This window comes from Micrococcus sp. KT16 (assembly GCF_003315015.1).
Classification (GTDB): domain Bacteria; phylum Actinomycetota; class Actinomycetes; order Actinomycetales; family Micrococcaceae; genus Micrococcus; species Micrococcus luteus.
Genome location: NZ_QNRG01000004.1, coordinates 114,081 through 169,836 on the forward strand (window position 1 = coordinate 114,081; position 55,756 = coordinate 169,836).

General features: G+C 72.5%; 50 protein-coding genes, 4 tRNA genes and 4 pseudogenes (1 of these 58 running past the window's edge). 36 read left to right on the forward strand and 22 right to left on the reverse strand.

The genetic code is table 11. The features are described 5' to 3' along the window. The first annotated feature begins 168 nt into the window (after positions 1-168). The 4 genes from pstS to pstB all read left to right on the forward strand — a co-directional run bounded on the left by pstS (position 169) and on the right by pstB (position 4,421). The gene (gene pstS / locus DE149_RS05255) at positions 169-1,281 is read left to right on the forward strand and encodes a phosphate ABC transporter substrate-binding protein PstS (RefSeq protein ID WP_069941087.1); all 1,113 of its coding nucleotides are present in this window, start codon (positions 169-171) and stop codon (positions 1,279-1,281) included. Between the two features lie 134 nt (positions 1,282-1,415). Further along, positions 1,416-2,372, forward strand: coding sequence for a phosphate ABC transporter permease subunit PstC (gene pstC, locus DE149_RS05260; protein ID WP_049147798.1), 957 nt, complete (start codon positions 1,416-1,418; stop codon positions 2,370-2,372). A gap of 1 nt (position 2,373) precedes the next feature. Continuing rightward, positions 2,374-3,555 carry a phosphate ABC transporter permease PstA gene (pstA, locus tag DE149_RS05265; RefSeq protein ID WP_036384203.1) on the forward strand — a complete coding sequence of 394 codons (1,182 nt, stop codon included), beginning with the start codon at positions 2,374-2,376 and terminating at the stop codon, positions 3,553-3,555. Between the two features lie 86 nt (positions 3,556-3,641). Next, the gene (gene pstB / locus DE149_RS05270) at positions 3,642-4,421 is read left to right on the forward strand and encodes a phosphate ABC transporter ATP-binding protein PstB (protein ID WP_036384205.1); all 780 of its coding nucleotides are present in this window, start codon (positions 3,642-3,644) and stop codon (positions 4,419-4,421) included. 92 nt (positions 4,422-4,513) lie between these two features. On the opposite strand, the gene DE149_RS05275 is transcribed toward pstB, so the two are convergent. The 3 genes from DE149_RS05275 to DE149_RS05285 all read right to left on the reverse strand — a co-directional run bounded on the left by DE149_RS05275 (position 4,514) and on the right by DE149_RS05285 (position 6,995). Further along, positions 4,514-5,539, reverse strand: a complete 1,026-nt coding sequence (locus tag DE149_RS05275) for an inorganic phosphate transporter (protein ID WP_078025975.1) — start codon at positions 5,537-5,539, stop codon at positions 4,514-4,516. A 15-nt stretch (positions 5,540-5,554) separates the two neighbouring features. Beyond that, a complete protein-coding gene (locus DE149_RS05280) occupies positions 5,555-6,181 on the reverse strand; it encodes a hypothetical protein (RefSeq protein WP_036314859.1) in 627 nt (208 codons plus the stop codon). Positions 6,182-6,320: 139 nt separating this feature from the next. Beyond that, positions 6,321-6,995, reverse strand: coding sequence for a hypothetical protein (locus DE149_RS05285; RefSeq protein ID WP_041103592.1), 675 nt, complete (start codon positions 6,993-6,995; stop codon positions 6,321-6,323). 158 nt (positions 6,996-7,153) lie between these two features. On the opposite strand from DE149_RS05285, the gene DE149_RS05290 reads away from it, so the two are divergent. From DE149_RS05290 to DE149_RS05300, 3 genes are all read left to right on the forward strand, one after another. Further along, positions 7,154-7,226: transfer RNA gene (locus DE149_RS05290), tRNA-Lys, on the forward strand. A 61-nt stretch (positions 7,227-7,287) separates the two neighbouring features. Next, positions 7,288-8,013 carry an alpha/beta hydrolase gene (locus DE149_RS05295; protein WP_041103593.1) on the forward strand — a complete coding sequence of 242 codons (726 nt, stop codon included), beginning with the start codon at positions 7,288-7,290 and terminating at the stop codon, positions 8,011-8,013. 33 nt (positions 8,014-8,046) lie between these two features. Beyond that, complete coding sequence (locus DE149_RS05300; protein WP_113914118.1) at positions 8,047-8,934, forward strand: hypothetical protein; 888 nt, start codon at positions 8,047-8,049, stop codon at positions 8,932-8,934. 105 nt (positions 8,935-9,039) lie between these two features. On the opposite strand, the gene DE149_RS05305 is transcribed toward DE149_RS05300, so the two are convergent. Further along, positions 9,040-10,317 carry a DUF445 domain-containing protein gene (locus DE149_RS05305; protein WP_020625359.1) on the reverse strand — a complete coding sequence of 426 codons (1,278 nt, stop codon included), beginning with the start codon at positions 10,315-10,317 and terminating at the stop codon, positions 9,040-9,042. A gap of 100 nt (positions 10,318-10,417) precedes the next feature. Between DE149_RS05305 and DE149_RS05310 the strand changes: the two genes are divergently transcribed. Together DE149_RS05310 and DE149_RS05315 are read left to right on the forward strand one after the other, a co-directional pair. After that, entirely contained in the window at positions 10,418-11,341 is a 924-nt protein-coding gene (locus tag DE149_RS05310) for a glycerophosphodiester phosphodiesterase (RefSeq protein WP_113914119.1), read from the forward strand. A gap of 8 nt (positions 11,342-11,349) precedes the next feature. Further along, positions 11,350-12,009: pseudogene (locus tag DE149_RS05315) on the forward strand (ATP-binding cassette domain-containing protein); the annotation flags it as partial. A 128-nt stretch (positions 12,010-12,137) separates the two neighbouring features. On the opposite strand, the gene DE149_RS05320 reads toward DE149_RS05315, so the two are convergent. Together DE149_RS05320 and pta are read right to left on the reverse strand one after the other, a co-directional pair. Further along, the gene (locus DE149_RS05320) at positions 12,138-13,286 is read right to left on the reverse strand and encodes an acetate/propionate family kinase (protein WP_078025972.1); all 1,149 of its coding nucleotides are present in this window, start codon (positions 13,284-13,286) and stop codon (positions 12,138-12,140) included. Between the two features lie 20 nt (positions 13,287-13,306). Then, complete coding sequence (gene pta / locus DE149_RS05325) at positions 13,307-15,382, reverse strand: phosphate acetyltransferase (RefSeq protein WP_101965644.1); 2,076 nt, start codon at positions 15,380-15,382, stop codon at positions 13,307-13,309. Between the two features lie 161 nt (positions 15,383-15,543). Here pta and DE149_RS05330 point away from each other — a divergent pair. The 5 genes and pseudogenes from DE149_RS05330 (at position 15,544) to DE149_RS05350 (ending at position 19,977) form a co-directional block, all read left to right on the forward strand. Continuing rightward, positions 15,544-16,885, forward strand: a pseudogene (locus DE149_RS05330) (Nramp family divalent metal transporter). An 80-nt stretch (positions 16,886-16,965) separates the two neighbouring features. Next, positions 16,966-17,343, forward strand: a complete 378-nt coding sequence (locus tag DE149_RS05335) for a thiamine-binding protein (protein ID WP_101967668.1) — start codon at positions 16,966-16,968, stop codon at positions 17,341-17,343. 109 nt (positions 17,344-17,452) lie between these two features. Beyond that, on the forward strand, positions 17,453-18,016 hold the full coding sequence (locus DE149_RS05340) for a GNAT family N-acetyltransferase (protein ID WP_044658644.1): 564 nt from the start codon (positions 17,453-17,455) through the stop codon (positions 18,014-18,016). Then, positions 18,013-18,942 (forward strand): spermidine synthase, encoded by a 930-nt coding sequence (locus tag DE149_RS05345; protein WP_101967666.1) that lies wholly within the window; start codon positions 18,013-18,015, stop codon positions 18,940-18,942. The genes DE149_RS05340 and DE149_RS05345 overlap by 4 nt, the downstream gene beginning before the upstream one ends. Positions 18,943-19,002: 60 nt before the next feature. Then, the gene (locus DE149_RS05350; RefSeq protein WP_041103604.1) at positions 19,003-19,977 is read left to right on the forward strand and encodes a universal stress protein; all 975 of its coding nucleotides are present in this window, start codon (positions 19,003-19,005) and stop codon (positions 19,975-19,977) included. Positions 19,978-19,984: 7 nt separating this feature from the next. On the opposite strand, the gene DE149_RS05355 is transcribed toward DE149_RS05350, so the two are convergent. Then, complete coding sequence (locus DE149_RS05355) at positions 19,985-20,380, reverse strand: metallopeptidase family protein (RefSeq protein WP_010079615.1); 396 nt, start codon at positions 20,378-20,380, stop codon at positions 19,985-19,987. Positions 20,381-20,505: 125 nt separating this feature from the next. Between DE149_RS05355 and DE149_RS05360 the strand changes: the two genes are divergently transcribed. The 4 genes from DE149_RS05360 (at position 20,506) to DE149_RS05375 (ending at position 21,623) form a co-directional block, all read left to right on the forward strand. Beyond that, positions 20,506-20,578: transfer RNA gene (locus DE149_RS05360), tRNA-Glu, on the forward strand. Between the two features lie 116 nt (positions 20,579-20,694). Then, positions 20,695-20,768, forward strand: a tRNA-Asp gene (locus DE149_RS05365). A gap of 72 nt (positions 20,769-20,840) precedes the next feature. Beyond that, positions 20,841-20,916: transfer RNA gene (locus DE149_RS05370), tRNA-Phe, on the forward strand. A 92-nt stretch (positions 20,917-21,008) separates the two neighbouring features. After that, a complete protein-coding gene (locus DE149_RS05375; RefSeq protein ID WP_101967665.1) occupies positions 21,009-21,623 on the forward strand; it encodes a cysteine hydrolase family protein in 615 nt (204 codons plus the stop codon). 7 nt (positions 21,624-21,630) lie between these two features. Here the strand turns inward: DE149_RS05375 and DE149_RS05380 are convergent, their stop codons facing one another. Continuing rightward, a complete protein-coding gene (locus tag DE149_RS05380; RefSeq protein WP_041103606.1) occupies positions 21,631-21,897 on the reverse strand; it encodes a hypothetical protein in 267 nt (88 codons plus the stop codon). A 202-nt stretch (positions 21,898-22,099) separates the two neighbouring features. Here DE149_RS05380 and DE149_RS05385 point away from each other — a divergent pair, with 202 nt between their 5' ends. Next, complete coding sequence (locus DE149_RS05385) at positions 22,100-23,959, forward strand: BCCT family transporter (protein WP_069941068.1); 1,860 nt, start codon at positions 22,100-22,102, stop codon at positions 23,957-23,959. Between the two features lie 82 nt (positions 23,960-24,041). Here DE149_RS05385 and DE149_RS05390 read toward each other — a convergent pair whose 3' ends face one another. The 6 genes from DE149_RS05390 to DE149_RS05415 form a co-directional block, all read right to left on the reverse strand. Next, positions 24,042-25,508: an amino acid permease gene (locus DE149_RS05390; RefSeq protein WP_049147815.1), complete on the reverse strand. Its 1,467-nt coding sequence runs from the start codon at positions 25,506-25,508 to the stop codon at positions 24,042-24,044. A 207-nt stretch (positions 25,509-25,715) separates the two neighbouring features. Next, the gene (locus DE149_RS05395; protein WP_049147816.1) at positions 25,716-27,539 is read right to left on the reverse strand and encodes a glycoside hydrolase family 13 protein; all 1,824 of its coding nucleotides are present in this window, start codon (positions 27,537-27,539) and stop codon (positions 25,716-25,718) included. A 112-nt stretch (positions 27,540-27,651) separates the two neighbouring features. Further along, positions 27,652-28,554 (reverse strand): hypothetical protein, encoded by a 903-nt coding sequence (locus DE149_RS05400; protein WP_049147817.1) that lies wholly within the window; start codon positions 28,552-28,554, stop codon positions 27,652-27,654. Between the two features lie 18 nt (positions 28,555-28,572). Beyond that, entirely contained in the window at positions 28,573-29,400 is an 828-nt protein-coding gene (locus tag DE149_RS05405) for an exodeoxyribonuclease III (protein WP_049147818.1), read from the reverse strand. Between the two features lie 44 nt (positions 29,401-29,444). Continuing rightward, the gene (nadE, locus tag DE149_RS05410) at positions 29,445-30,353 is read right to left on the reverse strand and encodes an ammonia-dependent NAD(+) synthetase (RefSeq protein WP_049147819.1); all 909 of its coding nucleotides are present in this window, start codon (positions 30,351-30,353) and stop codon (positions 29,445-29,447) included. Positions 30,354-30,411: 58 nt separating this feature from the next. Next, complete coding sequence (locus DE149_RS05415) at positions 30,412-30,855, reverse strand: MarR family winged helix-turn-helix transcriptional regulator (protein WP_049147820.1); 444 nt, start codon at positions 30,853-30,855, stop codon at positions 30,412-30,414. 58 nt (positions 30,856-30,913) lie between these two features. On the opposite strand from DE149_RS05415, the gene pyrE reads away from it, so the two are divergent. Beyond that, positions 30,914-31,510, forward strand: coding sequence for an orotate phosphoribosyltransferase (gene pyrE / locus DE149_RS05420; RefSeq protein ID WP_041103612.1), 597 nt, complete (start codon positions 30,914-30,916; stop codon positions 31,508-31,510). A gap of 28 nt (positions 31,511-31,538) precedes the next feature. Here the strand turns inward: pyrE and DE149_RS05425 are convergent, their stop codons facing one another. Next, positions 31,539-32,624: a magnesium and cobalt transport protein CorA gene (locus DE149_RS05425; RefSeq protein ID WP_049147832.1), complete on the reverse strand. Its 1,086-nt coding sequence runs from the start codon at positions 32,622-32,624 to the stop codon at positions 31,539-31,541. 69 nt (positions 32,625-32,693) lie between these two features. Here DE149_RS05425 and DE149_RS05430 point away from each other — a divergent pair, with 69 nt between their 5' ends. Together DE149_RS05430 and DE149_RS05435 are read left to right on the forward strand one after the other, a co-directional pair. Next, on the forward strand, positions 32,694-33,062 hold the full coding sequence (locus DE149_RS05430) for a hypothetical protein (RefSeq protein ID WP_020626754.1): 369 nt from the start codon (positions 32,694-32,696) through the stop codon (positions 33,060-33,062). Then, on the forward strand, positions 33,059-33,700 hold the full coding sequence (locus DE149_RS05435; RefSeq protein ID WP_233490714.1) for an RNA methyltransferase: 642 nt from the start codon (positions 33,059-33,061) through the stop codon (positions 33,698-33,700). Before DE149_RS05430 ends, DE149_RS05435 begins: the two co-directional genes overlap by 4 nt. A 134-nt stretch (positions 33,701-33,834) precedes the next feature. On the opposite strand, the gene DE149_RS05440 is transcribed toward DE149_RS05435, so the two are convergent. Continuing rightward, the gene (locus DE149_RS05440) at positions 33,835-34,731 is read right to left on the reverse strand and encodes an SMP-30/gluconolactonase/LRE family protein (RefSeq protein WP_049147821.1); all 897 of its coding nucleotides are present in this window, start codon (positions 34,729-34,731) and stop codon (positions 33,835-33,837) included. A gap of 51 nt (positions 34,732-34,782) precedes the next feature. Then, the gene (locus tag DE149_RS05445; protein WP_049147822.1) at positions 34,783-36,138 is read right to left on the reverse strand and encodes a lipase family protein; all 1,356 of its coding nucleotides are present in this window, start codon (positions 36,136-36,138) and stop codon (positions 34,783-34,785) included. A gap of 197 nt (positions 36,139-36,335) precedes the next feature. Here DE149_RS05445 and fbaA point away from each other — a divergent pair, with 197 nt between their 5' ends. Further along, positions 36,336-37,358, forward strand: coding sequence for a class II fructose-bisphosphate aldolase (gene fbaA / locus DE149_RS05450; RefSeq protein ID WP_049147823.1), 1,023 nt, complete (start codon positions 36,336-36,338; stop codon positions 37,356-37,358). Positions 37,359-37,416: 58 nt separating this feature from the next. On the opposite strand, the gene DE149_RS05455 is transcribed toward fbaA, so the two are convergent. Beyond that, positions 37,417-38,883, reverse strand: a complete 1,467-nt coding sequence (locus tag DE149_RS05455) for a helix-turn-helix domain-containing protein (RefSeq protein ID WP_020626749.1) — start codon at positions 38,881-38,883, stop codon at positions 37,417-37,419. 269 nt (positions 38,884-39,152) lie between these two features. Here DE149_RS05455 and aceA point away from each other — a divergent pair, with 269 nt between their 5' ends. Beyond that, positions 39,153-40,460 carry an isocitrate lyase gene (gene aceA / locus DE149_RS05460; protein ID WP_020626748.1) on the forward strand — a complete coding sequence of 436 codons (1,308 nt, stop codon included), beginning with the start codon at positions 39,153-39,155 and terminating at the stop codon, positions 40,458-40,460. Between the two features lie 33 nt (positions 40,461-40,493). Beyond that, positions 40,494-42,257, forward strand: coding sequence for a malate synthase A (gene aceB, locus DE149_RS05465; protein WP_080981726.1), 1,764 nt, complete (start codon positions 40,494-40,496; stop codon positions 42,255-42,257). Between the two features lie 65 nt (positions 42,258-42,322). On the opposite strand, the gene DE149_RS05470 is transcribed toward aceB, so the two are convergent. Then, on the reverse strand, positions 42,323-43,537 hold the full coding sequence (locus DE149_RS05470; RefSeq protein ID WP_036341081.1) for a hypothetical protein: 1,215 nt from the start codon (positions 43,535-43,537) through the stop codon (positions 42,323-42,325). 174 nt (positions 43,538-43,711) lie between these two features. Between DE149_RS05470 and DE149_RS05475 the strand changes: the two genes are divergently transcribed. Both DE149_RS05475 and DE149_RS05480 read left to right on the forward strand, forming a co-directional pair. Then, positions 43,712-44,155, forward strand: coding sequence for a DUF3151 domain-containing protein (locus tag DE149_RS05475; RefSeq protein ID WP_049147824.1), 444 nt, complete (start codon positions 43,712-43,714; stop codon positions 44,153-44,155). Between the two features lie 8 nt (positions 44,156-44,163). Continuing rightward, positions 44,164-44,805 (forward strand): thymidine kinase, encoded by a 642-nt coding sequence (locus DE149_RS05480; protein ID WP_010079593.1) that lies wholly within the window; start codon positions 44,164-44,166, stop codon positions 44,803-44,805. Positions 44,806-44,983: 178 nt separating this feature from the next. Here the strand turns inward: DE149_RS05480 and DE149_RS05485 are convergent, their stop codons facing one another. Further along, positions 44,984-46,306, reverse strand: a complete 1,323-nt coding sequence (locus tag DE149_RS05485; RefSeq protein WP_044658673.1) for a short-chain fatty acid transporter — start codon at positions 46,304-46,306, stop codon at positions 44,984-44,986. A 159-nt stretch (positions 46,307-46,465) separates the two neighbouring features. Between DE149_RS05485 and DE149_RS11680 the strand changes: the two genes are divergently transcribed. The 7 genes and pseudogenes from DE149_RS11680 to bioB all read left to right on the forward strand — a co-directional run bounded on the left by DE149_RS11680 (position 46,466) and on the right by bioB (position 50,423). After that, on the forward strand, positions 46,466-46,633 hold the full coding sequence (locus DE149_RS11680; protein WP_186315055.1) for a hypothetical protein: 168 nt from the start codon (positions 46,466-46,468) through the stop codon (positions 46,631-46,633). A 25-nt stretch (positions 46,634-46,658) separates the two neighbouring features. After that, positions 46,659-46,760, forward strand: a pseudogene (locus tag DE149_RS11905) (recombinase family protein); the annotation flags it as partial. A gap of 166 nt (positions 46,761-46,926) precedes the next feature. Continuing rightward, positions 46,927-47,613, forward strand: a complete 687-nt coding sequence (locus DE149_RS05495) for a helix-turn-helix domain-containing protein (RefSeq protein WP_036317302.1) — start codon at positions 46,927-46,929, stop codon at positions 47,611-47,613. A gap of 115 nt (positions 47,614-47,728) precedes the next feature. Beyond that, a pseudogene (locus DE149_RS05500) lies at positions 47,729-47,919 on the forward strand (transposase); the annotation flags it as partial. 78 nt (positions 47,920-47,997) lie between these two features. Continuing rightward, on the forward strand, positions 47,998-48,591 hold the full coding sequence (locus DE149_RS05505) for a GNAT family N-acetyltransferase (RefSeq protein ID WP_205810640.1): 594 nt from the start codon (positions 47,998-48,000) through the stop codon (positions 48,589-48,591). Between the two features lie 110 nt (positions 48,592-48,701). Further along, the gene (locus DE149_RS05510) at positions 48,702-49,091 is read left to right on the forward strand and encodes a hypothetical protein (RefSeq protein WP_044658654.1); all 390 of its coding nucleotides are present in this window, start codon (positions 48,702-48,704) and stop codon (positions 49,089-49,091) included. A 93-nt stretch (positions 49,092-49,184) separates the two neighbouring features. Then, the gene (bioB, locus tag DE149_RS05515; protein WP_049147827.1) at positions 49,185-50,423 is read left to right on the forward strand and encodes a biotin synthase BioB; all 1,239 of its coding nucleotides are present in this window, start codon (positions 49,185-49,187) and stop codon (positions 50,421-50,423) included. Positions 50,424-50,489: 66 nt separating this feature from the next. On the opposite strand, the gene DE149_RS05520 is transcribed toward bioB, so the two are convergent. After that, the gene (locus DE149_RS05520; RefSeq protein WP_113914120.1) at positions 50,490-51,041 is read right to left on the reverse strand and encodes a hypothetical protein; all 552 of its coding nucleotides are present in this window, start codon (positions 51,039-51,041) and stop codon (positions 50,490-50,492) included. A gap of 136 nt (positions 51,042-51,177) precedes the next feature. Between DE149_RS05520 and DE149_RS05525 the strand changes: the two genes are divergently transcribed. After that, positions 51,178-52,467, forward strand: coding sequence for an adenylosuccinate synthase (locus DE149_RS05525; protein ID WP_036315830.1), 1,290 nt, complete (start codon positions 51,178-51,180; stop codon positions 52,465-52,467). A gap of 127 nt (positions 52,468-52,594) precedes the next feature. Here DE149_RS05525 and DE149_RS05530 read toward each other — a convergent pair whose 3' ends face one another. After that, positions 52,595-54,814: a catalase gene (locus DE149_RS05530; RefSeq protein ID WP_020624966.1), complete on the reverse strand. Its 2,220-nt coding sequence runs from the start codon at positions 54,812-54,814 to the stop codon at positions 52,595-52,597. 170 nt (positions 54,815-54,984) lie between these two features. Here DE149_RS05530 and DE149_RS05535 point away from each other — a divergent pair, with 170 nt between their 5' ends. Next, positions 54,985-55,756: the 5' portion of a carbon-nitrogen hydrolase family protein gene (locus tag DE149_RS05535; protein ID WP_036315777.1), read on the forward strand. It continues 14 nt past the right edge of the window; only the first 772 of its 786 coding nucleotides appear in the window; it begins with the start codon at positions 54,985-54,987; its stop codon lies beyond the right edge, outside the window.

Genomic DNA, 55,756 nt, shown 5'->3' on the forward strand with positions numbered 1-55,756 from the left:
GTGGCCCACGGCACAGATCATTCCTGCGAATGCCGCTCCCGTTCACCATCTGTTCACCCCGGCCGAGCACTCGATTCACCTCTGGACCGTACGGTCGGGTGCGGTGCAGAACCGGGCCAGCCGGACGCTCTGCCCTCACCGTCGTCATCCGATTGAAAGAGGCTCTTCGTGAAGGCTCTCCGCTTCGGCCGCTCCGCCGCCCTCCTGTCCGTGGCCGCCATCGCCCTGACCGCCTGCTCCTCCGCGGACAGCGGCAACGGCGGCTCCGATGCCTCCGGCTCCGCCGGCGGCGAGCAGGGCACCACCTCCGAGGTCCAGGGCAACCTGGTCGGCGCCGGCGCCTCCTCGCAGGAGGCGGCCATGACCGCCTGGACCCAGGGTGTCACCGAGACCGCTCCGAACCTGACCGTGCAGTACTCCCCGGACGGCTCCGGTGCCGGTCGTGAGAAGTTCCTCGCCGGTGCCACCTCCTTCGCCGGCTCCGACGCCGCCCTCAAGGAGGAGGAGGCTGAGTCCGCCAAGGAGAACTGCGGCGACGAGGGCGCGTTCCACGTGCCGGCCTACATCTCCCCGATCGCCGTGGCCTACAACCTGCCGGGCGTCGATGACGTCAAGATGGACGCCGAGACCATCGCCAAGGTGTTCTCCGGCGAGATCAAGAACTGGAACGACGAGGCCATCGCCGCGCAGAACGAGGGCGTCGAGCTGCCCGACACCCCGATCACCGTCGTGCACCGTTCCGACGACTCGGGCACCACCGAGAACTTCACCGCCTACCTCACCGAGGCCGCCGGCGATGCCTGGTCCTACGACGAGGTCGAGACCTGGCCGTCCGACATCACCGCCGAGTCCGCCCAGGGCACCAAGGGTGTCGTGGGCCTGGCCTCCCAGACCGAAGGCGCCATCACCTACGCCGACGCCTCCGCCGTGGGCGAGCTGGGCACCGTGTCCGTGAAGGTCGGCGAGGAGTACGTGAAGTACTCCGCCGAGGCCGCGGCCGCGACCGTCGAGAAGTCCGAGGCCAAGGAGGACGGCTCGATCGAGCTCGACCGCGCCACCGACGAGTCCGGCGTGTACCCCGTCGTGCTGGTCTCCTACCACATCTACTGCAACCAGTACGAGTCGCAGGAGACCGTGGACCAGGTCAAGGCCTTCGCCGAGTACGTCGTGTCCGAGGACGGTCAGAAGACCGCCGAGGAGTCCGCGGGCAACGCCCCGATCTCCGAGGACACCCGCAAGAAGGCCATGGAGCGCATCGAGGCCATCTCGGTCAAGGGCTGATGTCGCTTCTTGTCGGCTGACCCACCGCCGCTTCGGCCGCCGGGCCCCACGGGCCCGGCGGCTGAAGCCGCGTCAGGGCACTCGTTCGTCGCGGCCCGTCCATCACCACGCACGTCGATCTGAGGGAAGGCACCGTGTCCTCAACCACCAACGAGGCGGCACCGAAGCCGTCCAGCCTGCGCGGCCCCCGCCGCGGAGCCGCCGGAGACAAGCTCCTCTCCGGCGGGGCCCTGGCGGCCGCCGTCCTGATCCTGCTCGTGCTCGCCTTCGTGGCGGTCTTCCTCCTGACGGAGGCATGGCCTGCCCTGCAGCCGGGCGCGGAGCTCGTGTCTGCGGACTCCTTCTTCCAGTACGTGTGGCCGCTCATGGCCGGCACCGTGATGGTGTCGATCATCGCTCTGCTCATCGCCACCCCGGTCGCGATCGGTGTCGCCCTGTTCATCTCGCACTATGCGCCCCCGCGCATCGCGCAGTCGGTGGGCTTCGTGATCGATCTGCTGGCCGCGATCCCCTCCGTGGTCTACGGCGTGTGGGGCTGGCTGACGCTCGCTCCGCTGATGGTGCCGATCTACGGCTGGCTCAACGAGAACCTGGGCTTCATCCCGTTCTTCGGCGGCTCGGCCACCACCACGGGCCGCACCCTGCTGACCTCGGGCGTCGTGCTGGCCGTGATGGTCCTGCCGATCATCACCGCGCTCTGCCGTGAGATCTTCACCCAGACCCCGAAGCTCCACGAGGAGGCCGCGCTCGGCCTCGGCGCCACGCGCTGGGAGATGATCAAGATGACCGTGTTCCCGTTCGCCCGGGCCGGCATCATCTCCTCGATCATGCTCGGCCTCGGCCGCGCGCTCGGCGAGACCATGGCGGTCACCATGGTGCTCTCCGGCGGCGTCTTCTCCTGGTCGCTCGTGGAGTCCGGCAGGAACCAGACGATCCCGTCGGAGATCGCGCTCAACTTCCCCGAGGCGTTCAACATGCGCCTGCACGAGCTGATCGCTGCCGGTCTCATGCTCTTCATCATCACCCTGGCGGTGAACATGATCGCCCGCGCGATCGTGAACAAGCACAAGGAATTCTCGGGAGCCAACTGACATGAGCACTGTCTCGACTTCTCCCCGGGCCACCGAGGACAGCGTGACGCCGCGGCGTCACTCCCTGACCGAGGGTCAGAAGCCCGGCTGGACCTGGATGGCCGTCGCAGCTGCCGCGGCCGTCGTCGCCGCCGGCCTGACCGTGCTGCTCAGCGGCGCCTTCAACGTCGTCGGTTTCGTGATCATCGCCGCCATCCTCTACATCGCGGGGCTCTACGTGGCCACCCGCGTGATGGAGAACCGGCGCCGCGCCGCAGACGGCCTGTGCCGCAACCTCGTGTGGCTGGCGTTCCTCGTGGCCCTGGTGCCGCTGGTCTCCGTGCTGTGGTCGGTCCTCTCCGCCGGTCTGCCGACCCTGATCGCCAACCCGCAGATCATGGCGTACGACATGAAGGGCATCACCGGCATCGACGACTCGGCGTGGGTGGAGGACGGCAAGCCCGCCGGCGGGCTCGCGGGCGGTTTCGGCCACGCCCTGATCGGCACCGTCGTGATCACGATCATCGCGACCCTGATCTCCGTGCCGATCGGCATGCTCACCTCCATCTACCTGGTGGAGTACAGCCGCGGCGGCTGGTTCTCCCGCGCCATCGTGTTCTTCGTGGACGTCATGACCGGCATCCCCTCGATCGTGGCCGGCCTCTTCGCCTACGCCGCGATCACGTGGGTCCTGACCCTGGTCACCGGCAGCAAGTCCACCGCACTGCAGTCCGTGCAGATGGGTCTCACGGCCGCGATCGCGCTCTCGGTGCTCATGATCCCCGTGGTCGTGCGATCCACGGAGGAGATGCTCCGTGTGGTGCCCAACGAGCTGCGCGAGGGCGCCTACGCCCTCGGCGTGCGCAAGTGGCAGACCATCGCCAAGGTGGTCCTGCCCACCGCGATCTCCGGCATCGCCTCCGGCGTCACCCTGGCCATCGCCCGCGTGGCGGGCGAGACCGCGCCGATCCTCGTGACGGCCGGCTTCGCCACCAGCATCAACTGGAACCCGTTCGACAACTGGATGACCGCGCTGCCGGTGTACATCTACCGCCAGCTGGTCGCCCCGACCTCGCCTACGGCGGCGGACCCCTCGACCGCCCGCGCCTGGGCAGCCGCCCTGCTGCTCGTCACCATCGTCATGCTGCTCAACCTGGCGGCACGGTTCATCGCCAAGGCGTTCGCCCCCAAGAAGGGCCGGTGAGGCCCGGCCGCCCGGAATCCCCCGGGCGGCCGGCCCCGACCCCGTCGCACCCCCCCAGAGACTTCCACGAAGGAACAGAACCACTCATGTCCAAGCGCATCCAGGCCATCGACGTCGATGTCTTCTACGGCAAGTTCAAGGCCGTCGAGGGCGTCAACATCGACATCGCCCCCCGCTCCGTCACCGCCTTCATCGGCCCCTCCGGCTGCGGCAAGACCACCTTCCTGCGCAGCATCAACCGCATGCACGAGGTGCTCCCCGGCGCCACCGTGGACGGCCAGCTCCTGCTCGACGGCGAGGACATCTACGGGCCCGGTGTGGACCCGGTCCGCGTCCGTTCCCAGATCGGCATGGTCTTCCAGCGCCCGAACCCGTTCCCCACGATGTCCATCCGCGACAACGTGCTGGCCGGCTACAAGCTCAACGGCACCCGCCTGAACAAGTCCCGTGCGGACGAGCTCGTGGAGAAGTCCCTGCGCGGCGCCAACCTGTGGAACGAGGTCAAGGACCGCCTCGACAAGCCCGGCTCCGGCCTCTCCGGCGGTCAGCAGCAGCGTCTGTGCATCGCCCGCTCCATCGCGGTGCAGCCCGACGTGATCCTCATGGACGAGCCCTGCTCCGCGCTCGACCCGATCTCCACCCTCGCCGTCGAGGACCTGATCAACGAGCTCAAGGAGGAGTACACGGTCATCATCGTCACGCACAACATGCAGCAGGCCGCGCGCGTGGCGGACAAGACCGCGTTCTTCAACATCCAGGGCGTCGGCAAGCCCGGCAAGCTGATCGAGTACGACGACACCAACGTCATCTTCAACAACCCCTCGAGCCAGCAGACCGAGGACTACGTCTCCGGCCGTTTCGGCTGAGCCGCCCCGCGCTCCGTCCCCGACCCCGTCCGGCCGCACGCCGGGCGGGGTCGCGGCGTCTGCGGGGCCGGGCGTCGTCGTCGGGCGCGGCCTCAGGCCAGCGGGAGGAGGGCCAGCGTGCCGAGGAGGCCGAGGAGGGCGCAGGCCACCGGCGTGAGCAGCCACCAGCCGACCACGCGCAGCACGGTGGGCCAGCGCACGGACGCGTAGGTCTGCGTCTGGCCGGCGCCCACGATGGCCGCCGTCGCCGTGTGGGTGGAGGACAGGGGCAGGTGGAACACCAGGGATCCGACGAACAGCAGGCCCGCGGGGATGACGGCGGCCACGGACGCCCGCAGGGGGTCGAGGCGCACGAGACGCTCGGTGAGGGTCCAGGCGATCCGCCAGGCGCCGCCCAGCGTGCCGAGCCCGACCGCGAGGGCGAACAGGAACGCGCCCCCCACGAACTCGGCCGTCAGGGCGTCCGGCGCCAGGACGGACCCGGACCCCACCAGCACGGCGGCCCACAGCACCCCCATGCGCTGACCGGCCTGCAGGCCGTGGCCCATGGCCATGGCGCTGGCGGAGATGCCCAACGCGACGCGGGCCCGGTGCTGGACGTTGACCGTGGTGCCGCGGGTGGCGAGCCGCATGGCGGGGGCGGTGAGCAGGCGGGCGAGCGCCCACGCGATCAGGGGCGAGAGCAACAGGCTGAGCAGCACCTCGGCGCGGACGAGGTCGAAGATGGTGTGGGCGACGTCGATGTGCAGGCTCAGGCGCACGGCGAGGTGGCTGCCCGCCAGCGCGGAGATCAGCGCGTGCGTGCTGGAGCCGGGCAGGCGCCGCCACCACAGCAGCAGACCCCACACGAGGGTCACCGCGCAGGACACGCCCACGGCCAGGGGGCCGATCTCGCTGCGCACCGCGGGCGAGGTGAAGTAGTGCACGCTCAGCGTGATGAGCCCGATGCCCAGCAGGGCGCCCACGGTGTTGACCGCTCCGGTCAGGAGGAGGGCTCCGCGCGGGGTCAGCGCCCGGTACCGGACAGGCAGCGCCGCGGCGTTGGGGGCGTCACGGAACCCCATCAGCGCGCCGACGGCGCACAGCAGCACGAGGACGACGGCGAGCCCCGCGGTCACGGCGCCTCCACCGGCTCAGGACTCACGGACGAGCACCATGCCCAGGTCCATGTTCACGCGGGAGAGGGCCTCGAGCGCCGCGTGCAGCGCCCAGGCGACCTCGCGCTGGCGGTTGTAGTCGCGCTGCAGCAGGTCCATGCCGAGGTCGGCGAGCCACTCGACCATGATCCGCTCCGTGCGGCGGGAGGCGCGCAGCAGCTGCATCCACGTGGCCTCCAGGGCGTCGAGGTCGCGCATCTCGGCGGCGCCGCGGGCGAGCAGCTCGGCCTGACGACCCACGGTCTCGAGGACGTCGAGGGCGTGCGTCGGCAGCTCCTCGAGGTCGGCCCGCTGGATCAGCACGCCCGCCGACACGACGCGCCGGGTGGTCGCGTGCACGCCGCTGGCCAGCCGGTAGAGGTCCTGACGGGGCAGCGGAGTCACGTAGGCGCTGCGCAGCGCGGTGAGGAAGGCCATGAGGGTGGCGCTCGAGGACGAGTCGAGCTCCTCGAGCTCACGGGCGGCACGGTCCGCCTCGGGTCCGCGGGTCCCCGCGACCTGGGCCACCAGATGCACGGACCGGTGCAGGGCCTCGGCGAGGTCCGCCATGTGGCGCAGCGCCGGGGTGTCGCGCGTGACGAGCCAGGGCATGCGGGGGGACATGGGCAGCGGTCGCTCTCTCGTCGACGGGTGGCGAAGGGGTCGACGACGACGCCGGACCGGGAACGCCTCTCGGCGGAAGGCCGCTCGCAGCGGCTATGTGTTGGAGCCCGGGGTTACCAGCGGCCCGGCGCCGTCCCCATCAGTCTAGCGATCCGTCCCGAAACGCTCGACCCGCCGCCTCCAGGGCGTCGGCGGTGCTGACCAGGCGCGCGGCCCGGCGGGTGAGGGCGGCGGCGCGGTCCGGGGCGGCGGCCTCGGAGCCCTCGGCGTGCTCGACCTGGCCCAGAGCCACGACGCGGGCGTAGGCCGCGGCGCGCTCGAACGCGACGTCGATCTCGGAGCGGTAGGCGCCCGTGAGGATCGTGTCCGTGAGGCGGCGCAGCTCGGCCGGCCCCGGCGGCTCGACGGCGCCCGCCACGACGCGCGAGGCGTAGGCGGCATGCCCGGCGCGGTACCAGGCGGCCCAGCGCTCGCCGTCGCGGGTCGTCGCCTCCTGGAGCGCGTACAGGCGCCACAGGGCGCCGGCGAGCGAGACGGGCGGGGCGTCCGCCCACAGCTCGGCGAGCGTCTCGACGCCCAGCTCGCGGACCAGCCCGACCAGCCGCTCGACGATGGCCGGGTCCTCCTCCGCGCGGCCGCCGGCCACGAGGGCGTGGGCCAGGCGCGAGGCCGCCGCGGCCACTTCCTGCGGGTCTTCGCCGCCGGCGAAGTGCGTGAGCTCCTGCGGTTCCGAGAGGCGGGGCCGGTGGGGGCGCAGCACGCCCGAGGCGCTCGAGCTGGCGCCGCGGCCGGCGGGCAGGCGGTGACGTGCCATGGGCGGGCTCCCTTCGAGGGCGCATCGGGGTGGGGATGTGGTCGCCGGAGGCGGCGGCCCCGTCCACGGTAGTGCCCCGGACGCCTGGGCTACCATCGGAGGGCACCCGTGAGGGTCGCCGTCGTCGGCCGCGCGCCGTCGTCGTCGGCCGCGGGTGGGGGCCTTTAGCTCAGCTGGCAGAGCATCGGACTTTTAATCCGCCGGTCGCGGGTTCGATCCCCGCAGGGCCCACGCGAAAACGGCCCCTGACCAGGCATGACGCCCGGTCGGGGGTCCTCCCTAGGATGGAGCCATGAGCCCCACGCCCCCACCAGTCACCGAGACGATCAGTTCCGGCCACAGCGTGGTGTGGTCGCGCCCGCCGGCGGAGCGCGCGGGCACGGACCTGGTGCTCGTGTTCCACGGCTACGGCTCCAACGAGGTCCGCGCGGCGCGCCGCCACTTCCCGATGCTCCCGGAGCGGTGCACCGGCCTGGCGGTGCGCGGCGGCTTCGAGATCGACGAGACGGCGTCCGAAGGCCCGGGCGACCCCGGCGCGCACGGCTGGTTCCTGCTCGACCTGCTGCTGCAGTCCGACTTCGCCCAGGTGCTCGCCGCCGCCCACCGCGTGTTCGACGTGCTCTCCGCCGAGGAGGTCGTGGCGGCCGGCTTCCGCACGGTCTCGGTGCTCGGCTTCTCCCAGGGCATGGCCATGGCGACGACGGTCCTGCGTCTGCGCCCCGAGGCGTTCACCTGCGGTGTGGGCCTGAGCGGCTTCGCCGTCGACAACGAGCTGCTGGCCATGCTCGACTCCCCGGCCGAGGGACCGGGCCCGCGCCCGTTCTTCTGGGGCCGGGACGCCGAGGATCCCGTGATCCATCCGGACGCCGTCGCCCACACCCGCGCGTGGGCCGAGGAGCACACCCGCCTGACCGTGCGCACCTACCCCGGGATCCTGCACGGGACCGGCCCCGACGAGGTCCGTGACGTGCGCATCTTCCTCGAGCACTCCCTGCGCGCGGCGACGCCCGGGTCCTGACCGCGGGGGTCGCGCGCCGATACTGTGGCGCGCATGGCAAAGAACTCGACGATCGGCCGGTACGCGTCCGGGAAGGTGAAGGACTTCGGGCTGAAGTCGGCACTCGATGAGAACGGCGAGCCCACGGAGGGCTTCGAGAAGGCCCTCTCCACGGTGTTGGCGGTCCAGCGCCCCCTGGTCCTGAAGAACATCCAGCGCATGGCGGCGAAGCACCCGGGGGAGAGCCCGGAGCGTCTCGCCGAGCGGCTCGGGCAGCAGTACCTGACCACCGTCACGGGGGCCGGTGCCGCCGTGGGCGGCACCGCGATCGTCCCGGGCATCGGCACCGTGGCCGCGCTCGGCCTGTCCGGTGCCGCGGTCGCCGGCTTCATGGAGGCCACCGCCCTCTACGCGCAGTCCCTCGCCGAGCTGCACGGCATCACCACGCAGGACCCGCAGCGCGCCCAGGCCCTCGTCATGGGCCTCATGCTCGGCGACGACGCCAAGGAGCTGCTCCGCGAGGCCGCCGCCAAGGCCGGCCGTCCCTACGACCCGCAGTCCAGCCTCAACGCGCTCGCGGGCACCGCATCGGGCACCGGCATCAGCGCGTTCGTGGTGGATCGCCTCAAGAGGACGTTCATGCGCAAGATGCTCCTGCGGCAGGGTGCCGGCTTCGTGGGCCGCGCCGTGCCGTTCGGCGTGGGCGCCGTGATCGGCGGCGTGGGCAACCGCGCCATGGGCAAGGCCGTGATGGAGAACGCCGCGGAGCTCTTCGGCCCCCTGCCGATGGTGATCCCCGGCGAGATCCGCGAGGGCGTCGCACAGGGGCGCGCCGATGGCACCAAGGACGACGGCGGCGTCTTCGGCGCGATCCGTCGCGCCCTGCCCGGCGGCAAGGACGAGAAAGACGACAGGCAGAAGAAGGGCAAGCCCGCCGCCTGACGGCCCCGCCCCCGCGCTTTCGAACGTGAGAGAGGCCCTATCTCACGTTCGAAAGCGCCCATTCGCCCCATGTCACGTTCGAAAGTGCGGGGCAGGGGCCGCGTCTCAGAGGAACAGTGTCGCCACCCCGTGGATCGCCAGGCCCGCGAGCGCGCCGACGACCGAGCCGTTGATGCGGATGAACTGCAGATCCTTGCCCACGAACAGCTCGAGGGTGCGCGCGGTCTGCTCGCCGTCCCAGCGGGCGACCGTCTCCTCGATCACCCCGGTCACTGCCGGGCCGTAGGAGCTCAGCGCATACGCCGCGGCGCGGCGGGCGTGGCCGTCCACACGGTCGCGCAGCTCGGGGTCCTCCTGCAGGCGGGCGCCGAGGTCGCGCAGGGCGGCCACGAGCGCGCGGTGCAGGTCGGAGGACGGGTCCTCGAGCGCGTCCAGGAGCGAGTCCCGCAGGGAGACCCAGGCCCGCCCGGCCCACGCGCGCAGCCGTTCGTCCGCGAAAAGGTTCCGCTTGAACCGTTCCACCGAGGCGCGGGTGGCCGGCTCGTTCCGCATCTCGTCGGCGAGGCGGTCGAGCCAGTCGTCGACGGCGCGGCGGGCCTCGTGCTGCCGGTCGCGGCGGATGCCGGCGAGGTATTTGAGGGTCTCGGCGTGCAGTCGCTCGGCGAGGAGGCGGTCCACGAGGTCCGGGCTCCACTCGGGGGAGCGGCGGCGCACCGTCTCGACGAACAGCTCGGGGTGGGCGGCCACCCAGTCCCCGGTGTGGGCGACCACGAGGTCCACCACGCGCTCGTGGTGCCGGCCGGCCACCACGTCCTCCAGCACGCCCGCGAGCGTGGGGGACCAGTCCGGGGCCACCATGTGGCGTTCCATCAGCTGGCGCAGCAGCTCCTGGACGGCGTCGTCGTCAGCCGCGGCCATGGCGCCCCGGGCCGCCGTCGCGATCTCCCGGGCGGTGCGGGCCGCGTTCTCCTCACGGCGCAGCCAGCCGCCGGCGGCCTCGGCCACCTTCAATCCGTCGACCTTCTCGTGGGCGACCTCCGAGTCCAGGAAGTTCTCCTGCACGAACTCGGTCAGCGCGGCGCCGAGCTGGTCCTTCTTCCGCGGGATCAGGGCGGTGTGCGGCACGGGCACCCCCATCGGGTGGCGGAACAGCGCCGTGACCGCGAACCAGTCCGCCAGCGCGCCGACCATGCCGCCCTCCGCGGCGGCGCGCACGTAGCCCCACACCGGGTGGGCGTCCTGCAACGGGAACGCGACCACGAACACCACGGCCAGCAGGATGAGCAGGCCCAGGGCGACGGCCTTCATGCGCCGCAGGCCCGCCGCGCGTTCGAGGGCGCCGGCGCTGAGCAGCTGCTGGGCGGGGTCGGGGGAGAAGGACACGGCAGGCTCCTGATCGCGTGCACCGAATGGTCCCCACCAGTTAACCAGCCGGGCACCCTGCGGTGACGTGGCCGGCACAGGCGCTCCCTAGCCTGGCGGCGTGTCCGCCCTCGTGATCGCCCACCGCGGTGCCTCCGCCGCCTTCCCCGAGCACACCCGCGCCGCCATGCTCCACGCCCTCGCCGTGGGCGCGGACGGTCTCGAATGCGACGTCCAGCTCACGCGGGACCGCGAGGTCGTCTGCTGGCACGACCCCACCGTGGACCGCACCTCGGACGGGCGCGGCGCCGTCGCGGACCACACGCTCGAGCGTCTGCGCGGCCTCGACGTCGTCTCGTGGCACGCCCGGCGCCCGGGGGCCGAGCCCACCACGACGACGGCGCCCCCCGCCGCGTACGGCGGCGCGGGGGAGCAGGTGCTCACCCTGGCCGACCTCCTGGCGATCGCGACGGCCGCGGACCGGCCGCTGCGCCTGGCCGTGGAGCTCAAGCATCCCTCCCCGTTCGGGCATGAGCTCGAGGAACGGGTGCTGCGGGAGCTGCTGCGGGCCGGCTGGGACCCGGAGACCGGCCGGGTGGGTCAGGTGCAGGTGTCCCTCATGAGCTTCCACCCGGACGCGCTGCGCCACGTGGCGCCGCTGGCCGGCACGGACCCCCTCTGCCCCCTGATGGACCTCATGCCGACGGAGCTGCCGACCCGGCTCGCGCGGGGGCCGCTGAGCCGGGCGGCGGTGCGTGCGGCGGCGCGTCAGTCGCTGGCCGGGTCCGAGGCGCTCGTCTGGCGCGGCCGGGCCGGGATGGCGGGGCCCTCCGTGGCCTACGTGCGGGAGCACCTGGCGGACGTGAAGGCGTGGCTGGCGGCGGGGCGGCGGCTGCGCGTGTGGACCGTCGACGAGCGCGAGGACGCCGATTCTCTCCTCGCCCAGGGGGTGCAGGAGCTCACCACCAACCGTCCGGAGGACGTGCTGCGCTGGGTCCGCGAGCGGGCCGCCGCGCGTCGGGAGCGGATGCCCACCGGGGCCTGAGGGCGCCGACGACGGCGCGCATGCTGCTCAAGCTGATCGAGCCGACCTCGGGCGAGATCAGCTTCGAGGGCAGGGACGTGCTGGCGCTGAAGGGGGAGGGGCTCAAGGACTTCCGGCAGCGCGTGCAGGCCGTGTTCCAGGACCCCTTCTCCTCGCTCAACCCCTCGTTCACGGTGGGCCGGATCATCGAGGAGCCGCTGCAGACGTACCGGCGGGGCAACGCCACGCAGCGGCGGGCACGTGTGCTCGAGCTCATGGACCAGGTGGCCCTGCCCTCGCACTTCCACCGCCGGTACCCCGCCGAGCTCTCGGGCGGGCAGCGCCAGCGCGTGGCGATCGCCCGGGCGCTCGCGCTGAACCCGGAGCTGATCGTGTGCGACGAGCCGGTCTCCGCGCTGGACGTGCTCGTGCAGGACCAGATCCTCACGCTGCTGCGCCGCCTGCAGGACGAGCTGGGGCTGAGCTACCTGTTCATCTCGCACGACCTGGCGGTGGTGCGGCTCATCTCCGACTACGTGTGCGTCATGAAGGACGGCCGGGTGGTGGAGGCGGCCAGCTCCGAGGAGGTCTTCACCAACCCCCGACACCCGTACACGCGGCGGCTGCTCGCCTCGATCCCGGGCAACGAGCTGGGGATCGCGGTGGAGGCGGACGGCACCCACGTCTGAGCGCTGACCGGGCCGGACGGTCGGGTGCAGAAGCGCCCCGTTCGTGTCGACCGAGCCGCAGCGACATCACTGCCGGGCGGACCGGCGGCGATGTCGCTGGGCGTCGGTCGGACGGTCGGGCGCGGTGCTCAGCGGGCGAGCTCCCACGTCAAGCGGGCGATCGCCTGCTCCTCGTCCGTGGGGACCACGAGGACCGGGATCGCCGACTCCGGCGCGGAGATCGTGTGGGGCCCGGCCACGCGGGCGCGGTTGGCCTCGGCGTCGTAGGCCACCCCGAGCGCCTCGAGCCGGTCGAGCACGCGCGCCCGGAACGGAGCCGAGTTCTCGCCGATCCCGGCGGTGAACACGATCGCCTGCGCCCCGCCCACGGCCACGTGGTAGCCGCCCACGTACTTGGCCAGCCGGTAGGAGGCCACGTCCAGGGCGTTGCGGGCGCGGCCGTCCCCGGAGGCGGCGTTCTCCAGCACCTGGCGCATGTCCGCCTCCCCGGCCAGGCCCAGCAGGCCCGAGCGCCTGTTCATGAGGGTGTCCAGCTCCTCGGCGTCGTAGCCGTGGTTCCGCATGAGGTGGGTGACCACGGAGGGGTCCAGGTCGCCGGAGCGGGTGCCCATCACCAGGCCGGCCAGCGGGGTGTAGCCCATGGAGGTGTCCACGGAGACGCCGTCGCGGATGGCGGTGGCGGAGGCGCCGTTGCCCAGGTGCAGCACCACGGCCCGGAACTCCCCCCGCGGGATGCCCAGATGCTCCGCGGCGAGGCCGGTGACGAGGTCGTCGCTGGTGCCGTGGAAGCCGTAGCGGCGGATGCCGTGCTCCGTGTAGACCTCGTCCGGCAGGGCGTACTGCCAGGCCTCGCGGGGCATGGTCTGGTGGAACGAGGTGTCGAACACGACCACCTGGGGCATGTCCGGCCAGCGCTCGGCCATGGCGCGCAGCCCCTGGGCGGCGGCGGGGTTGTGCAGCGGGGCCAGCGGGGCGAGGCGCTCGATCGCGCGGATCACCTCGTTGGTCACCCGGGCCGGGGCGGTGAACCGCTCGCCGCCGTGGACCACGCGGTGGCCGGCGGCGTCGATGGTGCGCCCGCCGGTCGCCTCGGCCAGCTCGGCCTCCACCTGCTCGAGGGCGGCGGCGTGGTCCGGCACGCCGGAGCCGGGGACGCCGATGCGCTCCACCAGGCCCTGGGCGAGGACGGGCACCGGGGCGTCCGTGCCGTCGTCGGCCAGCTCACGGAGCTGGTACTTCAGGGACGACGAGCCGGAGTTGATGACAAGGACGAGCACGGGGGACTCCTTCCGGGGCGTCAGCCCTGGGCCTGGGCCTGGATGGCGGTGATGGCGACGGTGTTGACGATGTCCTCCACGGTGGTGCCGCGGGAGAGGTCGTTGACGGGCTTGTTCAGGCCCTGCAGCACGGGCCCGACGGCGACCGCCCCGGAGGACTGCTGGACGGCCTTGTAGGTGTTGTTGCCGGTGTTCAGGTCCGGGAACACGAACACGGTGGCCTGGCCGGCCACCTCGGAGCCGGGCATCTTCGAGGCCGCGACGGAGGCGTTGACGGCGGCGTCGTACTGCAGCGGGCCCTCCACCTTCAGCTCGGGGGCACGCTCCCTCACGAGCTCCGTGGCGGCGCGGACCTTGTCCACGGACTGCCCGGAGCCGGAGGCGCCCGTGGAGTAGGAGAGCATGGCGACGCGCGGGTCCACCCCGAACTGGGCGGCGGTGGCCGCGGACGCCACGGCGATGTCCGCGAGCTGCTGCGCGTCCGGGTCCGGGTTCACGGCGCAGTCGCCGTACACGAGGGCGCGGTCCGGCAGCAGCATGAAGAACACCGAGGAGACGATCGAGACGCCCGGCTTCGTCTTCACGAACTCCAGCGCGGGGCGGATGGTGTTGGCGGTGGTGTGGGCGGCGCCGGAGACCATGCCGTCCACGTCGCCCAGGTGGACCATCATCGTGCCGAAGTAGGCGCCCTCCTGCATGACCTCGCGGGCGCGCTCGGCGTCCACGCCCTTGTGGGCGCGCAGCCGGGCGTACTCCTGCGCGTAGCGCTCCAGGTCCGGGGAGTCGGCGGGGTCCACGAGCTCGATCCCGCTCAGGTCCACGCCCTCGCGGGAGGCCAGCTCCCGCACGGCGGCGGCCGGGCCGAGCACCACGAGGTCGCAGACGTCGCGGCGCTGGAGGATCTCGGCGGCGCGCAGCACGCGGGCATCCTCGCCCTCGGGCAGCACGATCCGGCGGCGGTCCGCGCGGGCGCGGGAGATCAGCTCGTGCAGGAAGCGCAGAGGGGTGACGACGTCGGTGCGTGGCAGGTCGAAGCGGGCCAGCAGCTCGTCCCCGTCCACGCGCTGGTGCCAGGTGCCCAGGGCGGCGGCGGTCTTGCGGGGCTGGGCGCTGGAGAGCTCGGAGCGCACCCGGGAGACCTTCGCGGCGGTGGTGAACGTGTCGTCGTGGGTGACGAACACGGGGAAGGCCGCGCCCAGGTAGAGCCGCTGGAGCTGGCGGTTCGGGAGGATGCCGTTGGTGAGGATCATGCCGGAGGGGGTGGGGAAGTCCGGGGTCAGCGAGGAGGCCACGGTGGCCAGGATCGCGTCGGAGCGGTCGCCGGAGACGATCACGAGCGCGCCCTCGCGCAGGACCTCGAGGAAGTTGCCGCCCTCCATGGAGACGGCCTTGACCTCGACGACGTCGCGGTCCAGCGTCTCCTGCCCGGCCATCTGCTCGAGCCCGAGCGCGTCCGCCACCTCGGCCACCGAGGGGTGCGCGAGCTCGGTCAGCTCGGGCAGCACGTACACGGGCCAGGCGTGGCGGCCGGGGCGCACGGCCGCGCCGACGGCGTCGAGGTCACGGGGGTCCGCGCGGTTGACCATGACGGCCAGCAGCTCGACGCCGGCGTCGTCGAGGGTGCGCCGGGCCAGGTCCACGACGTCGGCCGCCTGCTCGGGTGTCAGGTCCGCGCCGGAGACCACGGCGACCACGGGGGTGCCGAGGTTGCGGGCGAGCTGGGCGTTGAGGTCGAGGTCGGCGGCCGGGTCCGGGCTGATCAGGTCGGTGCCCTCCACCACCACGACGCCGCCCGCCGCCCGCATGGCGTCGTACTGCTCCACGCAGCGCTGCTGGACCTCGTCGCCGCGGCCCTCGGCCATGAGGGTGCGGGCCTCGGCCGCGGTGAGGCCGCCGCGGGCCTGCTCCGGGGAGAGGCCGTACTGCTCGCGCATCAGCAGCACCATGGGGTCGGTCTCCACGTCGTCGCCGGGCACCACGGGGCGGAAGTAGCCCACCGTGCCGGAGCGCCGGTACAGCGAGTCGGCCAGGCCCAGGCTGACGAGGGACTTGCCGGCGCCGGTGGACGTGGTGGAGACGAAGATTCCCTGGGGCATGGCGGACCTTCCGGTGGAGGACGGGGCTCGTCGTTCACGGTACCGAGGCCGCGGCGTCGGGGCCCGTCCCGGCCGACGCGGATCGACGTGAGTGAGGCGTGTCTCTCACGCGCGTGACACACATGACTGCACTCGCCCCGTCAAGCATTAAGGACCCTCCCATGGCAACGAGAGCCGACCGCGGCCGCCCCGTGCACAACCCCGACATCATCGGGTTCACGGACGCCGAGCTCAACGAGACCCCCATCCGGCCGAAGTGGAACTCGCTGGGACCCGGCATCGTGGCGGCCGCCACGGGCGTGGGCGCCGCGGACCTCGTGGCCACCCTCACCGCCGGCTCCCGCTACGGCTACATGCTCCTGTGGGCCGTGATCCTGGGCGTGATCTTCAAGATCGTGCTCGTGGAGGGCGTGGGCCGCTGGTACCTGTCCACCGGCAAGACGATCTTCCAGGGCTGGCGCTCGCTGGGCTCCTGGACCTCCTGGTACTTCGGCCCCTACATCCTGATCTGGGGCTTCGTGTACGGCGCCACCGCCATGAGCTCGGCCGCGCTGCCCCTGGCCGCGCTGTTCCCGGGCGTGGACATGAAGGTCTACGCGATCGGCCTGGGCCTCGTGGGCCTGGGCCTGGTGTGGCTGAACCGGTACGGGCTGATCGAGAAGCTCATGGCGGTGCTGATCGGCGTCATGTTCCTGACCGTCCTGCTCTCCGCGGCGCTCACCGCCCCCCAACGTGGGCGACATCCTCGCCGGCCTGGTCCCGCGCATCCCGTCCGGCGACCCGGACGTCATGTTCTACGTGCTCGGCCTGGCCGGCGGCGTGGGCGGCACCATCACCCTCGGCGCGTACGCCTACTGGCTGCGGGAGAAGGGCTGGAACGTCCCGAAGTACATGCGGGTGATGAAGTTCGACAACGCGACGTCGTACATCCTCACCGGCATCTTCGTGATCGCCACCATGATCATGGGCGTCGAGCTGCTCCACTCGGCCGGCCTGGCGATCTCCTCCGGTGACCGCGGCCTGCTCGACGTCGGCAACGTGCTCGCCGAGCGCTACGGCCAGGCGTACTCCGTGGTGTTCCTGGTGGGCTTCTTCGCCGCGTCCTTCTCCTCGCTTCTGGGCGTGTGGCACGGCGTCTCCCTGATGTTCGCGGACTTCTGGACGAACTTCCGCCGCCCCGCGGACGAGCTCGACCAGGACGACGCCCCCTCGCTGGCCTCGAAGCCGGGCCGCTTCTTCCTGCTGTGGCTGACCTTCCCGCCGATGACCCTGCTGTTCCTGGATCGCCCGATCTTCCTGATCCTGCTCTACGGCACGCTCGGCGCCTTGTTCATGCCGTTCCTGGCCGTGACGCTGCTGTTCCTGAACAACAAGAAGGAGGTGCCGGCCCAGTTCCGCAACGGCTGGATCCGCAACACGCTGCTGGGCCTGACGGCCGCCGTGTTCGTGGCGATCGGCGTGAACGAGCTGTGGAAGGCCCTGCAGCCGCTGATCGGGGGCTGACCGGGTGGCCGGCCGGGTGGGCTCCGACTCGGCCGGCCCTGGCCGGTGACCACGGGCGGCGCAGCGGGCACACTGGTGCCATGATCGTCGCCTTCTCCGTCGCTCCCTCCGGCCAGCCCGCCGACTCCGCCCACCTGCCCGGGGACGCGGACACCGCCTCCGTGCACCGGGCGGTGGCCGCCGCCGTCGCCGTGGTCCGCGCCTCCGGCCTGCCCCACCGCACCTCCTCGATGTTCACGGAGATCGAGGGCGACTGGGACGAGGTGATGGAGGTCGTGCGCGGCGCCGTGGACGCGGTCTCCTCGTACGGCTCCCGGGTCTCGCTCGTGCTGAAGGCGGACATCCGCCCCGGCCACACCGGCGAGCTGGACGGCAAGCTCGAGCGCCTCGAGTCGGCCCTCGCCGAGGACGAGGGGCGGCGCGCCGCCCCGGCCCCGCACGACGGCGACGCCGGGTGACCCCCCTCCCCGCTGCCCCCCCGGACGCTTTCGTTCGAGAAACGGCGCCGTGTCGAGGCGCTTTCGTTCGAGAAATGGCCGCCGCGCCGGCGGCCCAGAGGAGCAGCCCGTGCCTGAGTCTGTGACCGTGCGCCCCGCCGCCCCCGGGGACGTCGAGGCGCTGCTGCGCGTCAAGGCGCGGTCGTGGCGGGAGGCCTACGGCGCGCTCCTGCCGTCCGCGTACCTGGACGCGATCGAGGCCCGGATCCCGGAGGACGTACCCGCGTGGACCGCGCTGATCGGACCGGACCGAGACCTCTGGGTCGCCGACGACGGCGGCCGGCTGCTCGGCGTGGCGCTCGCGGGCCCGCGTCGCTCGGCGGCGGAGACGGGCCGGACGGGCGCGGACGACGCGGCCGCATCGCCCGCCGACCTGCCCGATGTGGAGCTCATGGTGCTCTACGTCCTGGCCGAGGCGTACGGGACCGGCCTGGGAGCGCGCCTGCTGGACGCCGTCGTCGGGGAGCGTCCCGCGATGCTGCGCGTCCTCGCCGAGAATCCGCGGGCCGTGGCGTTCTACGCCAAGCACGGGTTCGCGGCCGTGGGGGCGCCGGAGCCGATGACCGGCCCGTGGGCCGGCCTGCACGAGCAGCTGATGGTGCGCCGTCGCCCGCACGACGGCGGTGCGGCGTGAGTCGCCGGTCATCGGCGCGCCGGGGCCGGGCCGCGGGCGGATCCGCCGGCCCCGCCGGGATCGAGCCGGGCGTCCACGCGATCACCCACGGCACCGCCGAGATCCGCGAGGACGCCTTCGAGCCGGACGCGTTCATCCTCTACGTCAACGGCGTCGAGTCCTCGCCGCTGGACCCCGAGCGCCCCGAACGCATGGCCTTCGAGTACATGCGCTGGGCCGCCGCGGCCGTCCGGGCGCACTGGCCGGAGCCCACGCCGCTGCGGGCCCTGCACCTGGGCGGCGCGGGCTGCGCGCTCGCCCGCTGGGTGGACCACGCGTACCCGGGCTCCCACCAGACCGCGGTGGAGATCGACGCCGGCCTGGCCGCCCTCGCCCGCGAGCGCTTCGGCCTGCCCCGCGCCCCGGCCCTGCGCATCCGCGTGGCAGACGCCGCCGAGGTCCTGGCCACGGCCCACCCGGCCAGCCGCGACCTGATCATCCGCGACGTCTTCGCCCCGGACCCCACGGACCTGACCGGTGCCCGCCACATCACCCCGCCGGGCCTCACCGGCCTGGACGCGGCCCGCGCCGCCGCGCGGGTCCTCGCCCCGGGCGGGCTGTACGTGCTCAACGTGGGCGGCGGGCCGGACCTGACGTCGGTGCGGGCGGACGTGGCTGCCGTCGTCGCCGCGTTCGAGCACGTCGAGGTGATCGCGGATCCGCCCATGCTCAAGGGGCGGCGCCGCGGCAACGTCATCGTGGCGGCCTCGGACGCCCCCGTGGCCCGCCCCGCCGCGGACGCCCCGCCCGGCTCCGACCCCCGCGACCGCCTGGCCCGTGCCCTGCGCATGGACGCCTTCCCGGCCCGGCTCGCGGAGGATCCACGCGGCTTCCCCGCGGGCGTCGCGCCCGGGGTCACGGGACTCGTCCCGGGCCCCGAGGCGTAGACTGGAGGCACTCGGCCGGGTCCGCCCGGGGCCCGTCGAGTCCGACTCGAGGAGGTCGCCATGTCCGCCCAGACCCAGCCCGCCGCCACCCGCCGTGAGGACGCACCGCTCGGCGTCCTGGTGGGTGTGGACGGCTCCGACCAGTCCGTCTCCGCCGCCCGCTGGGCCCAGCGCGAGGCCGGCCTGCGCGGCGAGCCGCTGACCCTCGTCACCGCCTACTCGATCCCCGCGTACTGGGGTTACGGCGCGGACGCCGGCGGCGCCGTCCTGGACGACTCCCGTCTCCGCGAGGGCGTGCAGGCCCTCCTGGAGGAGGTCGCCGGCAAGCTCGACGCCGACGGGGTGCGTCCGGAGCTGCGTGTGGAGATCGGGGACGCGGCCGGCGTCCTCGTGGAGCTCTCCGCCGAGGCCTCCCTGCTCGTCTCGGGCGCGCGCGGCCGCGGCGGCTTCATGGGCCGCCTGCTCGGCTCGGTGGCCGCCGCGCTGCCCGGCCACGCGCACTGCCCGGTCGCCATCATCCCCGCCGGGGTCGAGGCCAGCCGCGCGGGGGACAGGACCGCCGTCGTGGTGGGCGTCGACGGTTCCGAGCAGGGTCGTGCCGCCGCTCTCGAGGCCGCCGAGGAGGCCCGCCTCCGCCAGGCCCCGCTGAAGCTCGTGTGCGCCGTCCCGCCCCTGGGCGCGAACGCCGCGTGGCTGGCCGTCAGCCTGGACGAGGAGGCCCGCGAGCGGGAGCTGCGCGAGCGTCTCGACGCCGGCGCCGCGTGGATCAGCTCCGAGTTCCCCGGCCTCGAGGTCCTCACCGAGCTCGTGGACGGCACCCCCGTGGACGTGTTGGTGGACCAGAGCGCCACCGCCTGCCTCACCGTGGTGGGCACGCGCGGTCTGGGCGGCTTCGCCGGTGCGATCGTCGGCTCCACGAGCCGCGGCGTCGCGGACCACGCGAAGGGCCCGGTGCTCGTCGTCCCGTTCCGCGAGGACGTCCGCCTCAGCCGCCGCGCCTCGTTCGGCCCGGTCCAGGACCAGCCGGAGTCCTGACCGGCGCTCAGCCCCAGCCGAGCTCGTGGAGGCGCTCCTCGGAGATGCCGAAGAAATGCCCGACCTCGTGCATGACGGTGACGGTGATCTCGTCCTCGAGCTCGGCGCGGGAGGTGCAGTGGCGGGTGAGTGGACCGCGGAACACCACGATCCGGTCCGGCATCTGCCACGCGAACTCGGCGCGCTCGGTCAGCGGCACTCCCTCGTAGAGGCCGAACAGCTCGGTGGCCGGGTCCTCCCAGCGCTGCGGCTCGTACTCGTCCTCCACCACCACGACGACGTTCGTCAGCAGCCGTGCCAGCTCGTCGGGGATACGGGCGAGGGCCGCGGAGACGGCGTCGTCGAACTCCTGCTCGCTCATCCACGTGGCGGCGGGCTGGTCGGGCGACGGGCGGTGGTCCACGGCGGCTCCTGGGGGTGCGGGGCTCCGCGGTGCGGAGGGCGGCCGGCCGGCGGCCGGACTTGCCGGAGGGTGTGCGGCCACCATAGACTCCCAGGGTCCACCTCGGGAATCTCGACATCGGACCTGCCCCTATCGTCTAGAGGCCTAGGACACCGCCCTTTCACGGCGGCGACACGGGTTCGAATCCCGTTGGGGGTACGCAGAACGGCCGCCCTCGGCGGCCGGAACGGCACGTGGAGCGTGGATTTGCACGACGCTCGGAGGCTCTGCTAGAGTTTCCACTCGTTGCGAAAGCGGCGAGAACAACAGAACATGGCCCTGTAGCGCAGTTGGTTAGCGCGCCGCCCTGTCACGGCGGAGGTCGCGGGTTCAAGTCCCGTCAGGGTCGCTCGGATCGTCCGATCACCGGCATTCGGAAACGGAGTCCGGTGACGCATGGTCCTGGTGACGAAGGTCGCCGGGCTCTGTAGCTCAGTTGGTAGAGCGTACGACTGAAAATCGTAAGGTCACCGGATCGACGCCGGTCGGAGCCACCACTTCGAGAAGGCCCCCCGCAGACGCGGGGGGCCTTCGTCGTCCGGGGCGACGGGCCGCTGACAGGCGGCGACGCGGTGGGCACACTGGGTCGATGCCCGATTCCCCCTCCGCCCGCGCGACCGGCGGCGAGACCGCGCTCGTGGTGATCGACGTCCAGCACAGCTACTTCGAGCATCCCGCGCTGGCCGCCCATCAGTCCGAGCTGACGGCGGCGGTCGTGGAACTGCTCCGGGCCGCGCACGAGGCCGGCCGTCCCGTCTTCCTGGTGCGGACCGAGCACGCGCGGGACCGCTCCACGTGGACGTTGAACATGCTGGCCGACGACGAGGGCTTCGCCTTCCCGGGCACCCGGCAGGCCGCTCTGCTCGACGGGGTCGCGGTGGCCGCCCCGGACGCCGTCGAGGTCGTGAAGACCCGGGACTCCGCCTTCCACGGCACAGGACTGGCGGCCGAGCTGCGGGGCCGCGGGGTGGATCGGCTCCTGCTGTGCGGCGTCTCCACCCACAGCTGCATCGCCGAGACCGCCACGGCCGCGTTCGCCCTCGACTTCCACGCCGCGATCGCGACGGACGCGATCGCCTCCGAGGAGCCGGCGCTGGCCGCGGCGATGCTCGACTTCCTCCGCGACGAGATGCGTCAGCCGCTCCTCGGGCAGGACGAGGCACTCACCCTCCTGCGCACCGGCCTCGTCCCCGACCGGGGCTGAGGGGCGTTCACAGGATCTCGACGTCGCCCTCGTCCGCACGCGTGCGGTCCTGGGCGTCCTCCTCGATGTGCATGGCGGCGGACTCCGCATTGCGCAGGGAGTCCGGGGCACGTCCCTCCCCGGCCCGGTGCTGCGGGTCGTCCGAGCCGCCGCGCACGGGCTGGCCGTCGCGGCCGTCCTCCGGCTCGGGGTCGCCGGCGGCGTTGGGATCGGCGAGCAGGTCCGTCTCGAGCTCTCGTTCGTCCTCGCGGTCCTCGAAGGGGACGTCGGTCATGGTGCGGGTCCTTCCTCTCACGGGCGGGCCCGTCCGGCGCCGCCGTCGTCGTGGTGCCCCACACCCTAGTGAGGCCGCCCACGCCTCACCAGGGGGCGCCCGCGCCGGGGCCGTGGGCGCGGTCACCCGGCCGGGTGAGACCGTCCACTCGGCCGCGTCTCAGGCGGGGGGCCGGCGCGCGGGACCACGTAGGGTCGGGAGGATGAGCGATCCGACACCGCCCTTGAAGAATCCACTGGATCCTGAGCGGGCCGACACCCGCCCCTCCTCCGCCCCCACGGCCGACGGCGCCGTCGCCCCTGCCACCTCCGCCGCGGCCGCCCGCGACCGCGTCCTGCTGCCGTGGGTGTTCTGGCCCTCCGCGGTCATCGTGCTCTCCTTCGTGGGGGCCACGCTGCTCGCCCCCGAGCAGATGACCGTGGGCATCGGCCTGGTCCAGCAGGCCATCATCACGAACTTCTCGTGGTGGTACGCCCTCGTCGCCCTGTTCTTCGTGCTGTTCTGCGGCTACCTCGCGTTCTCCCGCAAGGGCGACATCACCCTGGGCAAGCCCGATGAGAAGCCCGAGTTCTCCACGCTGTCCTGGTTCTCCCTGCTCTTCGCGGCGGGCATGGGCATCGGCCTCGTGTTCTTCGGCATGACCGAGCCGCTCATGCACTTCACCTCGCCGCGGCCCGACGTGGCGGCCGCCAACCCCACCCAGGCGGAGGCCGCCCAGTCGGCGCTGGCCACCACGTTCCTGCACTGGGGCCTGCAGCCCTGGGCGATCTACGCGGTGGTGGGCGTGGCGGTCGCGCTGGCCATCCACCGGCGTGGCCGTCCCCTCGCGCTGCGCTGGGCCTTCGAGCCGCTGATCGGCGAGCGCCGCGTGCGCGGCGGCTGGGGCCACCTGATCGACAACATCGCCCTCATCGGCACCGTCTTCGGCGTGGCCACCTCGCTGGGCCTCGGCGTCACCCAGATGTCCGCGGGCCTGCGCGCGCTGGGCATCGTGCCCGAGGACAGCCCCTGGCTCGAGTACGCCATGATCGGCGCGGTCACCTGCGTGGTGCTCTACACCGTGGTCTCCGGTGTCGAGCGCGGCATGAAGTGGCTGTCCAACACCAACCTGATCCTGGCCGCCGGACTGCTGCTGTTCATCGCGATCGTGGGGCCCACCGCGTTCCTGCTCAAGGAGATGGTGCAGTCCCTCGGCTCCTACATGCAGTACTTCTTCGCGAACTCGCTCAACGTCTCCGCGTTCTACGGCGCCGAGGGCGACGCGTGGCAGGCCGGCTGGAGCGCGTACTACTGGGGCTGGTGGATGTCCTGGACGCCGTTCGTCGGCATCTTCATCGCCCGCATCTCGCGCGGTCGCACCGTGCGCGAGTTCATCGCCGGCGTGCTGCTGGTGCCCACCCTGGTCTGCGTGGTCTGGTTCGGCATCCTGGGCGGCACCGCGATCTTCCTCGAGACCACCCGCCCGGCCGGGTACACCTCCGTGGTGGGCGCGGACGGCGCCATCGACTCGAACACCGCGCTCTTCCAGGTGCTCGAGCAGCTGCCCGCGGGCATGATGCTCGTGGTCGGCGCCATCATCCTCTCGGGCATCTTCTTCATCACCTCCGCCGACTCGGGCTCGCTGGTGATGGGCATGCTCGCCACCGGCGGCGACGTGAACCCGAAGGCCACGGTGAAGATCTTCTTCGCCATCGCCACCTCGCTCATGGCCGCGGCCCTGCTGGCCGCCGGCGGCCTGTCCGCCATCCAGGTCCTGGCCATCACCATCGGCCTGCCGTTCTCCGTGCTGATGCTGCTGATCTGCCTGGCCACGTTCCGCTCGCTCGGCTACTCCGTGGCGCGGGTGGAGGCGGTGCGCCGTCAGGCCATGCTGGCCTCCATCAAGGACCGCCTGGGCCTCGAGTCCGACGACGACGAGGTGGTCGACGCCGGCCCCGTGGCGGCCTCGCAGTGGTGGGCCTCGCTCAGCCGGGACCACCAGCAGCGGATCGCCGATGCGGCCGCCGGCGTCCCGGCCTCGGAGGGGCCGCGCCGCACCCGGCTGCGCCGCCACGGGCACTGACGTCCGCCCCCGGGCGCCCTCCCGGCCCCGACGAGAACGGCCCCTGTCCCGCGCGGGACAGGGGCCGTCGTCGTCGTGGGGGTCAGTCCTCGTGGGACTGGCGGGTGCGGACCACCGGCAGGGTGCCGGTGCGGTCGTGGGCCGCGGCCGACGTGCGGGTGCCCGTGACGAACCAGGCGAGGGTCAGGACCGCGACCCACACGAGACCGATGATGAGCGCCTGGCGCGAATCCGGGATGGTGGCCATGGTGATCACCACGGTGGCCACGAACGCCAGGCCCAGGTAGGTGCCGACGCCGCCCAGCGGCATGGGGAAGGGGGACGGCTCCGCGCCCTGCTCCGCGACGCGCCTGCGCATGGCGCGGTGGGACAGGAAGATCATGGCCCAGGTCAGCACCACGGCGAACGAGGCGACGCCGGCCACCAGGCTGAAGGCGTTCGGGTCCACGGTGATCAGCACCGCGCCGAGCACCATCACGCCCAGCATCACGGCCACGGACAGCCACGGCACGCCGCCGCGGTTGGTGTGGGTGAAGGCCCGGGGTGCCTGGCCGTCGTGGGCCATCGCGTAGAGCAGGCGACCGGACGCGTAGATGCAGGCGTTGATCGCGGAGACGGCGGCGGTGAGCACCACGAAGTTCAGCAGGTGCGGGGCGAAGGGGACGCCGAGGCCCTCGAAGATCTGCACGAACGGGCTGGCCTTGCCGTCCACCTGGTTCCAGGGGACGAGGGCCATGATGACCGCCATCGTCAGCACGTAGAACAACAGGATGCGGATCGGCACCGTGTTGATGGCCTTGGGCAGCACCTTCTCCGGGTTCTTGGCCTCGCCCGCGGCCACGCCGAGGGTCTCGATGCCGCCGAAGGAGAACGTCACGATGGTGAGCGCGGTCAGCACGCCCAGGATGCCGTGCGGCAGGAATCCGCCGTGGTCCACGAGGTTCGCCAGGCTGGCCTGGGTGCCGTCCGCGGTGGAGGCGCCGGTGAAGAGCAGGATCACACCGCCGAAGATCATCGCCACGATGGCCCCGACCTTCACGAGCGTCAGCCAGAACTCGGCCTCACCGAAGTTGCCGACGTGCGTGAAGTTGATCAGGCCGACCACGAGGATCGTGGCCGCGACCCAGGCCCAGGCCGGGACCCCCGGGAACCAGAACGCCATGTACGTGGTGATGGCGGCGGTGTCCGCGACGATCACGACGGCCAGCTCGAAGACGAAGGTCCAGCCGGTCACGTAGCCGGCGAAGGGGCCGAGATAACGGGAGGCGTAGGCGGCGAAGGACCCGGAGACGGGCTCCCGGAGCGTCATCTCGCCGAGGGCGCGCATCACGAGGAACACGGCGGCGCCCGCGACGAGGAAGGACAGGATCACGCCCGGCCCGGCGGCCTGGATGCCGCCGGCCGAGCCGTAGAAGAGGCCGGTGCCCACCGCCGTGCCCAGGGCGATGAACATGATGTGCCGCTGGCTCAGGCCGCGGTGCAGCTGCCCGCGGTCCGCGGTGGCCGCGCCGGTCTCGGCGACGCGGGAGCCGAAGGGGGAGGTGCTCACGTGAAGTCTCCGCTCGAAGGGGGGTGGATCAGGACACGCCATGGTGACTCGTGACACAGCGTTCATGCCACTTTGTCCGGTGTGATGCGAGTCATCGTGGACGTTACGTCGCGTTCGTCCGGCCGGGCCGGATGATGTGACCTCGCCCACCGCGGATTCCCCGCGGAAGGTCCGGGGTGCCCCGGCGGGTCCCGGGGCGCGCCGGGCTCAGTCCATGAGCAGCCACGCGGCGGCGTCGTGCGCGAGCCGCCCGTCCTGCACGGCCTCCGCCTCCTCGAGGGAGAACAGGGCCCGGGAATGGCCCGCGGGCAGGTCGACGGGATCGGTCGACAGGTTCGCCATCACGAGCACGGTGCGCGCCGGGATCGGCTCGCCCGAGCCCAGGTGCCGGCCACCGCCCGAGGTGACCGTGAACGCCAGCACCCCGCGTGCGGGGTCGTGGTGCTCGGACCACGCGAACGTGCCCGTGCCCAGGTCGAGCTCGCCGCGGATCTGCAGCAGACGCCGGTACAGCTCGAACACGGAGCCCTCGACGCCGACCTGCCGGTCCGCCGCCAGCGCTCGGAAGGACGCGGGCTGGGGCAGCCACGGCGCGGCGACGCCCTCGGCGGCGGACGCGGGGCCGTCGTCGTCCGCGGGGGTCGAGAAGCCGTAGGACGGCTCGTCGGCGGCCCACGGCAGAGGGATGCGGCAGCCGTCGCGGCCGGGCTCCTTGCCGTCCGTGCGGAAGAAGTACGGGTCCTGGCGGTGCTCGGCGGCGAGGGTGGTGTGCTCGGGCAGGCCCAGCTCGTCGCCCTGGTAGATGTACGCGGAGCCGGGCAGGCCCAGCTCCACCATCGCGGCGGCGCGGGCCCGACGGCGACCGACCGCCTCGTCTGGCTGCTCGTCCTCGGCCGTGATGCCGGCGGGGTAGGAGCTCGGGTCGGCGAGGCCGTAGCGGGAGGCGTGGCGCACCGTGTCGTGGTTCGAGAGCACCCAGGTGTTCGGGGCGCCGACCCGGCCGGCCTGCTCGAAGGACCGGTCGATCGCGTGGGTCAGCGAGGCGGCGTCCCAGCCGGCCATGAGGTAGGTGAAGTTGAAGGTCTGGTGCATCTCGCCGGGGCGGACGTACCGGAACATCCGCGAGAGCGGGGCCACCCACGCCTCGGCCACCATCATCGGCTCGTGGTCGTAGGAGTCCAGGACCCGCCGCCAGTCCCGGTAGACCTCGTGGACGCGGTCCTGGTCCATGAACGGGGTGAGCGGCTCGAAGGTGTCCGGGTCGAACGTGGGGTCGGCGTCCTCGCCCGCGTCCGTGACCATGCCCATGCGGGAGTGCTCGGCGTCCGGGTAGCCGGGCTGCTTGATGAGCCCGTGGGCCACGTCCACCCGGAAGCCGTCCACGCCGCGGTCCAGCCAGAACCGCAGGATGGAGCGGAACTCCTCACGCACCTCCTCGTTCTCCCAGTTCAGGTCCGGCTGCGTGGTGTCGAACAGGTGCAGGTACCACTGGCCCGGGGTGCCGTCCGCCTCGGTCACGCGGGTCCAGGCCCCGCCGCCGAACGTGGACTCCCAGTTGTTGGGGGGCAGCTCGCCGTGCTCGCCGCGGCCCTCGGCGAAGTGGTAGCGGGCGCGCTCGGGGGAGCCGGGGCCGGCGGCCAGGGCGGCCTGGAACCACGCGTGCTCGGACGAGGTGTGGTTCGGCACGAGGTCCACGACCACGCGGATGCCGGCCTCGTGCGCGGCGGCGATCATCTCGTCCGCGTCCGCGAGCGTGCCGAACCGCGGGTCCACGGCGCGGTAGTCCGCGACGTCGTAGCCGGCGTCGTGCTGCGGGGAGAGGTAGAAGGGCGAGAGCCAGATCGCGTCCACGCCGAGCTGGGCCAGGTAGTCGAGGCGCGAGGTGACGCCGCGCAGGTCGCCCATGCCGTCCCCGTCCGCGTCCGCGAAGGAGCGCGGGTACACCTGGTAGATCACGGCGTCCACCCACCACGGCGTGACGGGCCGGTTCCGGGCTTCCGAGGGCGGGGTGCTCAGGCGCTGCGTGGTCATGGGATCCACCCTAGGCCCGACGCCGGGGCGCGCGCCCCGCGTGGGCGGCGTCGGCGGCGTGGTGTGCGTCTCGAGCACCCGGGTCGGCCCCACCCCGGTGCGCCGGGCCGGCTCAGGTCAGCCTGGCCAGCATCCCGACGGCGGCCCAGCGCCGGTTCAGTCGTTCCTGTGCGACGCCGGCGGTCGCCTCGTCGCCCTCCTCGAGCGCGTCGATGAGCGTCCACAGGTCGAAGACGGAGTCGTCCGGCCACACGTGCCGCGTGAGGCCGCCGTAGTCCAGCTCGATCCACGAGTCGGGGTGGAACGCGCCGAGCCACTCCACCATCACCGTGAGCTCGCCGATCAGCTCCGCGTCCGGGGCGTGGCGCGCGAGCACCGCCGCCGCGTGCCCGGCCCGCTCCCGGGCGGCCACGATCGGCGCGCGCCGGTACGCCGTGCGCTCGCCGTCCACGAGGCGCTGCACGGGCTCCTCGGGGTCGAACACCGTGAGCCAGCCGTGCGGCACACCCCACGTGGCCGTGCGCGTCTGCACGCGGTGGTGCTCCGGCGCACCGTCCTCGTCCTGCGGGTCCTGGCCCGCCGCGTCCGGGTCGGGGGAGAGGCCCCACTCGTCCTCGAGCGCCACGAGCGCGCGGCCGCGGTTCATGGCGCGCGCCGCCGGCGGGATGGCGGCCTCGTGCAGCCGCGGCAGCATCGTCTCCTCGAGCATGGCTGCGGCCATCTCGGCGCGCAGGCCCCGCTCGTCCGGGCAGTAGAAGGCGGAGCGGTGCTCGTCCTGGAGGACCCGCACGAGGTCGTCCTCACCGGGCTCCGGGAACGGGTCGGCCACGGGCCGGGCCAGGCGACGCCGGGCCCGCTCCGCCGCCTCGGCCTCCACCTCGGCACGGGTGCGGTGGCCGCCGGCGATCAGCCGCGCCTGGACCGCGTCCGGGAACGCGGCCAGCGGCTGGAAGACGCGCAGGTGCGCGGTGCCGCGCGCGACACCCGGGGGCGGGCCGCCGTCGTCGTGGGTCATCGCGGGCTCGTCCGTGGTTCAGCCCAGCTCGACGACCACGGGCGCGTGGTCCGAGGCGCCCTTGCCCTTGCGCTCCTCGCGGTCGATCCAGGCGTCCGTGACCGTCCGTGCGAGGGCGGGGGAGCACAGCTGGAAGTCGATGCGCATGCCCTTCTTCTTGGGGAAGGCCAGGCCCGTGTAGTCCCAGTACGTGTACACGCCGGGGCCGGGGTGGCGCGGGCGCACCACGTCCACCAGCCCGGCGTCCTCGAACGCGCGGAACGCCGCGCGCTCGGGCGGGGAGACGTGCGTGTAGCCCTCGCGCTGGAACAGCTCGATGTCCCACACGTCCTCGTCCTGCGGAGCGATGTTCCAGTCGCCGGTCAGGGCGAGCCGGGTGTCCGGGTCCTCGGCGAGGCGAGCGGCCGCGTGCTCCTGGAGCACGCGCAGCCACTCGAGCTTGTAGCCCATGTGCTCGTTCTCCAGGCCGCGCCCGTTGGGCACGTACAGGCTCCACAGGCGCACCGGGGCGACGCCGTCGGCCGCCTCCGCGCCCACGGTCGCCCCGATGGCGCGGGACTCCTCCTGCGGGTCCACGCCGCCCTTGCCGAAGTGCGGCTGGCCGGGGAAGCCGCGCTGCACGTCGCTCAGGCCGACGCGGGAGGCGATGGCCACGCCGTTCCACTGCGAGGTGCCGTTGTGGACCACCTCGTAGCCGGCGCGCTCGAAGAGCTCCCACGGGAAGTTCTCGTCCCGGCACTTGGTCTCCTGGATGGCCAGGACGTCGATGTCATGGCGCTCGAGGAAGGCCTCGACGCGGTCGGCGCGGGCACGGAGGGAGTTGACGTTCCAGGTGGCGATCTTCACCCGGCCAGGCTATCGAAGGGCGCGGACACCGTGGGATCGGCGCCTCAGCGCCACCAGTCGTCGTGGATCGTCACCGGCGTGGTGCGCTTGTGGCGGCTGCGGAGCCAGATGCCCTCGAGCTTCTCCGCGACCTCGGTCGGGACGTCCTTGCCCTCGAGGTAGTCGTCGATGTCCTCGTACGTCATCCCGAGTTCGGCCTCGTCCGTCTGGCCCGGCGTGCCGTCCAGCAGGTCCGCGGTGGGCACCTTGTTCCACAGGGGCTCGGGGGCGCCGAGTTCGCGGCCCAGCGCCCGCACCTGCCGCTTGTTCAGGCCCGCCAGCGGCAGGACGTCCGCGCCGCCGTCGCCGAACTTCGTGTAGAAGCCGGTGATGGCCTCGGCCGCGTGGTCCGTGCCGATCACCAGCTGCCCGTGGGCGCCGGCCACCGCGTACTGGGCCGTCATGCGGATGCGGGCCTTGACGTTGCCCTGGTTGTAGTCCGAGATCGGCTCCCCCACGGCCTCAGCGAAGGCGGCGGCCAGACCCTGCACGGCCTCCGCGATGTTCAGGGTGACGTCCTGATCCGCACCCACGAAGTCCATGGCCGCCCGGGCATCCGCCTCGTCGTGCTGCACCTTGTAGGGCAGGCGCACGGCGGTGAACCGGGGGTTCTCGCGGGAGGGCACGACGTCGGCGCCCACCCCCGCCTCACCCGGCGGAGTGGTGTCGGGGCCGCCCAGGGCGACGGCGTCCGTGACGCCGAGCTGGGCGCGGCGACGCTCGACGGCGAGCTGGGCCAGCCGGCCGCCCACGGTGGAGTCCACGCCGCCGGAGATGCCCAGGACGAAGCCGGACGCGCCCGTGGCCGCGAGGTAGTCGACGAGGAAGGCCACGCGCCGTTCGACTTCGGCCGCCGGGTCGATCTCGGGGAGGACGCCCTGCTGGGCGATGATCCGCTGTTGGAGTTCACGCATGCCGGTCAGCGTAGGACCGGCCCCGCGCACGGGGACAGGGGCGGTCGGCGACGGCGGCTCACGCGTCCGGGTGCCCCAGATTGCGGGCGATGCGGCGCAGGACGCGGACGGCGTCGTCGATCTGGTCCCGCGGGACGTCCGCCGTCGCCTCGGCACGCAGGGCCTCGACCGCCTCACCGACGCGGGCGCCCGCGGTGCGGCCCGTGGCGGTGAGGGTGTAGAGGTCGCCCTCGACCGTCACCCAGCGGGACTCGACCAGCTCCTCGATCTGACCGGACACCGCGCCGCGCTGCTCCTCCTCGAAGCCGGCCTCGAGCTCGGCGCGGGACTGCGGGGCCACCGTGAGGGTGTTCAGCAGCTGCCACTGGGCGCGGGTGAGGCCGTGCTCCTCGAGGCTCTCGGCCACGCGCGCCGCGATCAGGCCCTCGGTGAGGGTGAGCCAGTGCGCCAGGGGCAGGCCGGAGGGATGCTGGACGGCGTCGTCGTGCTGGATCTCGCTCATGGCCTGAGCCTAGCCAGTCCGGGACGGAAGCGGCAGGGGCGGTCGGGCCCGCACTAGCATGGGCGGCATGACCGACGCGCAGACCCCCACCGTCCCCACGCCCGAGCAGGACCGCGAGCGGCTCAAGCAGCTCATCCAGGATCTGGCTGTGGTGCACGGCCGGGTGACCCTGTCCTCCGGCAAGGAGGCGGACTACTACGTGGACCTGCGTCGGGTCACCCTGCACCACGAGGCCGCCCCGCTGATCGGCCGCGTGATGCTGCGCCTGCTCGAGGAGAACGGGATCGGGTGCGACGCGGTGGGCGGGCTGACCATGGGTGCGGACCCCGTGGCCACCGCGATGATGCACCAGGCCGGCGCCGCAGGCCGCGCGCTCGACGCCTTCGTGGTGCGCAAGGCGCAGAAGTCGTACGGCATGGGCCGGCAGGTGGAGGGCCCGGGCGTGGACGGTCGCCGCGTCGTCGTGCTGGAGGACACCTCGACGACGGGCGGCTCCGCGCTGACCGCCGTCGAGGGCGTGCGCAACGCGGGCGGCGACGTCCAGGCCGTGGCCGTGATCGTGGACCGTGCGACCGGCGCCGCCGAACGCGTGGCCGAGGAAGCGGGGGTGCCGTACCTGTACGCGTTCGGCAAGGACGAGCTCGGCCTCGACTGAGCCTCGGACGGCCCCGCGCGCCGCCCGCCTAGAGCCAGTCCGCGCGCTTGAACAGCACGAACAGCGTGAGGGCCACCGCCAGCATGAGTCCCAGGGCGAACGGATAGCCGAACGCCCAGTGCAGCTCGGGCATGCCGTCGAAGTTCATGCCGTACACCGAGCCCACCAGCTGCGGCGCGAAGATGATCGCCGCCCAGGACGAGATCTGCTTGACCTGCTCGTTCTGGGCGATCGACTGCTCGGCCAGCCGCTTCGAGGCCAGCGTCGAGTCCAGCTCGAGGGCGCTGTTGAGCATCTGGCGCATGGTCATCACGCGCTCGTTGATCTGGACGGCGTGGTCGTGGACGTCGCGCAGGCGGCGCAGGTTCTCCACCTCGAGACGCGCCTGCTCGCTGAGCTCCTCGTCCTCCCAGGCGTGGGCGTCGTCGCGCCGGGGCAGGCCGTCGGCGTCGAGGCGGCGGGTGTCCTCGTGCAGGCGGGTGCGCACCTCCTCCTGGAGCTGCTCCACGATGGACGGCAGCGCGCGGATGGCGTGCTGGAAGTTCAGCACCTCGCGGGAGAGCTCGTAGATGCGCCGGGAGACGTGCCCGTCGCCGGCGAAGACCTGGTCCTCGATCTCCTCGATGTCCTGTTCGAGGCCGTCGGCCACGGGGAAGTAGTCGTCCACGACCCGGTCCAGGATCTCCAGGGTGACCTGCCACGGCCCCATCGCGAGGCGCTCGCGGCCCTCCGTCTCCAGGAACCGACGCACGGCGGCCAGGTCAGGCTCCTCCGCGTGACGCACCGTCACCACGTAGTGCTCGCCGGTGAAGACGCTCAGCTCGCCGAACTCCACGGTCTCGGTGCGGTCGATGTAGCGGGCCGGGTGCAGGACCATGAACGAGTCCTCGCCGTAGCGGTCCAGCTTGGCGCGCTCGCCCCCGGTGAGGGCGTCCTCGACGGCGAGCGGGTGCAGGCGCAGCTCCTCCGCGACCGCTTGGAGCTCGGCCACGTCCGGGCGGTACAGGCCCAGCCAGGCCATGCCGCCGGTGCGCTCGCACTCCTCCCAGGTGTCCTCGAGGGTGGAGGGGGCGTGGACGCGCCGCCCGTCCACGTACACGGCGTTGTCGATCATGCTCACCAGGACATTCTCCCCGACGGTGGCCCCCGGCGTATTCCAGGATGCGCGCGCTACGGTGGCGCCATGAAGACTCCGCGCCATGCCCCGCCCGTCGTCCGCGACGGCAAGACCCTGCTCCCCGCCCACGCCGTCTCCACGGCCCCGGTCACCGCATTCGGTCTGATCGGCGGCTACCTGACCGCCCGTGAGACCGGCATCCGCCCGCTCGGCGGCGTCGTGCTGGCCGCCGCCGGCCTGTACGCCGGCCGGACGTGGCTGGCCAAGCGGGGGCCGGCCGTCGCCGGGGGCCTGGCCGCCCTGTACCTCGGCGGCTTCGGCGCCTCCCACCCGCTGGCCAAGAAGATCGGCGCGTGGCCGGCCGTGCTCTCCGTGGCCGCGGTGTCCGCCGGGGCCGCCTGGGCCGCCGTCGACCGGTCCGAGGCCGGCCGCTGAGCGAGCCCGCGCCGGCCGAGGACGGCGCCGCGCCCCGCGAGGTCGGCGTCGGCCCGTGGCTCGGCCCGTGGCCGGAGGACCCCCGCTACGACCCGGAGCTGCTCGCGCACGGCGACCGCCGCAACGTGCTCGACCGCTACCGCTATTGGCGCCTCGAGGCGATCGTCGCGGACCTCGACGCGCGGCGGCACCCGTTCCACGTCGCCATCGAGAACTGGCAGCACGACCTGAACATCGGCACCGTCGTGCGCACCGCCAACGCGTTCAACGCCGCCGGGGTGCACATCATCGGGCGGCGCCGCTGGAACCGGCGCGGCGCCATGGTCACCGACCGCTACCTGCACGTGCGCCACCACGAGACGGTGGCGGCGTTCACGGAGTGGGCGGCGGGGGAGGGGCTGCCCGTGCTCGGCGTGGACCTGTTCCCCGAGTCGGTGCCGGTGGAGACCTTCGACTTCCCGCGTGCCTGCGTGCTCGTCTTCGGGCAGGAGGGGCCGGGACTCTCGGCGGAGGTGCGGGCGGCGTCGAGCGCGGTGTTGTCCATCGCGCAGTACGGCTCCACCCGCTCGATCAACGCGGGCGTGGCCGCCGGCATCGCGATGCACGCGTGGATCCGGCAGCACGCGGCCGTCCCCTGAGTCCGGCGCGAGCCAGACGATTCCGCGCTGAAAGGAGCCTCTGGACCGCAGATTCGTCTGGCTCGCGGCGCAGGACGGCGCAGAACGGCGCAGGACCGCGCAGGACCGCGCCGACGACGTGCGGTGTGACGGCCTCAGCCCGCGAAGGGCCGGGCCGGCAGACCCGTCACCCCCGGGCGGACGGCGAACAGGGCCCCGGCCAGCGGGTCCTCGCCGCGCTCCAGGTTCTCCCAGGAGGTGGTGATGTAGAGGGTGCCGAGGTCGTCGCCGCCGAAGGTGCACGCCGTCGTCTTCTGCACGGGCACCTCGACCACCTCGTCGAGCGTCCCCTCGGGCGTGTACCGGTGGATCTGCCCGTGGCTGATCACGGCCACCCAGATCCCGCCCTCGGCGTCCACGGTGAGTCCGTCCGGCTTGCCCTCCCCGTCGAGCACGTCCACGAGCACGCGGCGGTTCGTCAGGCCCTCCTCGCGGGAGTAGTCGAACACGGCCACCTGCCGTGTGGGGGTGTCGTTGTAGTAGGCCCGCGTGCCGTCGGGGCTCCACTCCAGGCCGTTGGACGTCGTCGCGCCGGTCAGCACGACGTCCACCTCGCCGGCGCCGCCGTCGGGTCCGGGGGCGAGCCGGTAGAGGTTCGCGGCGCCGGGGGTCTTGGCGTACGCCATGGTGCCGCAGTGGAACCGGCCGTCTGGGTCACAGCCGCCCTCGTTCATCCGGATCCCGGCGTCCGCGCCCCACAGCTCGGGCAGCGTCGTCAGCTCGCCCTCGGGCGAGATCAGGGCGAAGCCCCGCTCCACCGCGACGACGGCGCCACCCCCCGCACGCGGGCGCAGCGCGGCGGCCACGTCGCCGACGTGCGTGCGGTCCACCGTGCCGTCGGCGCGCAGGGACAGGACGTCCCCGGCGAGCATGTCCACCCAGCGCAGACCGCCGCCGGCGGTCACGCCCTCGGCGGCGGTGCCCCACGAGGCGGCCCAGACGGGGCCCTCGCCGTGGTAGGCGATGGGATCGGTGACCTGCTCGGCGCGCATGACTGCTCCTTCGGTGGGCGGGACGGTCCTGGCCCCGACGCTAGCCGAGGCTCAGAACCACCCGCACGAGTCGGCGGTCCAGCGGTCGGCGAGGGTCGCGTCCAGGAACGCCCCCATCCGCGGCAGCGAGGCCACGTGGCCGCCCACGTGGGTCGGGGTGAGGAGCGGGTCGAAACGCACCCGCGCGCCCTCCGCGCACCAGCGGCGGCCCAGGTCGCGGCCGGTGCGGTACGGGATGATGTCGTCCGTGACGGAGTGCGCGATCATCACCGGCACGTCCGGACGGCGGCCCGGTGCGCCGATCCGCTGCTCGGCGAGGATCCCGGCCAGCTCGGCATCGGAGCGGACGAGCTCAGGGAAGTCCTGCCCCGTGTGGGTCAGTGTGGCGGAGTCGAGGTGCGCGTAGGCGAGGCTGCCCACCATGCAGGTCTCGGCCGCGCCGGCGAGGGCCGTCAGGCCGGTCTCGTTGAGGTGCGTGGCCGGGTCCACGTCGTACGCGGCGAGCTGCCCGGCCATCGCGTAGAGCAGGAAGGCCGCGTAGAGACCGCCGTCGATCTGGTCCGCGACCTGCACGAGGTCCGCCGGCGGGGCGCCCACGTAGGCGCCCTTGAGGTCCAGCTCCGGGGCGTACTCCGACGCGAGCTCGGCCGCGGCCGCGGCCGCCCCTCCGCCCTGTGAGTAGCCCGCGAGCGCGACCGGCGCGGTCGCGGTGACGCCCGACCCCGAGACCTGGGCGGCCGCGCGCACCGCGTCGAGGACGGCGTGCGCCTGGGCCTCCCGGACCATGTAGGTGTGCGTGCCCGGGGTGCCCAGGCCCTCGTAGTCGGTGACGACCACGGCGTGGCCGCGGCTCAGCAGGGACGTGATCCCGACGCCCTCGTACTGCACGCCGGTGGAGAGGGTGCGGGACGGGGCGCAGCGGTCCGCCGCCCCCTGGGTCCCCACTGCGTAGCTGATCACGGGGCGCTCGCCGCCGCCCGTCCACGGGGCGGTGGGGGTCAGCACGGTGCCGGTCACGGCGATGGGTCGGCCCTGGGCGTCCTGCGAGGCGTACATGATGCGCGTGGCGTGCGCCGGCACCTGCACCAGCCGCACCGGGTCCAGGTAGAAGGCGGCGGGCTCGGTGCGGATCAGGGCGCCGGGGGTCGCGGGCACGACGGAGGGCGGCAGGTAGAAGGGGTCGTCGGCCGAGGCGGCCGCCAGGGTGTCCCGGGCCGCGTTCCAGCGGGCGTCCTCGGCCGCCGTGGTCGGCTGCGAGAGGTCCTCGACGGCGGAGCTCACCTCCGGCGCGTCCGGGGCAGGGGCGGACTCCTGGGCCAGGGCCGCGTGTGGCGCGCCGAACCCGGCGACGACGGCCACGGCGGCGGCCAGGGCGAGGGGGCGGGAGGGGCGGTGGGCGGGGGCCATGGCGGTCTCCGGTCTCTCGGATGCGAATGTGACGCCGCTCACCCTAAGCCAACGGCGGGGTCGTGCCCAGACCGGCGTCGCCGTCGGGCCCGGGGCCCTGGGGCGGGTCCGGCCGCGCGGATAGGATGAGCCCGAGGGTGTCGCGCCCGCCGCGCTCCCCCCGCCTGCCCGAGTCGACGACGCCTAGGAGCTGCAGCATGCCCATCGCATCCCCGGAGAAGTACGCCGAGATGATCGACGCCGCCAAGAACGGCGCCTTCGCCTACCCGGCGATCAACGTCACCAGCTCCCAGACCCTGAACGCCGCCATCCGCGGCTTCGCCGAGGCCGGCTCGGACGGCATCGTCCAGGTCTCCACCGGCGGCGCCGCCTACTTCTCCGGCTCCTCCGTGAAGGACATGGTCGCCGGCTCGCTGGCCTTCGCGGCGTTCGCGCGCGAGGTCGCCAAGAAGTACTCCGTGAACATCGCCCTGCACACGGACCACTGCCCCCAGGACAAGCTCGAGGGCTTCGTCCTGCCCCTGCTGGACGCCTCCGAGGCCGAGGTGAAGGCCGGGCGCGACCCGATCTTCAACTCCCACATGTGGGACGGCTCCGCCGAGACCCTCGAGGAGAACCTGCGGATCGGCCGCGAGCTGCTCGCCCGCACCCACGCCAACAAGCAGATCCTCGAGGTGGAGATCGGCGTCGTGGGCGGCGAGGAGGACGGCGTGGCCCACGAGATCAACGAGAAGCTCTACACCACCGTCCAGGACGGCATCGCCACGGTGGAGGCCCTCGGCCTCGGCGAGCACGGTCGCTACCTCACCGCGCTGACCTTCGGCAACGTGCACGGCGTCTACAAGCCGGGCAACGTGAAGCTGCGCCCGGAGATCCTGCAGGAGATCCAGCAGGCCGTGGGCGAGAAGTTCGGCAAGGAGCGCCCGTTCGACCTCGTGTTCCACGGCGGCTCCGGCTCCGCCGCCCAGGAGATCGCCGACTCGGTGGAGTACGGCGTCGTGAAGATGAACGTGGACACGGACACCCAGTACGCGTTCACCCGCCCGGTGGCCGGGCACATGTTCGAGAACTACGACGGCGTCCTGAAGGTCGACGGCGAGGTCGGCGACAAGAAGCAGTACGACCCCCGCGTGTGGGGCGCCAAGGCCGAGGAGGCCATGGCCGCCCGCGTGGTCCAGGCCTGCACCGAGCTGAACTCGGCCGGCAAGAGCATCGGCTGACCCCGCCGTCCGCCGCGCCGGCCCGCACCCTCGCGTGAGGGTGCGGGCCGGCGTCGTTTCAGCCCTCCCGCTCCTCCTGGGCCTGGAGGAACTCGAAGACCTCACGCTCGTCCACACCGGGGAAGGTCTGCGTGGGCATGGCCGCCAGCAGATGCGCGTGCATGCGGGCCGCGGGCCACACGTGCCCGCCCCACGCGGCCTCGAGCTCGGGGTCGGGGCGGCGGCAGCAGCGCGGATCGGGGCACGTGGAGGTGACCCGGTGGCGGGTGTCCGCGCCGCGGAAGTACCGGGCATGCTCGAACGGGGTGCCCACGGAGAGGGCGAACAGCCCGTCGGGGCCGTTCTCGATCATCGAGGTGCACCAGAACGTCCCGTTGGGCGAGTCCGTGTACTGCGTGTGGGCGCGGAACCGGTCGTTGCGGGAGAAGGCCTGCCGTGCGCCCCACTTCCGGCACGCCTGCTGGCCCTCGATCGCACCGGTGTGGTCGGCGGGGAACACGATCCCGTCGTTCTCGTAGGCCTTGTGGATCACCCCGGTCTCGTGGACCTTCTGGAAGTGGCAGCGGATGCCCAGGTCCACGGTGGCCAGGTTGGTGAACCGGTGCGCGGCGGCCTCGTAGGAGACGCCGAACGCGTCCTTCAGGTCGTCCACGGACAGGTCCCGGCGCTTCTGGGCGGCCCGCAGCAGCGACGACGCCGCCCGCTGCGGCATGAGCAGCGCGCCCGCCAGGTAGTTCACCGCCACACGCTGGGCGAGGAAGTCCTCGTAGTCCCGCGGCTCGCCGTGGCCCAGGACGGCGGCGGCGAGGGCCTGGAGCACCACGGTGCGGCGGTCATGGTCTGAGGAGCGGGAGCCGCTGATGTGGATGCGCCCGTGCTTGAGGTCCGTGACGGAGCGCGTGGAGTGCGGCAGGTCCGGGACGAAGCGCAGGGTGAAGCCGAGGTGCTCGGCCAGCTCCGAGACCGCGTGCAGGCCCAGCGGCCCGCCCGTGTGGCCGATCGCGTCGAGCAGCCGATGCGCCTCAGCCTCGAGGTCGGGGTAGTGGTTGTCCACCGCGCGCATCCGGGCGCGCAGCTGGGCGTTGGCGCGGCGCGCCTCCTCGGGGGTGGCGGCCTGCTCCTCCAGGCGACGGCGCAGCTCGGCCTCCAGCCCCGCGATCACCTCGAGGACCTCGGTGGGGGTGCGGGGCCCGATGCGCAGCGGCGGCAGGCCGAGGGAGGCGTAGTGCTCCGAGCGCGCGAACCGTTCGACCTCGATCTCCAGTTCGGCCCGCCGGGTGGGGGCCCGGCCGGTGAGCAGGTCCTCGACCGGCACGCCCAGGACCTCGGCGATCCGCTGGACCAGCGAGAGCCGCGGCTCGCGGCGGGCGTTCTCCACGAGGGACAGGTGCGAGCCGCTCACTCCCGTGCGCTCCGCGAGCTGGTCCAGGGTGAGGCCGGCCTGCTTGCGCAGGTGCCGAACGCGGCGGCCCAGCGCGACGGCGTCCACGGTCGCGCTGTCCTCGGGAAGCGGGCGGGTCATCATGCGCGGAACTGTAGACGGAACCGGGGAGGAGATCACGTGTTTCGGAAAGAAAGTCACATTCTTGACAAGCGGGGGGCCGTTGCCGTGATCCAGGCCACATGGGGGCGCAAGGACTGTCACGTTCTGACCCAGTGGCAGGAACGGCCGGAGTTTCCACCGATTTTGTGCTCCAGAGGGCCTTGCCTGGGGCCAAGGTGGATGTCAACGGCAGCGACGGACACGTCGCACCGAACCCTTCACCGAACCGGACCGATCCTCAGGAGGACGTCATGACCACCCAGCCCCACCACTCCACTCCCGCCTCCGCCGAACAGCTCCAGCACGACTGGGACAACAACCCCCGCTGGGCCGGCGTCGAGCGCAGCTTCACCGCCGAGGACGTCGTCCGTCTCCGCGGCCGCGTCCAGGAGGAGCACACGCTGGCCCGCCGCGGCGCCGAGAAGCTGTGGACCCAGCTGAAGGACGAGAACGCCCGCGGTGAGTTCACCAACGCCCTCGGCGCCCTCACCGGCAACCAGGCCGTCCAGCAGGTCAAGGCCGGGCTGCGCGCCATCTACCTCTCCGGCTGGCAGGTCGCCGCGGACGCCAACCTCTCCGGCCACACGTACCCGGACCAGTCCCTGTACCCGGCCAACTCCGTGCCGCAGGTGGTGCGCCGCATCAACAACGCCCTGCTGCGCGCGGACCAGATCGAGCACGCCGAGGGCGTCAGCACCGTCGAGGACTGGCTCGTGCCGATCGTGGCCGACGCCGAGGCCGGCTTCGGCGGCCCGCTCAACGCCTACGAGCTCATGAAGTCGATGATCACCGCCGGCGCCTCCGGTGTGCACTGGGAGGACCAGCTGGCCTCCGAGAAGAAGTGCGGCCACCTCGGCGGCAAGGTGCTCATCCCCACCGGCCAGCACATCCGCACGCTCAACGCGGCCCGCCTGGCCGCCGACGTCGCCGACGTGCCCAGCGTGATCATCGCCCGCACCGACGCCGAGGCGGCCACCCTGATCACCTCGGACGTGGACGAGCGCGACGCCGAGTTCATCACCGGTGAGCGCACCGCGGAGGGCTTCTACAAGGTCCGCAACGGCGTCGAGCCCTGCATCGCCCGTGCCAAGGCCTACGCCCCCCACGCGGACCTGATCTGGATGGAGACCGGCACGCCGGACCTCGAGCTGGCCCGGAAGTTCGCCGAGGCCGTCAAGGCCGAGTTCCCGGACCAGATGCTGGCCTACAACTGCTCGCCGTCCTTCAACTGGAAGAAGAACCTCGACGACGACACCATCGCCAAGTTCCAGCGCGAGCTGGGCGCCATGGGCTACACCTTCCAGTTCATCACGCTGGCCGGCTTCCACGCCCTGAACCACTCGATGTTCGACCTGGCCAAGGGATACAACGAGCGCCAGATGTCCGCGTACGTCGAGCTGCAGGAGCGCGAGTTCGCCGACGAGGCCCGCGGCTACACCGCGACCAAGCACCAGCGCGAGGTCGGCACCGGCTACTTCGACGCCGTGTCCACCGCCATCAACCCGGACAGCTCCACGGTGGCCCTGGCGGGCTCCACGGAGTCCGGCCAGTTCCACTGATCCGCTCAGCCGAGACCGCGAGGAGGCAGTCCCATGAGCCCGCAGACCACGACCCCCACCCTGCACGAGATCCATGCCGACGACGTTCGGGAGCACACGCCCCTGCCGCATGACGTGAGCACCCAGGCCATCCCCGTCGTCATCCCCGAGGGCGCCGCCCCCGTGGTGACCGTCCACGGGCCGGTCGACGGGCGGCAGGCCGAGATCCTCACGGACGAGGCGCTGGCGTTCCTCGGCCGCCTGCACCGGCTGGTCGAGGACCGCCGCCGGCGGCTGCTCGAGGAGCGGGAGTACACCCGGCGCCGCATCACCGACGGCTGGAACCCGCACTACCTGCGGTCCACCCGCCGGGTCCGCGAGGACGACTCCTGGCGTGTGGCGCCGCTGGCCCCCGGCCTGCAGGACCGCCGCGTGGAGATCACCGGCCCCGTGGATCGGAAGATGACGATCAACGCCCTCAACTCGGGCGCCTCGGGCTGGCTCGCCGACTTCGAGGACTCCTCGACGCCGTCCTGGGACCGGATGCTGGACGGGCAGGTCAACCTGTTCGACGCGATCCGCGACCGGATCGACTTCACCTCCCCCGAGGGCAAGGAGTACCGGCTGCGCGAGCGCGAGCTCACGGACCGGCCGACCATCATCGTCCGCCCGCGCGGCTGGCACCTCCTCGAGGACCACATCCGTGTGGACGGCGAGCCGATGGCCGGCGCCCTCGTGGACTTCGGCCTGTACTTCTTCCACAACGCCGACGAGCTGATCCGCCGCGGCCACGGCCCGTACTTCTACCTGCCCAAGCTCGAGTCCCATCTCGAGGCGCGGCTGTGGAACTGCGTGTTCGTGGCGGCGCAGGACGAGCTGGGCATCCCCCAGGGCACCATCCGGGCCACCGTGCTGATCGAGACGATCACCGCGGCGTTCCAGATGGAGGAGATCCTGTACCAGCTGCGCAACCACGCCGCGGGCCTCAACGCCGGCCGCTGGGACTACATCTTCTCCATCATCAAGAACTTCCGGGACCGCGGGGCCGAGTTCGTCCTCCCGGACCGCTCGGAGGTGACCATGACCCAGCCGATGATGCGGGCCTACACGGAGCAGCTGGTCCGGGCCTGCCACCGGCGCGGCGCCTCGGCGATCGGCGGCATGTCTGCCGTGATCCCGGACCGCCGGAACGAGGAGGCCAACGCCGCCGCGCTGGAGAAGGTGCGCGCGGACAAGGCCCGCGAGGCCGGCGACGGCTTCGACGGCTCGTGGGTGGCGCACCCGGACCTCGTGCCGGTCGCCCGGGAGGAGTTCGACGCCGTGCTCGGCGAGGCCCCGAACCAGATCCGCACCCGCCGCCGCGAGGACGTGGTGCCGGACGAGGCCGCCCTGCTCGACGTCGCCGCGACCACGGGCTCGGTGACCGAGGCCGGCGTGCGGATGAACATCGAGGTCGGGATCCGCTACATCGAGTCCTGGCTGCGGGGGAACGGCGCCGCCGCGATCCACGGACTCATGGAGGACGCCGCCACGGCGGAGATCTCCCGGTCCCAGATCTGGCAGTGGGCACACAACGGCACCGGTGTGCAGCTGACCGAGGGCGGCGTGCGGACCGCCAACCGCGGCTGGATGGAGCAGCTGATCCGCGAGGAGCACGCTCGGATCCTCGCCGGCCCGCTGCCCGAGGGCCACCGGTTCGAGGACGCGGTGCGCGTGTTCTGCGAGTCGGCCCTGCCGCCGGAGTACCCGGCGTTCCTCACCCTGGGCGCGTACCGCCGGCACTTCGCCGGTCAGGACGACGCCGCGGCGAAGGCCTGATCCGCCGGGCCCCACGACGACGGCCGGTCACCTCACGAGGTGACCGGCCGTCGTCGTGCCGGGTGTCAGTCCCCGGACGTGGAGGGGGACGGGGAGGCCGAAGCCGACTTCGTCGGTGACGGGCTGGCCGACGCCGAGGCGGACGCCTCCGCGGCCCGCTGGGATTCGGCGGCCTCCCGCGCGGCGCCCTGGAACGGCCGCGGCGGCTGGCCGGGGGCCACGGGGCCGGGGGCGCCCTCGGGGCGGTCGATCGTGGACTGGTTGTTCAGCAGCTCGTCGGGCACGCGGCCGGTGGGGATCTCCCGGGCCTGGGCCAGGGTCTCCTCGTCCATCTGCGCGTTCAGGAAGAACGGCGAGCTGAGCTTGATGACCTCCTGGAAGTCCCCGGCGTCCTTCAGCACGGTGTCCGCGAGGTGGTCGCGGGTCTCGGTGACGAGGGTGGTGCTCTGCGCGACCGGCGAGTTCTTCACCTGGGTGAGGCCGCCGTTGGCGTCGCCGAAGCCCTCCATGGAGCCCATGGTCACGGAGACCATCTCGCTGCCGTCCTCGGAGCAGGCCCACGCGGTGCGCTGGGGCAGCAGGGGGGCGCCGTCCTGGCCGCCGACCATGCCGGGGCGCAGCAGGGCGAGCAGCCCCTTGCCGGTCTTCGGGTCGAACGTGTACTCGTCCGCCACGGCGGCGGGCTCCTCCTGGCACCACTCCAGGCGGGAGCCGTCGAGGTTGTGCTGGTAGTGGACCTGCGCCAGGGGCATGCCGGGGCTGTACTCGAAGTAGCCGTTGTAGACGCAGGTGAGGAACTCGTGGGTCTCGTCCTGCGAGGCGAACAGCTGCACGATCTCGATGTTCGAGCTGTCCGGGATGTGCGTGGCGACGGCGTCCAGGGTGCGCTGGTCCAGGACGTCGCGCGTGCAGTCCATCACGGAGACGGTGTCGTTGCGGACCGCGGCCGTGTTCTTCCAGGCCTCGGTGGCGGCGCCGTCCTTGATGCCCGGGCCGACGGTCTCGAACGCCTGACGCGGCTCGGCGCGCGGGGTGCCCTCGGCGGACTCCGACGCGAGGGCCTCACGGACGCGGGACGCCGCGGCGGACGCGGGGTCGGTGGGGCTCTCCGTGGCCGAGCCGGCCGCGGCCGAGGCCGCCGATCCGCTGGGCGCCGCGGCGGTCGACGAGGCGGGCTCACCGGACTGGCCGGCCGAGCCGCAGCCGGCCAGGGCGAGGGCGAGGGCGGCGACGCCGACGGCCAGCGGGGCACGGCGGCGGGCGGGCGCGGGGTGGGTCATGGAGGCTCCTTCGACGGCATCGGCGGCCCGGCCCCGGGAGCGTGGGGCTGCGGACGGACGCTGCGCCTACGGTACCGGACCGTCCTGGACGCGGGGACGGCGATCCGTCCGGCGTCCGGCGCCGTCGATAGACTCGGCCGCGACCGCATCGTCCGCGAGGAGAAGAGGCATCCCATGTCCGAGTCCCTGATCGGCAAGAACCTGATGGAGCCGCCGGCCACGCGCCTGCCGGAGGAGCCGGAGGTGCTGGCCCGGCTCGAGGCAGGTGACCTGCCCGAGGACATCGTGCCGGTGGCGCCCGAGTCCTCCCTGGTGTGGGCGCTCATGGCGGAGGACGCGTGGGCCGAGGGCCGGACCGTGGACTCCTATGCGTACGCCCGCGTCGGCTACCACCGGGGTCTGGACGCGCTGCGCCGGGCGGGGTGGCGCGGCGCCGGCCCGGTGCCGTACGCCCACGAGCCCAACCACGGCTTCCTGCGCGCCCTGTACGCGCTGGGCCGCGCGGCCGCCGGGATCGGGGAGTCCGAGGAGGTCGAGCGCATCCGCACCTTCCTGCGGGACTCGGACCCCACGGCCGCAGAGCAGATCGAGGCCGGCCAGGGCCGCGCCCAGGGCTGAGCGGAGCCGTGGCCAAGCTCTACTTCCGCTACGGGGCCATGAACTCCGGCAAGTCCACGGGCCTGCTGCAGGCCGCCTTCAACTACGAGGAGCGCGGCCAGCGGGTGCTGCTGGCCAAGCCGGAGGTGGACGTGAAGGGGGAGGGCGACGTCGTCTCCCGCCTCGGTGTGACCCGCGCCGTGGACTTCCTCGTCCCGGCGGGCGCGGACGTGCGGGAGCTGTTCCGCCGGCACGCCACCGGTGACGACCCGGACGCCCTCGTGGGGCACGTGGAGGCCCCGCCCGTGGCGTGTCTGCTCGTGGACGAGGCACAGTTCCTCGAGCCGGCGCAGGTGGACGACCTGCTGCGCATCGCCGTGCTCGACGGCGTCCCCGTGATCGCCTACGGACTGCGCACCGACTTCCGCACCCGCTCCTTCCCGGGCTCCGCGCGGCTGCTGGAGCTGGCGCACTCCCTCGAGGAGCTGAAGACCATCTGCCGGTGCGGCCGGAAGGCGGTGTTCAACACGCGCAAGGTCGTTGACCCGGCCACGGGCGCCGAGCACTTCGTGTTCGAGGGGGACCAGGTGGCGATCGACGGTGTCCAGGTGACCTACGAGTCCCTGTGCGGCACGTGCTACCTGGCGGAGTCCGGCGGTGCCCTGGGCTGAGGCGGCCATTGCCAGGCAACTGCCAGGCTGCGTGACGGCTGCGCCCATGCTCGGTTCGTACGGTGGAACCACTTCATCGAGGTGCGAGTGATGAAGGTGCGAGTGATGACAGGCGAAGGGCCCCGGTGATCCCGGGGCCCTTCGTCTGTCCTGCCACGTCCGGCATCGGCCGATCGGGTCAGAGCGAGACGAGCAGGAGCGTGCCGCCGAAGACGAGCCCCGACGCGAGCAGCACGACCGTGGTGTACCCCAGGATGTCGCGCATCTTCAGCCCGGCGATCGCCAGAAGGGGGATTGCCCAGAACGGCTGGATCATGTTGGTCCACTGGTCGCCGTAGGAGACGGCCATGATGGTGATGGCCGGGTCCACGCCGAGCGCGTCGCCGGCCTGGAGCATGATCGGGCCCTGCACGGCGAACTGTCCGCCGCCGGAGGGGACGAAGAAGTTCACGAGGCCCGCGGCCAGAAATGCCAGCAGGCCGAACGTCACCGGGTTCGAGATCGCCACGAAGGCGTCCGAGAGCACCGCCACCAGGCCGGTGGTCGTCATCATGCCGAGGATGCCCGCGTAGAGGGGGAACTGCAGCAGGATCTCGCCCACGTTGGACGCGGCCGACTGGGTGAGGCCGATCAGCTCGTGCGGGCTGCGCACCAGCAGCAGGATCAGCGCGAGGAAGGACCAGTTGACGATGTCCAGGGTGAGGGTGCCGCCGCCGACGAAGTGCATCACCAGATAGACCACGAGCATGGCGCCCACGAGGAGCGTGGGGACACGGGAGGCGTCGAGGCGGTCCGCCGGCGTCTCGATCTCCGGTGCGGGCACGGCGTCCTGGTCCCGCGCGTCGATCTCCAGCTCCACGATCCGGTCCCCGGCGCGCGGGGCGACGAGGAACAGGGCCAGGGCCACGACGAGCACGGTCACCACGGCGGCGGTGATGTTCCACCAGGAGAAGGTGGTCTCCGAGACCGGGACCGTCCGGCCGTCCAGGCTCTCCGTGAGGAACGAACCGGGGGTGGCGGCCGTCAGCGGGCCGGAGCCCGAGTACCCCATGTGCCACACCACGAACCCGGAGAACCCGGCGGCCACCAGCATCGGGAAGTGCAGGACCAGCCCGCGCTCACGGGCCTGCGCCGCGACCTCCTTGGCCAGCAGCGCACCGACCACCAGGCCCAGGCCCCACGTGATGAGGGAGGCCGCCGCCGCCACCACGAACACGAAGATGTAGGCGGCCAGGGGCGTGCGGGGAATGCTGGCGAGCCTGGCGAGCAGACGGCGCACCGGGCCGGTGTTCGCCAGGATGTGTCCGAGCATGAGCACGAGCGCCATCTGCGTGATGAACGCCAGCAGTCCGGACAGACCGTCACCCCAGCCCACGACGACGTCGGCCGGCCCGGCCGGAGTGAGCAGCAGGCACAGGGCTGCCACCGCGAACGTGAGCACGATGGTGAACACGAGCGAGGACGGGATGAACCGCTCCATCGTCGTGTTCAGCGGGCGCATGGCGCGGCTGAAGAACGTGCCCTCGCGGGCGGTACGGCCCGAGGGTCCGGGTGTGGGCGGACGTGTGGACGTGGCGGACATGAGGCTCCTGTTCAGGGTGAGAGGCCACGGCGAGAGTGATGTGGATCACTCTAGGCGCTCGATCGTCGTGGGCGGGACGTGGGCCGCGTCCCTGGCCGGGAGCTCGCTGACGAGAGTGCCGGCGCGGTCGATCCCCCAGCGGTCGACGACGTCGTGGCCCGGCTCGGCCGGGTCACCCGGAATCTGTACGCGATCGTGGACGAGCTCACCGACAAGGGATGCACCGTGCGGGTCTCGACCGAGTGAGATCACGGTGCCCAGGCCCGGCACTTCCCCCGTAGCCGGACTCATGCTCGGCATCCAGGCCGCATTCGCTGAGTTCGCGCGTCGAAGGATCAAGGAGCGCCAGGCCGAAGGGATCGCCCTGGGGCGTGTTGTTTCCTTCCAAGCGCTGCTGTCGATGGCCCTCGCGTCTCCGCTCTGGTGGAGTACGGCTCTAGAGAGAGGGCCACGCGCTCTCGGCGCATGGCATGACAGGGTCTCAAAGCCAGGGCTCCCCGGGCATGCATGAACAGGCCCGACTCCGGTACTCTTCTTGCATGACTCTTCTGACGGTGGGGGAGGCCGCCGAGCGCCTCAAGGTCTCCGACCGCTATGTGCGGCGTCTCGTCGAGCGCGGTGATGTGCCGGCCCGCCGCCTCGGAGAATCCTGGTTCATCGATGAGCGCGCCCTGGCCCGTCGTGCCCGCAGGGCGCCGGGTATCGGCCGCACCTGGGCTCCGCGGACCGCCTGGGCCGCCGTCGACCTCCTTGCCGGAGGAAACGGACGGGCCTTCCTTGACCAGCCGCGGATCTCCCGTCTGCGCTCCCGGCTGCGAACGCTCACCGCTGCCGAGATGCACCGACTGGCTGAGAACAGGGCCCGGCCCCACCGGTTCCACGCCTCGCCTCGAGCCCGAGCCAAGCTCGCCGACGTTCTCGTGCCCTCGGGGGTGTCCGCCCTGGATCAGTCGGATCTCGCCCGCCGCTTCGGGCTCGCCGCTGTCGAAGGGAACCAGCGGGAGGAGGGCTATCTGCTCGGCGACCTGGAGGCTCTCCAGTCGCGGCTCCGCCTCGACGCCTCGGCGGCGGGGGAAGTGGTGATCCGCCACATACCTGCACCCGTGGATCCCTCCGCCCTGCTTCGCACTGAAACAGTCGTGGCGCTGGACCTCATGGACTCCGACGACGTCCGTGAGCGGGCCGCCGGGCGAGAGGCCCTCGATCGACTGTTGCATCGTGTCTGAGCCGCGTCACCTGAGCGTGGAGGACCTCCTCGGATGTGAGGCGGGCCTCGGCGCTGGAGATGGCCTAGGGCGTGTCTGAGAATGGCTCCAGGGACCCGCTGAGATCCGGGGAGCTATGTCCCGGTTCCAGGTCGTCTCCGACGCCAAATCGGAGCTGATCGCCCCGCTGCTCCAGACCGCACGGGCCAGCAGGGCCGACCCTTCTCGGATGCCCGCACGATGGTCGAAGCGATCATCTGCCAGTGCAGGTGCGGGACTCCGTGGCGGGATCTGCCCGAGGTCAACGGGCCCTGGCTGGCCGCGTGGATCTGACATCGACGCAGGGTGCGGGCACTGGTCTGTCCGGGGGCTGACTCGAGAACTTTTGTTCGTACCCTGTCTGTCATGGCCACCCCTCTCCTGGAGCTCGCCGCGAGTCGAGGCGTCTGCTTCCCGCTGCGAGCCCGCCGGCTGACCCTCACCCCGTTCCGGGGTCTCGATGCACCCGCCGTGTGGAGCTTCTGCCGTCGTGAGCAGGTGTGGTCGTGGACCTCCGGCCGCCCGGAGAGTGAGAACGCGCTGCGCGAGTCCTACCTCGGGGCGGGGGACCGTCTCACCGTGCGGGCCGGAGACGTCATCGTCGGTGTCGGGAAGGTCGCGGTGCAGGACGCGTGGAGTCAGGGCGGCCCGCGGGAGGAAGCCCGGGACGCCCAGGCCGAGCTCGGCTGGACGATCGATCCGCGCCAGGCCGGGCAGGGCTATGGCACCGAGCTTGCGCGAGCCCTGCTGGGCTTCGCGTTCGACGATCTGGGTGTGCGGCGCGTGGAGGCTCATGCCTTCGCGGACAACGCTCCGAGCCTGCGCATCATGGAGAAGGTGGGGATGCGTCACGAGGGCACGTTCAAGGAGGAGTCTCTGCATCTCACGCGCGGCTGGGTGGATGGCGCCACCTACGCGATGCTCGCCTCGGAGTTCCATCCGCCCCTTACGCAGGAGTGATCCCGCCGGCCACGACCGCATGATCTGCCGCTCCGCCTCCGAGGGCCGTGTGCCAGCATGGGGCTGTGAGCCGGGTGGGGAATGAGCGTGAGTGGCGGTGGCGCATCGGTGTGGCATCTGCCCTGGTGGGTTCGGCTGGTGTGTTCGCGGGGCTGCGGCAGGATCTGGGACTGGGGTGGGGTCTGACGCTGGTGGCCGTCACGGCCCTCGGGGCGATGCTCGCCTTGCGAGGGGTGCATCACCGGGTCGAGGCGGAGCAGGCTCGCCGCAACGTGTTCGACGCCGGAGCCGGCTCCACCGCGTGGGTGATGCTGCTGATGGGGGCCGCGGTCATTCCGGCGCTGGTGCTGAACGTGATCGACGACGCCGGCGTCCGGGCGGTCGGGGCCGGTCCGCTCGGCGCGGTGCTCGCTGCCGCCGCCCACGGCATCCTCGCGGCGACGACGCTCGAGGAGCAGCCCCGGCCCGAGCCGGTCCCTCTGGACCGGCGCAGGCGCTGACGTCGGGGTCATGGCCCCCCGCTCCTGAACACTGTTAGAGTCCCTCGGGTCAGACCCACCCGGGGCCGAGCCCCGCCCACCGGAGAGGCCCGCATGACCGCCACCCAGGACGCCCCCGCCGTCGACCCCCGCCCCGCCGCCGCCCTCGACCCCGAGGCCCTCGTGGACCGCATCGAGGCGGGCCACGTGCTTACCGCTGAGGAGGCCGTCGCTGTGCTGGACGCCCCGGACGCGGACACGTTCCGCATCGTCGCGGCGGCCTCGCGCCTGCGCGAGAAGCACTTCGGCCGCACCGTCAAGGTCAACTACCTGGTCAGCCTCAAGACCGGCCTCTGCCCGGAGAACTGCACCTACTGCTCCCAGCGTCTCGGCACCGAGGCCGAGATCCTGCGGTACACGTGGCTCAAGCCGGAGGAGGCCGTCCGCCAGGCGGGCCTGGGCATCGCCGGCGGCGCCTCGCGCGTGTGCATGGTCGCCTCCGGCACCGGCCCCACGGATCGCGACGTCGACCGCGTGGCCGGCATGGTCGGCGACCTCAAGGCCCAGCACCCGGACGTCGAGGTGTGCGCGTGCCTCGGCTTCCTCAAGGACGGCCAGGCCGAGAAGCTCAAGGACGCCGGCGTCGACGCCTACAACCACAACCTCAACACGGCCGAGTCCCACTACGAGTCCATCTGCACCTCCCACACCTACGAGCAGCGCGTGGACACCGTGCAGCGCGCCGGCGCCGCCGGCCTGTCCTCCTGCAGCGGCCTGATCGCGGGCATGGGGGAGACGCACGAGCAGCTCGTCGAGGCCGTCCTCGCGCTCCGCGACCTGGACTCCGACTCCATCCCCGTCAACTTCCTCATGCCCTTCGACGGCACCCCGCTGCAGGGCCACCAGCAGCTCACCCCGCTCGAGTGCCTCCGGATCCTCGCCATGGTCCGCCTGGCCTGCCCGGACAAGGAGCTGCGCATCGCCGGCGGCCGCGAGATGCACCTGCGTTCCCTGCAGCCGGTCGGCCTGCAGGTGGCCAACTCGATCTTCCTCGGCGACTACCTCACCTCCGAGGGCCAGGACGCCGAGGCGGACCTGCAGATGATCGCCGACGCCGGCTTCACCGTGCTCGGCGCCGAGGAGCGTGCGCAGCAGGCCGCGGCCGACGACGGCGCCTCGGCCGGCGGCTGCTGCGGCGGCACGGACGACGCCGGCCCGTGCGGCTCCGGTGCGGCCGTCGCCTCGGAGGCCGGGGCCGCGGAGGACGCCCGACCCGACACGGGCGCCGAGGGCACCGTGAAGCCCGAGCTGCGCCGTCGGGGTGCGGGCACGGCCGAGCCCGCCAACGCCTGAACGCGCCGTGACCGTGACGGTCAGCGCGTCATGTCGGCGCGCTGACCGCCGTCGTCGGGAGCGTGCTCAGCGAACGGCGCGGATCCGCCGCACCACGCACACCACGATCACCGCGAGACCGGTGAGCGCGCTGACGGCCACGAGGGCGAGGCCGCCCACGAGGCCGACGTCCATCGCGGTGCTCTTGCCGAGCAGGTCCATGAGCACCGGGGTCGTGGCGCCGGAGTCCGGGTGGTCGCCGCCGTCGGGGAAGATGATCGCGGCCAGCGCGAAGGACCCCCAGGAGATGCCCAGCAGCGTGTGCAGCAGGCGCCCCAGCCGGATGCCGCCCCGCTGCTCATCCTGCGGGTCCACGCGGGGCAGGAGGAACAGGCTCCCCACCATGAGCACGAGGACGAGTTCGTGGGGCAGGGCGCCGAAGACCATGTAGATGACCGTCATCCAGCCGTTCGCGCCGAAGTTGGAGCGCAGGGCGAGCGCGATCAGGGGCAGGGCGAGGAGGGCCAGCGCCCACGGCAGCACGGCCCAGGGGCGCCACGTGCCCACGCTCGGGCCCTTGCGGGTGGGGGTCGGGGAGGCGAACTCCGAGTGCTGGGTGCCGGGCGCTGCGGTGCTCATGGCGCCAGCGTAGCCAGAGGGTGGCATCCGTCACGCTGGTAGGATTCGGGGGTACGGCCTCCGCGTGCACCGCAAGGGGGCGTTTTCCATGTACGGGCCGGTCCGGGGCGACCCGCGGCCCTGAGGAGAGATGCAGATGCCAGCGATCGCGATCGTCGGAGCCCAGTGGGGCGACGAGGGCAAGGGCAAGGCCACCGACCTGCTGGGCGGGCGAGTGGACTACGTCGTCAAGCCGAACGGCGGCAACAACGCCGGGCACACCGTCGTCGTCAACGGGGAGAAGTTCGAGCTCAAGCTGCTGCCCGCCGGCATCCTCTCGCCCAACGCGGTGCCGGTGATCGGCAACGGCGTGGTGGTGAACCTGGAGGCGCTGTTCGAGGAGATCGACGGGCTCGAGTCCCGCGGCCACCCGTGCGAGCACCTGAAGATCTCCGCCAACGCCCACCTCGTGGCGCCGTACCACCAGACCATGGACAAGGTGACCGAGCGGTTCCTGGGCAAGCGCGCGATCGGCACCACCGGCCGCGGCATCGGCCCCACCTACATGGACAAGGTGGCCCGCCTGGGCATCCGCGTGCAGGACATCTTCGACGAGTCGATCCTGCGCCAGAAGATCGAGGGCGCCCTGCGGCAGAAGAACGAGCTGCTGGTGAAGCTCTACAACCGCCGCGCCGTGACCGTGGACGAGATCGCCGAGTACTTCCTGGGCTACGCGGACCGCCTGCGCCCCATGGTCGTGGACTCCGTGAACCTGCTCAACGACGCCCTGGACGAGGGCAAGGTGGTGCTCATGGAGGGCGGCCAGGCCACCTACCTGGACGTGGACCACGGCACCTACCCGTTCGTGACCTCGTCCAACCCGACCGCCGGCGGCGCGGCCGTGGGCGCGGGCATCGGCCCCACCCGCTTCTCCCGCACCATCGGCATCGTGAAGGCCTACACCACGCGCGTCGGCGCCGGTCCGTTCCCCACGGAGCTCTTCGACGAGATGGGCGAGCAGCTGCGCACCACCGGCGGCGAGTTCGGCGTGAACACCGGCCGCCCGCGGCGCACCGGCTGGTACGACGCCGTCATGGCCCACTACGCCGCGCGGATCAACGGCTTCACGGACTACTTCCTCACCAAGCTGGACGTGCTCACCGGCATCGAGAAGATCCCGGTGTGCGTGGCCTACGAGGTGGACGGCGTGCGCCACGACCGCATGCCCATGACCCAGACCGAGTTCCATCACGCGAAGCCGGTGTACGAGCTCTTCGACGGGTGGACCGAGGACATCTCGGGCGCCCGCGCGTTCACGGATCTGCCGCTGAACGCCCAGCGCTACGTGGAGGCCCTCGAGAAGCTCTCGGGCTGCCGGATCTCCGCGATCGGCGTGGGCCCGGGCCGCGATCAGGTGGTCCAGGTCCGCGACCTCATCGAGGACTGACCCGGCCCGCCGCCCCGCCCCCGGCCCACCCTGGCCTGCACTTTCGAACGTGAAAGAGGGCGAATGGGCGCTTTCGAACGTGAGATAGGCCCTATCTCACGTTCGAAAGCGCCCGGGGGTCCGCCGGTCAGTCGGCCAGGCGGCCCGTCGTCGGGAAGCGGTCCCACACGCGGTGCGCGGGCAGGAGCTGCTTCAGCGCCGCCACGGCGGCCGCGCCGTCCGCCGCGGACTCGACGCCCTTGCCGGACACCTGGGCGGCAGCGAGGACGGCCTCCGCCGGCTCGAGGGCGAGGATCGCCTTCGAGTGGCGCCACATCTCCTGCAGCACTTTGACGACGCGCGGGTCCACCGCCTCGGAGTCGGCGGCGCCGGCCTTCTGGTCCAGGCTGGGGGCGGCGTCTGCGGCGGGGGCCGCCGGCGAGGCCACGACCACGGCATCCAGCTCGATGGACGCGGCGGTCAGGTAGGTCCGCTGGGCCACGATCTCCCCGGCCACGGGGCCGCCCTTCGGTGCGATGACCAGCGGGACCATGCCCGCACCGTGGATGCCCTGCACGAGGGCGTCCAGCTCCTTCTCGTCCACGGACTCGCCCACCACGACGCCGACCTGACGGCCGTCGAGCGGCCACGCCCCGCCGATCTGGGACAGCACGGGGGAGGGCTGCACGTCGGCCGGGGTCTCGGTCGGCGCGGGGACGGGGATGCCCAGGCCGTCCGCGACCTGCTGGGCCAGTCGCGTGTCGATCGCGGCGAGGTGGGCCAGCTGGCGCTCGCGGATGGTCTGCTCGTAGCACTTGCCGAGCTCGAACGTGTACGCCTGCGCCACGTGCTCGCGCTCCACCTCGGAGAGGGAGAGGAAGAACAGGCGCGCCTGCGAGAAGTGGTCGTCGAAGGACGCGGCGTGCGCGCGCTCCTTCACCGAGGCCGGCAGCGGCTCCGGGTGCTCGATGAACGCGTGGTCGTCCGCGGGGGTCTCGTACGGCAGGCCGCCGTCGAGCGAGTTGGGCCGGTACGGCGCCACGCCGCGATGCACGGCGCTCTGGTGGAAGCCGTCACGCAGCATGTCGTTGACCGGGGCGTGCGGGCGGTTGATGGGCAGCTGGTTCCAGTTCGGCCCGCCGAGGCGGGTGAGCTGCGTGTCCAGGTAGGAGAAGAGGCGGCCCTGCAGGAGCGGGTCGTTGGTGACGTCGATGCCGGGCACGAGGTTGGCCGGGTTGAAGGCCACCTGCTCCGTCTCCGCGAAGTAGTTGGACGGGTTGGCGTTCAGCGTCATGCGGCCGAGGGGCTGCACGGGGGCGAGCTCCTCCGGGACCAGCTTCGTGGGGTCGAGCAGGTCGATGCCCTCGAACATCTGCTCCTCGTTGTCCTCGAACACCTGCACGCCGAGCTCCCACTCGGGGAAGGCGCCGGCCTCGATCGCGTCGGCGAGGTCACGCCGGTGGAAGTCCGGGTCCATGCCGTTGGTGAGCAGCGCCTCCTCCCAGGTCACGGAGTGCACGCCGAGCATCGGCTTCCAGTGGAACTTGACCAGCACGGTGGAGCCGTCCGCCGCGATCAGACGGTAGGTGTGGACGCCGAAGCCCTCCATCATGCGGTAGGAGCGCGGGATGCCGCGGTCGGACATGTTCCACAGGGTGTGGTGCTGGGCCTCGGTGTGCAGGGACACGAAGTCCCAGAACGTGTCGTGCGCGGACTGCGCCTGCGGGATCTCGCGGTCCGGGTGCGGCTTCACCGAGTGCACCACGTCCGGGAACTTGATGGCGTCCTGCACGAAGAACACGGGGATGTTGTTGCCCACCAGGTCCCACGTGCCCTCGTCCGTGTAGAACTTGGTGGCGAAGCCGCGGGTGTCGCGGGCCAGGTCCATGGAGCCGCGGGAGCCGGCCACGGTGGAGAAGCGGACGAACACCTCCGTCTCCTTGTCCTTGGCGAAGAGTCCGGCCCGGCTGATCTTCGCGGCGGTGCCGTAGCCGCGGAACACGCCGTGGGCGCCGGCGCCGCGGGCGTGGACCACGCGCTCGGGGATGCGCTCGTGGTCGAAGTGGCTGAGCTTCTCCCGCAGGTGGTGGTCCTGCAGCAGGGTGGGGCCGCGGCGGCCGGCCTTGAGCGAGTGGTCCGAGTCCTGCAGGCGCACACCGTGCGCGGTGGTCAGGTACGGGCAGCCCTGCGCGGCGGTCGCGGGGTCGGCGCCGGTGTCCTGGCCGGTGGGGGAGACCTGTGCCGGACCGCGCTGGTCCGGGGCCGGGACGGCCACGGGCTGGTCCGGGTGGGTGAGGGCGGTGTGCTCCTCGAGGTCGGGGGTGATCGGCCCCGGCGTGCCGGGGATGTCGGGCTGCTGGGTGGTCATCGCGTCTGCTCCTGTGGTGTCGACGTGCCGCGCGGTGCCGCGCGGATCGGGGGCGGAGGACGACGGCGGCCGATGCGGGCCGACGTCGTGCCCGGTCCCCAGCGTGGCGGCTGGCCCCAGCGCTGACCAGGGCTGACGGCCACCGGCAGGGGCCTGGCTACCCTGGGGGCATGAGGATCAGCGTCGGACAGTTCGGGCCCGTGGGCGACGTCGAGGAGAACCTGGCCGTGATGGCCCGCCTCGCCGCCCGCGCCGCGGGCGAGGGGGCGGACCTCCTGGTGCTGCCCGAGGAGGCCATGCTCGGGGCCCGCGAGGTGGGGGAGGAGTTCCCCGACGCCGTCGCCGCGGCCTGGGAGCCGTTCGCCGCGGGCCTGGCGGCGCTGGCGCGTGAGCACGGGATCGCCGTCGTCGCGGGCGGCTACGAGCCGGGACCGGACCGGCGTCCCTACAACACGCTGCTGGCGGTGGGCGCGGACGGCGCCCGGCTGGGCGCGTACCGCAAGCTCCACCTCTACGACGCGTTCGCGCACCGCGAGTCGGACCGGATCACCCCCGGCGACGGCGGCGTCGCGGCGATCGAGCTCGGCGGGCTCCGCCTGGGCCTGCTCACCTGCTACGACCTGCGCTTCCCCGAGCTGTCCCGGCGTCTGGCGGTGGAGGGCGCGGACGTGCTCGTGATCCCCGCGGCGTGGTTCTCCGGCGAGCACAAGGTGGACCACTGGCGCACCCTGCTCAAGGCCCGCGCGGTGGAGAACACGGTGTGGGTGGCCGCGGCCGACACGTGCTCGGACGGCACCGTGGGCCACTCGATGATCGTGGACCCGCTGGCGCTGCCCGTCGCCGAGCTCGCCGACGAGCGGGAGGCCGTGGTGACCGCGGAGGTCACCCGCGAGCGGATCGACGAGGTCCGGGAGTTCCTCCCCTCGCTCGCCAACCGCCGCA

Excerpts from the sequence above, each read along its gene's own strand:
- pstA (WP_036384203.1), top strand. The coding sequence starts at position 2,374 with ATGAGCACTGTCTCGACTTCTCCCCGGGCCACCGAGGACAGCGTGACG.
- pstB (WP_036384205.1), top strand. The coding sequence starts at position 3,642 with ATGTCCAAGCGCATCCAGGCCATCGACGTCGATGTCTTCTACGGCAAG.
- DE149_RS05280 (WP_036314859.1), bottom strand. The coding sequence starts at position 6,181 with ATGTCCCCCCGCATGCCCTGGCTCGTCACGCGCGACACCCCGGCGCTG.
- DE149_RS05285 (WP_041103592.1), bottom strand. The coding sequence starts at position 6,995 with ATGGCACGTCACCGCCTGCCCGCCGGCCGCGGCGCCAGCTCGAGCGCC.
- DE149_RS05295 (WP_041103593.1), top strand. The coding sequence starts at position 7,288 with ATGAGCCCCACGCCCCCACCAGTCACCGAGACGATCAGTTCCGGCCAC.
- DE149_RS05300 (WP_113914118.1), top strand. The coding sequence starts at position 8,047 with ATGGCAAAGAACTCGACGATCGGCCGGTACGCGTCCGGGAAGGTGAAG.
- pta (WP_101965644.1), bottom strand. The coding sequence starts at position 15,382 with ATGCCCCAGGGAATCTTCGTCTCCACCACGTCCACCGGCGCCGGCAAG.
- DE149_RS05335 (WP_101967668.1), top strand. The coding sequence starts at position 16,966 with ATGATCGTCGCCTTCTCCGTCGCTCCCTCCGGCCAGCCCGCCGACTCC.
- DE149_RS05350 (WP_041103604.1), top strand. The coding sequence starts at position 19,003 with ATGTCCGCCCAGACCCAGCCCGCCGCCACCCGCCGTGAGGACGCACCG.
- DE149_RS05375 (WP_101967665.1), top strand. The coding sequence starts at position 21,009 with ATGCCCGATTCCCCCTCCGCCCGCGCGACCGGCGGCGAGACCGCGCTC.
- DE149_RS05380 (WP_041103606.1), bottom strand. The coding sequence starts at position 21,897 with ATGACCGACGTCCCCTTCGAGGACCGCGAGGACGAACGAGAGCTCGAG.
- DE149_RS05385 (WP_069941068.1), top strand. The coding sequence starts at position 22,100 with ATGAGCGATCCGACACCGCCCTTGAAGAATCCACTGGATCCTGAGCGG.
- DE149_RS05395 (WP_049147816.1), bottom strand. The coding sequence starts at position 27,539 with ATGACCACGCAGCGCCTGAGCACCCCGCCCTCGGAAGCCCGGAACCGG.
- DE149_RS05400 (WP_049147817.1), bottom strand. The coding sequence starts at position 28,554 with ATGACCCACGACGACGGCGGCCCGCCCCCGGGTGTCGCGCGCGGCACC.
- nadE (WP_049147819.1), bottom strand. The coding sequence starts at position 30,353 with ATGCGTGAACTCCAACAGCGGATCATCGCCCAGCAGGGCGTCCTCCCC.
- DE149_RS05415 (WP_049147820.1), bottom strand. The coding sequence starts at position 30,855 with ATGAGCGAGATCCAGCACGACGACGCCGTCCAGCATCCCTCCGGCCTG.
- pyrE (WP_041103612.1), top strand. The coding sequence starts at position 30,914 with ATGGGCGGCATGACCGACGCGCAGACCCCCACCGTCCCCACGCCCGAG.
- DE149_RS05425 (WP_049147832.1), bottom strand. The coding sequence starts at position 32,624 with ATGATCGACAACGCCGTGTACGTGGACGGGCGGCGCGTCCACGCCCCC.
- DE149_RS05430 (WP_020626754.1), top strand. The coding sequence starts at position 32,694 with ATGAAGACTCCGCGCCATGCCCCGCCCGTCGTCCGCGACGGCAAGACC.
- DE149_RS05440 (WP_049147821.1), bottom strand. The coding sequence starts at position 34,731 with ATGCGCGCCGAGCAGGTCACCGATCCCATCGCCTACCACGGCGAGGGC.
- DE149_RS05445 (WP_049147822.1), bottom strand. The coding sequence starts at position 36,138 with ATGGCCCCCGCCCACCGCCCCTCCCGCCCCCTCGCCCTGGCCGCCGCC.
- fbaA (WP_049147823.1), top strand. The coding sequence starts at position 36,336 with ATGCCCATCGCATCCCCGGAGAAGTACGCCGAGATGATCGACGCCGCC.
- DE149_RS05455 (WP_020626749.1), bottom strand. The coding sequence starts at position 38,883 with ATGATGACCCGCCCGCTTCCCGAGGACAGCGCGACCGTGGACGCCGTC.
- aceA (WP_020626748.1), top strand. The coding sequence starts at position 39,153 with ATGACCACCCAGCCCCACCACTCCACTCCCGCCTCCGCCGAACAGCTC.
- aceB (WP_080981726.1), top strand. The coding sequence starts at position 40,494 with ATGAGCCCGCAGACCACGACCCCCACCCTGCACGAGATCCATGCCGAC.
- DE149_RS05470 (WP_036341081.1), bottom strand. The coding sequence starts at position 43,537 with ATGACCCACCCCGCGCCCGCCCGCCGCCGTGCCCCGCTGGCCGTCGGC.
- DE149_RS05475 (WP_049147824.1), top strand. The coding sequence starts at position 43,712 with ATGTCCGAGTCCCTGATCGGCAAGAACCTGATGGAGCCGCCGGCCACG.
- DE149_RS05485 (WP_044658673.1), bottom strand. The coding sequence starts at position 46,306 with ATGCGCCCGCTGAACACGACGATGGAGCGGTTCATCCCGTCCTCGCTC.
- DE149_RS05495 (WP_036317302.1), top strand. The coding sequence starts at position 46,927 with ATGACTCTTCTGACGGTGGGGGAGGCCGCCGAGCGCCTCAAGGTCTCC.
- DE149_RS05505 (WP_205810640.1), top strand. The coding sequence starts at position 47,998 with ATGGCCACCCCTCTCCTGGAGCTCGCCGCGAGTCGAGGCGTCTGCTTC.
- bioB (WP_049147827.1), top strand. The coding sequence starts at position 49,185 with ATGACCGCCACCCAGGACGCCCCCGCCGTCGACCCCCGCCCCGCCGCC.
- DE149_RS05520 (WP_113914120.1), bottom strand. The coding sequence starts at position 51,041 with ATGAGCACCGCAGCGCCCGGCACCCAGCACTCGGAGTTCGCCTCCCCG.
- DE149_RS05525 (WP_036315830.1), top strand. The coding sequence starts at position 51,178 with ATGCCAGCGATCGCGATCGTCGGAGCCCAGTGGGGCGACGAGGGCAAG.
- DE149_RS05530 (WP_020624966.1), bottom strand. The coding sequence starts at position 54,814 with ATGACCACCCAGCAGCCCGACATCCCCGGCACGCCGGGGCCGATCACC.